Annotated in this window: 51 protein-coding genes and 1 pseudogene (2 of these 52 cut by a window edge); 33 read left to right on the top strand and 19 right to left on the bottom strand. The window is 44.8% G+C overall.

What is annotated here, in order from left to right; translation table 11 throughout:
- Nucleotides 1-372 carry the 5' portion of a type II 3-dehydroquinate dehydratase gene (gene aroQ / locus JEZ96_RS16680; protein ID WP_061783072.1) on the bottom strand. Its footprint begins 63 nt before the window's first position, so the window shows 372 of its 435 coding nt (coding positions 1-372); it begins with the start codon at nt 370-372; the stop codon falls past the left edge of the window.
- Nucleotides 373-490: 118 nt separating this feature from the next.
- Nucleotides 491-922, bottom strand: a complete 432-nt coding sequence (arfB, locus tag JEZ96_RS16675) for an alternative ribosome rescue aminoacyl-tRNA hydrolase ArfB (RefSeq protein ID WP_011787977.1) — start codon at nt 920-922, stop codon at nt 491-493.
- Nucleotides 923-1,058: 136 nt separating this feature from the next.
- Between arfB and JEZ96_RS16670 the strand changes: the two genes are divergently transcribed.
- The 7 genes from JEZ96_RS16670 (at nt 1,059) to JEZ96_RS16640 (ending at nt 9,094) form a co-directional block, all read left to right on the top strand.
- Nucleotides 1,059-1,424: a SpoIIAA family protein gene (locus JEZ96_RS16670; protein ID WP_011787978.1), complete on the top strand. Its 366-nt coding sequence runs from the start codon at nt 1,059-1,061 to the stop codon at nt 1,422-1,424.
- A gap of 36 nt (nt 1,425-1,460) precedes the next feature.
- Entirely contained in the window at nt 1,461-1,667 is a 207-nt protein-coding gene (locus JEZ96_RS16665; protein WP_014611387.1) for a DUF3012 domain-containing protein, read from the top strand.
- Between the two features lie 142 nt (nt 1,668-1,809).
- Nucleotides 1,810-2,253, top strand: coding sequence for a hypothetical protein (locus JEZ96_RS16660; protein WP_025008164.1), 444 nt, complete (start codon nt 1,810-1,812; stop codon nt 2,251-2,253).
- Nucleotides 2,254-2,583: 330 nt separating this feature from the next.
- Entirely contained in the window at nt 2,584-4,077 is a 1,494-nt protein-coding gene (locus tag JEZ96_RS16655) for a TolC family protein (protein ID WP_061783073.1), read from the top strand.
- Nucleotides 4,078-4,087: 10 nt separating this feature from the next.
- On the top strand, nt 4,088-5,353 hold the full coding sequence (locus tag JEZ96_RS16650; protein ID WP_011787982.1) for an efflux RND transporter periplasmic adaptor subunit: 1,266 nt from the start codon (nt 4,088-4,090) through the stop codon (nt 5,351-5,353).
- 29 nt (nt 5,354-5,382) lie between these two features.
- Nucleotides 5,383-8,610, top strand: coding sequence for an efflux RND transporter permease subunit (locus tag JEZ96_RS16645; RefSeq protein ID WP_198779821.1), 3,228 nt, complete (start codon nt 5,383-5,385; stop codon nt 8,608-8,610).
- Between the two features lie 160 nt (nt 8,611-8,770).
- The gene (locus JEZ96_RS16640) at nt 8,771-9,094 is read left to right on the top strand and encodes an antibiotic biosynthesis monooxygenase family protein (RefSeq protein WP_025008611.1); all 324 of its coding nucleotides are present in this window, start codon (nt 8,771-8,773) and stop codon (nt 9,092-9,094) included.
- A gap of 77 nt (nt 9,095-9,171) precedes the next feature.
- Here JEZ96_RS16640 and mscL read toward each other — a convergent pair whose 3' ends face one another.
- Nucleotides 9,172-9,582: a large-conductance mechanosensitive channel protein MscL gene (mscL, locus tag JEZ96_RS16635; RefSeq protein WP_011920011.1), complete on the bottom strand. Its 411-nt coding sequence runs from the start codon at nt 9,580-9,582 to the stop codon at nt 9,172-9,174.
- Between the two features lie 198 nt (nt 9,583-9,780).
- Between mscL and JEZ96_RS16630 the strand changes: the two genes are divergently transcribed.
- The 6 genes and pseudogenes from JEZ96_RS16630 (at nt 9,781) to JEZ96_RS16605 (ending at nt 15,273) form a co-directional block, all read left to right on the top strand.
- On the top strand, nt 9,781-10,236 hold the full coding sequence (locus tag JEZ96_RS16630; RefSeq protein ID WP_011920010.1) for a GNAT family N-acetyltransferase: 456 nt from the start codon (nt 9,781-9,783) through the stop codon (nt 10,234-10,236).
- Between the two features lie 73 nt (nt 10,237-10,309).
- Nucleotides 10,310-10,636: a putative quinol monooxygenase gene (locus JEZ96_RS16625; RefSeq protein ID WP_011787986.1), complete on the top strand. Its 327-nt coding sequence runs from the start codon at nt 10,310-10,312 to the stop codon at nt 10,634-10,636.
- A 343-nt stretch (nt 10,637-10,979) separates the two neighbouring features.
- A complete protein-coding gene (locus JEZ96_RS16620) occupies nt 10,980-11,213 on the top strand; it encodes a thioredoxin family protein (RefSeq protein WP_014611382.1) in 234 nt (77 codons plus the stop codon).
- 86 nt (nt 11,214-11,299) lie between these two features.
- The gene (locus JEZ96_RS16615; protein ID WP_370670793.1) at nt 11,300-12,091 is read left to right on the top strand and encodes a DUF2927 domain-containing protein; all 792 of its coding nucleotides are present in this window, start codon (nt 11,300-11,302) and stop codon (nt 12,089-12,091) included.
- 118 nt (nt 12,092-12,209) lie between these two features.
- Nucleotides 12,210-13,652 carry an MBL fold metallo-hydrolase RNA specificity domain-containing protein gene (locus JEZ96_RS16610; RefSeq protein ID WP_061783076.1) on the top strand — a complete coding sequence of 481 codons (1,443 nt, stop codon included), beginning with the start codon at nt 12,210-12,212 and terminating at the stop codon, nt 13,650-13,652.
- Between the two features lie 246 nt (nt 13,653-13,898).
- Nucleotides 13,899-15,273 (top strand): annotated as a pseudogene (locus JEZ96_RS16605) (alanine/glycine:cation symporter family protein).
- A gap of 76 nt (nt 15,274-15,349) precedes the next feature.
- On the opposite strand, the gene JEZ96_RS16600 reads toward JEZ96_RS16605, so the two are convergent.
- The gene (locus tag JEZ96_RS16600; protein WP_061783077.1) at nt 15,350-16,705 is read right to left on the bottom strand and encodes a flavohemoglobin expression-modulating QEGLA motif protein; all 1,356 of its coding nucleotides are present in this window, start codon (nt 16,703-16,705) and stop codon (nt 15,350-15,352) included.
- Nucleotides 16,706-17,106: 401 nt separating this feature from the next.
- Nucleotides 17,107-17,283 (bottom strand): PA3496 family putative envelope integrity protein, encoded by a 177-nt coding sequence (locus JEZ96_RS16595; protein ID WP_011787992.1) that lies wholly within the window; start codon nt 17,281-17,283, stop codon nt 17,107-17,109.
- 307 nt (nt 17,284-17,590) lie between these two features.
- On the opposite strand from JEZ96_RS16595, the gene JEZ96_RS16590 reads away from it, so the two are divergent.
- The 4 genes from JEZ96_RS16590 to rimK all read left to right on the top strand — a co-directional run bounded on the left by JEZ96_RS16590 (nt 17,591) and on the right by rimK (nt 22,972).
- Complete coding sequence (locus JEZ96_RS16590; RefSeq protein WP_061783078.1) at nt 17,591-19,744, top strand: CHASE domain-containing sensor histidine kinase; 2,154 nt, start codon at nt 17,591-17,593, stop codon at nt 19,742-19,744.
- Nucleotides 19,741-20,175: a response regulator gene (locus JEZ96_RS16585; RefSeq protein WP_011787994.1), complete on the top strand. Its 435-nt coding sequence runs from the start codon at nt 19,741-19,743 to the stop codon at nt 20,173-20,175. Before JEZ96_RS16590 ends, JEZ96_RS16585 begins: the two co-directional genes overlap by 4 nt.
- 9 nt (nt 20,176-20,184) lie before the next feature.
- A complete protein-coding gene (locus JEZ96_RS16580) occupies nt 20,185-21,906 on the top strand; it encodes a putative bifunctional diguanylate cyclase/phosphodiesterase (protein WP_014611380.1) in 1,722 nt (573 codons plus the stop codon).
- A gap of 160 nt (nt 21,907-22,066) precedes the next feature.
- Nucleotides 22,067-22,972: a 30S ribosomal protein S6--L-glutamate ligase gene (rimK, locus tag JEZ96_RS16575; RefSeq protein ID WP_011787996.1), complete on the top strand. Its 906-nt coding sequence runs from the start codon at nt 22,067-22,069 to the stop codon at nt 22,970-22,972.
- 80 nt (nt 22,973-23,052) lie between these two features.
- Here the strand turns inward: rimK and JEZ96_RS16570 are convergent, their stop codons facing one another.
- The 4 genes from JEZ96_RS16570 to JEZ96_RS16555 all read right to left on the bottom strand — a co-directional run bounded on the left by JEZ96_RS16570 (nt 23,053) and on the right by JEZ96_RS16555 (nt 25,722).
- The gene (locus tag JEZ96_RS16570) at nt 23,053-23,745 is read right to left on the bottom strand and encodes a TorF family putative porin (protein WP_025008616.1); all 693 of its coding nucleotides are present in this window, start codon (nt 23,743-23,745) and stop codon (nt 23,053-23,055) included.
- 297 nt (nt 23,746-24,042) lie between these two features.
- Nucleotides 24,043-24,315: an HU family DNA-binding protein gene (locus JEZ96_RS16565; RefSeq protein WP_006079990.1), complete on the bottom strand. Its 273-nt coding sequence runs from the start codon at nt 24,313-24,315 to the stop codon at nt 24,043-24,045.
- 146 nt (nt 24,316-24,461) lie between these two features.
- Nucleotides 24,462-25,259 carry a response regulator transcription factor gene (locus JEZ96_RS16560; protein ID WP_011787998.1) on the bottom strand — a complete coding sequence of 266 codons (798 nt, stop codon included), beginning with the start codon at nt 25,257-25,259 and terminating at the stop codon, nt 24,462-24,464.
- A gap of 82 nt (nt 25,260-25,341) precedes the next feature.
- The gene (locus JEZ96_RS16555) at nt 25,342-25,722 is read right to left on the bottom strand and encodes a hypothetical protein (protein WP_025008617.1); all 381 of its coding nucleotides are present in this window, start codon (nt 25,720-25,722) and stop codon (nt 25,342-25,344) included.
- A 128-nt stretch (nt 25,723-25,850) separates the two neighbouring features.
- On the opposite strand from JEZ96_RS16555, the gene JEZ96_RS16550 reads away from it, so the two are divergent.
- A complete protein-coding gene (locus JEZ96_RS16550) occupies nt 25,851-26,360 on the top strand; it encodes a DUF4240 domain-containing protein (protein ID WP_011788000.1) in 510 nt (169 codons plus the stop codon).
- 31 nt (nt 26,361-26,391) lie between these two features.
- Here the strand turns inward: JEZ96_RS16550 and JEZ96_RS16545 are convergent, their stop codons facing one another.
- The gene (locus JEZ96_RS16545) at nt 26,392-26,700 is read right to left on the bottom strand and encodes a hypothetical protein (protein WP_011788001.1); all 309 of its coding nucleotides are present in this window, start codon (nt 26,698-26,700) and stop codon (nt 26,392-26,394) included.
- A 272-nt stretch (nt 26,701-26,972) separates the two neighbouring features.
- Here JEZ96_RS16545 and JEZ96_RS16540 point away from each other — a divergent pair, with 272 nt between their 5' ends.
- Nucleotides 26,973-27,497: a DUF3016 domain-containing protein gene (locus JEZ96_RS16540; RefSeq protein ID WP_011788002.1), complete on the top strand. Its 525-nt coding sequence runs from the start codon at nt 26,973-26,975 to the stop codon at nt 27,495-27,497.
- 14 nt (nt 27,498-27,511) lie between these two features.
- Here the strand turns inward: JEZ96_RS16540 and JEZ96_RS16535 are convergent, their stop codons facing one another.
- Together JEZ96_RS16535 and JEZ96_RS16530 are read right to left on the bottom strand one after the other, a co-directional pair.
- Complete coding sequence (locus tag JEZ96_RS16535) at nt 27,512-29,266, bottom strand: GGDEF domain-containing protein (protein ID WP_025008618.1); 1,755 nt, start codon at nt 29,264-29,266, stop codon at nt 27,512-27,514.
- 163 nt (nt 29,267-29,429) lie between these two features.
- Nucleotides 29,430-29,738, bottom strand: coding sequence for a hypothetical protein (locus JEZ96_RS16530; protein WP_011788004.1), 309 nt, complete (start codon nt 29,736-29,738; stop codon nt 29,430-29,432).
- 48 nt (nt 29,739-29,786) lie between these two features.
- On the opposite strand from JEZ96_RS16530, the gene JEZ96_RS16525 reads away from it, so the two are divergent.
- Nucleotides 29,787-30,686 (top strand): TraB/GumN family protein, encoded by a 900-nt coding sequence (locus JEZ96_RS16525; protein ID WP_025008619.1) that lies wholly within the window; start codon nt 29,787-29,789, stop codon nt 30,684-30,686.
- Between the two features lie 24 nt (nt 30,687-30,710).
- Here the strand turns inward: JEZ96_RS16525 and JEZ96_RS16520 are convergent, their stop codons facing one another.
- The gene (locus tag JEZ96_RS16520; RefSeq protein WP_011920005.1) at nt 30,711-31,484 is read right to left on the bottom strand and encodes a methyltransferase domain-containing protein; all 774 of its coding nucleotides are present in this window, start codon (nt 31,482-31,484) and stop codon (nt 30,711-30,713) included.
- A 408-nt stretch (nt 31,485-31,892) separates the two neighbouring features.
- Between JEZ96_RS16520 and JEZ96_RS16515 the strand changes: the two genes are divergently transcribed.
- Together JEZ96_RS16515 and JEZ96_RS16510 are read left to right on the top strand one after the other, a co-directional pair.
- A complete protein-coding gene (locus JEZ96_RS16515; RefSeq protein ID WP_011788007.1) occupies nt 31,893-32,723 on the top strand; it encodes a MaoC/PaaZ C-terminal domain-containing protein in 831 nt (276 codons plus the stop codon).
- A 174-nt stretch (nt 32,724-32,897) separates the two neighbouring features.
- Entirely contained in the window at nt 32,898-34,610 is a 1,713-nt protein-coding gene (locus JEZ96_RS16510) for a formate--tetrahydrofolate ligase (protein ID WP_011920004.1), read from the top strand.
- Nucleotides 34,611-34,784: 174 nt separating this feature from the next.
- On the opposite strand, the gene JEZ96_RS19600 is transcribed toward JEZ96_RS16510, so the two are convergent.
- Nucleotides 34,785-34,910 carry a hypothetical protein gene (locus JEZ96_RS19600; protein WP_011920003.1) on the bottom strand — a complete coding sequence of 42 codons (126 nt, stop codon included), beginning with the start codon at nt 34,908-34,910 and terminating at the stop codon, nt 34,785-34,787.
- 286 nt (nt 34,911-35,196) lie between these two features.
- Between JEZ96_RS19600 and JEZ96_RS16505 the strand changes: the two genes are divergently transcribed.
- The 6 genes from JEZ96_RS16505 to rraB all read left to right on the top strand — a co-directional run bounded on the left by JEZ96_RS16505 (nt 35,197) and on the right by rraB (nt 39,772).
- Nucleotides 35,197-35,487 carry a hypothetical protein gene (locus tag JEZ96_RS16505; protein WP_011920002.1) on the top strand — a complete coding sequence of 97 codons (291 nt, stop codon included), beginning with the start codon at nt 35,197-35,199 and terminating at the stop codon, nt 35,485-35,487.
- 77 nt (nt 35,488-35,564) lie between these two features.
- Nucleotides 35,565-36,743 carry a hypothetical protein gene (locus JEZ96_RS16500; protein ID WP_025008622.1) on the top strand — a complete coding sequence of 393 codons (1,179 nt, stop codon included), beginning with the start codon at nt 35,565-35,567 and terminating at the stop codon, nt 36,741-36,743.
- Nucleotides 36,727-37,635 carry a metal ABC transporter solute-binding protein, Zn/Mn family gene (locus JEZ96_RS16495; protein ID WP_164841988.1) on the top strand — a complete coding sequence of 303 codons (909 nt, stop codon included), beginning with the start codon at nt 36,727-36,729 and terminating at the stop codon, nt 37,633-37,635. Before JEZ96_RS16500 ends, JEZ96_RS16495 begins: the two co-directional genes overlap by 17 nt.
- Before the next feature lie 5 nt (nt 37,636-37,640).
- Nucleotides 37,641-38,429 carry a metal ABC transporter permease gene (locus JEZ96_RS16490; RefSeq protein WP_025008624.1) on the top strand — a complete coding sequence of 263 codons (789 nt, stop codon included), beginning with the start codon at nt 37,641-37,643 and terminating at the stop codon, nt 38,427-38,429.
- Between the two features lie 151 nt (nt 38,430-38,580).
- The gene (locus JEZ96_RS16485) at nt 38,581-39,324 is read left to right on the top strand and encodes a 1-acylglycerol-3-phosphate O-acyltransferase (RefSeq protein ID WP_025008625.1); all 744 of its coding nucleotides are present in this window, start codon (nt 38,581-38,583) and stop codon (nt 39,322-39,324) included.
- 43 nt (nt 39,325-39,367) lie between these two features.
- On the top strand, nt 39,368-39,772 hold the full coding sequence (gene rraB / locus JEZ96_RS16480; protein ID WP_011788015.1) for a ribonuclease E inhibitor RraB: 405 nt from the start codon (nt 39,368-39,370) through the stop codon (nt 39,770-39,772).
- A gap of 71 nt (nt 39,773-39,843) precedes the next feature.
- Here the strand turns inward: rraB and JEZ96_RS16475 are convergent, their stop codons facing one another.
- Together JEZ96_RS16475 and JEZ96_RS16470 are read right to left on the bottom strand one after the other, a co-directional pair.
- On the bottom strand, nt 39,844-40,818 hold the full coding sequence (locus JEZ96_RS16475; protein WP_011919997.1) for a sensor domain-containing diguanylate cyclase: 975 nt from the start codon (nt 40,816-40,818) through the stop codon (nt 39,844-39,846).
- Nucleotides 40,819-40,836: 18 nt separating this feature from the next.
- A complete protein-coding gene (locus JEZ96_RS16470) occupies nt 40,837-41,832 on the bottom strand; it encodes a response regulator (RefSeq protein ID WP_011788017.1) in 996 nt (331 codons plus the stop codon).
- Between the two features lie 518 nt (nt 41,833-42,350).
- On the opposite strand from JEZ96_RS16470, the gene JEZ96_RS16465 reads away from it, so the two are divergent.
- Nucleotides 42,351-43,157: a crotonase/enoyl-CoA hydratase family protein gene (locus tag JEZ96_RS16465; protein WP_025008626.1), complete on the top strand. Its 807-nt coding sequence runs from the start codon at nt 42,351-42,353 to the stop codon at nt 43,155-43,157.
- A 58-nt stretch (nt 43,158-43,215) separates the two neighbouring features.
- Here JEZ96_RS16465 and JEZ96_RS16460 read toward each other — a convergent pair whose 3' ends face one another.
- Nucleotides 43,216-44,100 (bottom strand): DUF3530 family protein, encoded by an 885-nt coding sequence (locus JEZ96_RS16460; protein ID WP_011919995.1) that lies wholly within the window; start codon nt 44,098-44,100, stop codon nt 43,216-43,218.
- A gap of 169 nt (nt 44,101-44,269) precedes the next feature.
- Nucleotides 44,270-47,176 carry an RNA polymerase-associated protein RapA gene (gene rapA, locus JEZ96_RS16455; RefSeq protein ID WP_061783079.1) on the bottom strand — a complete coding sequence of 969 codons (2,907 nt, stop codon included), beginning with the start codon at nt 47,174-47,176 and terminating at the stop codon, nt 44,270-44,272.
- Between the two features lie 402 nt (nt 47,177-47,578).
- Here rapA and JEZ96_RS16450 point away from each other — a divergent pair, with 402 nt between their 5' ends.
- The 3 genes from JEZ96_RS16450 to JEZ96_RS16440 all read left to right on the top strand — a co-directional run bounded on the left by JEZ96_RS16450 (nt 47,579) and on the right by JEZ96_RS16440 (nt 55,360).
- Entirely contained in the window at nt 47,579-48,973 is a 1,395-nt protein-coding gene (locus JEZ96_RS16450) for a PhoH family protein (RefSeq protein WP_011788021.1), read from the top strand.
- 211 nt (nt 48,974-49,184) lie between these two features.
- A complete protein-coding gene (locus JEZ96_RS16445) occupies nt 49,185-52,889 on the top strand; it encodes a response regulator (protein ID WP_011788022.1) in 3,705 nt (1,234 codons plus the stop codon).
- Nucleotides 52,890-52,957: 68 nt separating this feature from the next.
- A complete protein-coding gene (locus JEZ96_RS16440) occupies nt 52,958-55,360 on the top strand; it encodes a zinc-dependent metalloprotease (protein ID WP_061783081.1) in 2,403 nt (800 codons plus the stop codon).
- Between the two features lie 28 nt (nt 55,361-55,388).
- On the opposite strand, the gene JEZ96_RS16435 is transcribed toward JEZ96_RS16440, so the two are convergent.
- Nucleotides 55,389-57,197 carry a protein kinase domain-containing protein gene (locus tag JEZ96_RS16435; protein ID WP_011788024.1) on the bottom strand — a complete coding sequence of 603 codons (1,809 nt, stop codon included), beginning with the start codon at nt 57,195-57,197 and terminating at the stop codon, nt 55,389-55,391.
- Between the two features lie 248 nt (nt 57,198-57,445).
- Here JEZ96_RS16435 and JEZ96_RS16430 point away from each other — a divergent pair, with 248 nt between their 5' ends.
- On the top strand, nt 57,446-57,671 hold the 5' portion of the coding sequence (locus tag JEZ96_RS16430; RefSeq protein ID WP_011788025.1) for a hypothetical protein. 116 nt of this gene lie beyond the right edge of the window; the window shows 226 of its 342 coding nt (coding positions 1-226); the start codon lies at nt 57,446-57,448; its stop codon lies beyond the right edge, outside the window.

Below are 57,671 nucleotides of genomic sequence, written 5' to 3'. Positions count from 1 at the left end.
GCAAATCACGCCTATCGCCTTATCGGAAAAATAGGAATGGTGGCGGAAGGCTTCACGGGCATGCACATTGGATAAATGCACTTCAAAAAAAGGAATTGCCACCCCAAGTAGAGCATCACGCAGGGCAACACTGGTATGGGTAAAGGCAGCGGGATTGATAATGATCATCTGCGCATCGGTCGCATGAATCGCATTGATTAGCTCAAATTCGGCGTTGGACTGAATATGCTCGAGCTCGACTCCCGCCTGTTGCGCCTGCTGGTTTAGCGTTGCCACTATATCGGCTAAGGTTTGATGACCATAAACGCTGGGCTCGCGGCGGCCTAAGAGGTTGAGATTAGGGCCATTAACGAGCAAAATTTTGTGACTCATTGCGCTTTCCTTCACGAACATGCCTTGGGATTAATGCAGGGATAAATGGATTTCAGTTTTGCATATAGGCCACTAACTTAACCTGTTCAAATCGATTTTGCATTATCTGTTATTAAAGTTAATAGTCACTCTTCTGTTGACGCATGGCCTTAGTGGCACCTTTTTGTTTCTTGGTCTCTAATCGCCGCGTTTGGCTGCCCTTAGTGGCGCGGGTGGGAATGCGTTTTTTCTGCACTTCACCGACACTGGCAACTAAGGCGATAAATTGCTCCAAGGCGGTTTGGCGGTTGGCATCTTGGCTGCGGCTCGCTTGGCATTTGATAATGATTTTGCCGCTTTTAGTGATGCGGTGATCTGCCTTGTTGAGCAAGCGTTCTTGGTAAAACTCGGGTAATGATGAGCTTTTAATATCGAAAATCAGCTGCGCAGCGGTGGACACTTTATTTAAGTGCTGGCCGCCTGCACCACTCGAACGGATAAATTGCCACTCGATTTCATTTTCCTGAAGTTCCACACGGTTTGAGATTTTTATCATGGCAAACTTAGGCATTTTTCAGCATGGATTGAGAAGCCATCAATAATGACTTATGGCTTTCCAATAGATTTGTTATCATCGGGCGCATTCTTTGCCGCTGCATTGGTTAAAGCCATTGCCTGCAAAAGTGTTCTCGATTCGGAGTGCCTCTATGTTATGCCAAATCCCCGATATTGCTAAGGGTGTTATCAGTCTTTTTGCCAGTGGCCGACTATCCTCCACCGATTATCGGACCCGTTTACAGCCAGCGATTAAGAGCTATCGTAAGGATTGGGGCCAAGTTTGCCTGTATATTGAGGCGGATGTGTTACTCGAGGGCTGGGAATTTGAGTCGCTGACCGGCAGTGGTGAAGTTCAGTTACCGAATTTTGAAGCGCTAGTGTTTGTGGGTGGCCCTGATTGGGTGGGAAATGCGCTGCGCTTACTTGGGCCTTTTATGCAGGGCGAAGTGGCTTGGTTTCCGCTTGAACAGAAAGCCAAAGCGATTGCTTGGATCACTAAGCGTTCGAATAATTAATTGCCTAAGATGGGCTTTGTTTATAAGGAATTAAATATGTCTTTGTTGAAATCTCTGGCGGTCAAGCCTTTATGCACCAAACTGGGTGCCATTGTGTACGTTATCGCTTTTACGGCTGGGCTGAGTGCCTGTGCGCCAGAAGTGGGTAGCGATGCTTGGTGTAAACAGATGAAAAATAAGCCATCTGGCGATTGGACTGCTAACGAAGCTGCTGATTACGCTAAGCACTGTGTATTTAAGTAAGTTGAGTGGTAATAGATCACAGCTTGGCGGCTTTTGCTTGCGGGCTGTGAACTTATGTTTATGATACGGGTCAGATGTTCCGTTATCCGTTATTTGCTATAGGTGATATTTGAATTCTACCGCTAAGCCATTTTTTACTCGAATGGTGACCCTACTGATAGCCATTATCGTGCTGCAATTTGCTGGCGCTAATTTGGGTGCGCATCAGTTACATGCGGGCAATGGTGCGGAAGAAGCTGAGAATCACCCCCATCTGCAATTTAGTGCTCAAGTGACCACTTTGACCCAATGTATTGAGTGTGTTTGTCCAAGCGAGCAAGCCTTAGGCTTTACGGACTCCACGGGTGTCACCAGTCATCACGCGGGTGAAAACCAAAGCAGAGGATTTCATTCCCACTTAGTGAAAACCACTGAAATACAAGATTTTGACCTATGCCTCGATTGCCAATGCCATGGCGGTCATGTGGCGCTGTTATCTCAGGCAGTGAGTCAGCCTGTACAGGCGTTAGAAAGCGTCTATCTGCCTACCGATGTATCCTATTTCCCGCCTGATAATTTACCTAAAGATCGTCCTCCTATCGCTTAATTCTCCAATATTCGGCTTATTTCTCGGCCTAGGACGATTGATTCATCTGATTGGATCTCATTCTATTTTGCCGTGTGATAAGCCCGTTATGTTCATCCCCCAAAAGATACGCTTGAACTGATGCTCAGCAGCGTTAACTGTTGGAGCCGTCATCGGCCTTTTAGCCGCGTACTGTATTGCTTGGCGGGATGATTCGATCGGCGCTTATTTGCCATGCCCAGAACGATATGATTGCTTTGCATTGAGCTATTTAAATCAAGCTCACATCTAGCCGTTTCGCTTTGGGCGCAAAAGTCAGCCGATCCACATTCGATATTGTTAGGATTTGCGATGAAAAAAACGATTCTCGCCCGTACTTTAGTTTGTCTGTTTAGATCGGGCTTGTTTAGCTGCGGATTAGTATTGGCCGCCGGATTGGTAGCCTTTGCCCTCGCGGCAGAAAATGACTCTCTTGAAGTCGACGTCCTTGAAGTCAAGGTCCTTGAAACCCAAGCCTCTGAAGCTAATGCCCCTGAAATCAATGCCTCTGAAGTTGAGGCATTTAAGGCGCAATCACTGGGCTTGCCCGCCAAAGAAACCGACACGCCACATGTCAACTTTGGCCAATGGTTGCCTGAGTTACTCACACAGTTCAATCAGTTACCTGAGGTTCAGGCGCAACTTGTAAGGCAGCAACAAGCCAAACTGGCCATTCAGGCGGCAGATCGCGCTGTGTATAACCCAGAACTTGGGCTTAATTATCAAAATGCCGATACAGATGCCTACAGCTTAGGGCTGAGCCAAACCCTCGATTGGGGTGACAAGCGCGGCGTGGCGACAAAGCGTGCCGAGCTTGAAGCGCAAATCCTGTTAGCAGATATAGGGTTAGAGCGTAGCCAAATGTTGGCCGAACGCTTACTGGCGTTGGCAGAACAGGCGCAAAGCCGTAAGGCGCTGACCTTTGCTGAGCAGCAATTAAGGTTCACCAAGGCGCAGCTCAATATTGCTGAGCAGCGATTGGCGGCGGGGGATTTATCCAACGTCGAGCTGCAATTGATACAACTCGAAGTCGCCTCTAATACTGCCGACTACGCCTTAGCCGAGCAGGTGGCCTTAGTGGCCGATGGCAAAGTAATTGAATTACTGGGGGATAATAATTTTGCTTTTAGTGAGTTTATCAAGGAGATCCATTTCTTTGTGACTCAGGCTAAGCATGCGCCAGCGGCCGAGTGGGGCACTTCTAAATCAGCCTTGCCAGCACTGGCGAGTGCTTATCAGCAAGTGCTGCTCGCCAGAGTTAATGTCATGCAAGTCAAAGCGGAAACTTCAGCTGACCCGACTATTAGCCTAGGCACTGAAAAGGAGGGCACGGACAATAAGCTCAGTGTCGGCGTGTCGATTCCTCTACAAGTTCGCAATAACTACAGTGAGTTACAAGCCGTAGCCGATAAGGGCATCGCTATCGCGGAGCAAGGTTATCTTGCCCGTGAGCGAGTGCTTACCGCTAAGCAGAAACAATTCCTCTATGCGTTACCGCGTTTACTCGAACGTTACCAAGACTGGCGCGAGTTAGTGCAAGTGTCAGGTGCTAAAGCCGCTAAATCCTTAAGCCAACAATGGCAGGCGGGGGATGTGAGTACTAGCGAGTACTTGCAGAGCCGTCGTCAGTTAGCCGCCAGTTATTTGGTGGGCTTAAACCTAGAAACGGCTATCTATCAGAGTTGGTTAACTTGGATGGGCGAAAGTGGCCAGCTTATGCCTTTTATCGAAAAGCTCATTATAGAAAAGCTAAATGCAGTCCCTTCGATAACATCTAATGCCGCCGCACGCACAGTAAACCCATGAGGTCACAATAATGAATTCAAATACTCACCACGAAAATATCCTTCAACTGGATGCTGTAATGACGCCTGAAAAGCGTCGGTTTAACCTATCAAAAATTGCGCTCGCATTATTCGTGCTGAGCACGCTGGCATTTCTCGCTCAGCCTGTATTGGCTGGCGGTGATCACGCCCCCGTCGCTAAGGAAAGCGGCGATTCGGTAACGCAAATGGCGTCGACGGATGAACACGGCGAACAGGCGCTGAAATTGACCGAAGCGCAGCAAGCCTTGGCGGGGATTAGTTTGTTACCTTTGTCGAGCGATAGCTTGAATATCGCCAATTTGAATCTGGATATCAGGGCGACGGCGACCTTAGTGGTGGATCGCGATCGAACCGCGACCCTTGCGCCGCAGCTCGATGTGCGCGTGTTGGCGCGCCATGTGGTGCCGGGACAAGAAGTGAAAAAAGGTGAGCCTTTACTTACCTTGGGTGGCGCAGCCGTTGCGCAGGCACAGGCGGACTACATTAATGCCGCTGCCGAATGGAGTCGAGTCAAACGCATGAGTGAAGGTGCGGTTAGCGTCAGTCGGCGGATGCAGGCGCAGGTGGATGCCGAACTTAAACGGGCAATTTTAGAGGCCATTAAGATGACGCCCGCGCAAATTCGTGCACTGGAATCGACACCCGAAGCCATAGGCAGTTATCAACTCTTAGCGCCAATTGACGGCCGAGTGCAGCAGGATATCGCCATGCTAGGTCAAGTGTTTAGCGCGGGCACACCATTAATGCAACTGACCGATGAATCCTATTTATGGGTTGAGGCGCAGTTAACCCCAACTCAAACTACGCATATCCAGGTTGGCAGTTCAGCTTTAGTGCAAGTAGGGGATAAGACGTTGGCAGGTAAGATCATAGGTCGCTCCCATGAACTCGACAGCGTAACGCGCACCGAGCAAGTGCTGGTGAGTATGCACAATCCTGATCATGTGTTGCATGCGGGGCAATTTGCTGAATTGTACTTTGCTGGCTCTACTACCGATCCAAACGGCAGTGGCATAGTGCTGCCCGATGCGGCGTTGACCCGTGGCGGCGATGGCGATTGGCAGATTTTTATTCAAGATGAGGATGGCTTCGAGTCCATTGAGGTAGAAGTGGTGCAGCGTCAACGCGGTCTGAGTCTAGTGCGTGGACCTGAGCTTGAAAAAGCCAAACAGGCACAGCGCAATGTCGTGGTGGCTGGCGCGTTCTTCTTGGCATCCGAGCAGGCGAAAGCGGGCTTTGATATTCACGCCCACTAATATGAGCGCCCTCATTTTGGAGATTTTCTATGTTGCAAAAGTTAATCGAAGCCGCGATTAAAAATCGGCTGTTAGTGGTATTGGCTCTGCTCGCCGTGATTGTGGGCTGTGTGGCCATGCTGCCAAAATTGAATCTCGATGCCTTTCCCGATGTGACTAACGTGCAAGTGACCATCAATACTGCGGCCGAAGGCTTAGCCGCAGAAGAGGTGGAAAAGCTCATCAGTTATCCGGTGGAATCGGCCATGTACGCCCTCCCTGCGGTGATTGAGGTGCGCTCGTTATCGCGTACTGGTTTGTCGATTGTGACTGTGGTATTTGCCGAGGGGACAGATATTTACTTCGCTCGTCAGCAAGTGTTTGAACAGTTGCAGGCGGCGCGGGAGATGATCCCAAGCGGCGTCGGAGTGCCTGAAATCGGCCCGAATACTTCGGGATTAGGGCAGATTTATCAGTATATTCTGCGCGCAGAACCTAACTCTGGCATTAATGCCGCCGAGCTACGTAGCTTAAATGATTATCTGGTGAAGTTGATATTGATGCCCGTGGGCGGCGTGACTGAAGTCTTGTCTTTTGGTGGCTATGTGCGCCAATACCAAGTGCAGGTCGACCCGAATAAACTGCGTGCCTATGGCTTGTCGATGGCGCAAGTTACTGAGGCATTAGAGAGCAATAACCGTAACGCTGGCGGTTGGTTTATGGACCAAGGCCAAGAGCAACTTGTGGTGCGCGGCTATGGCATGTTGCCCGCAGGAGACGCGGGATTGGCGGCGATCGCGCAGATCCCTCTGACCGAAGCCAGCGGTACGCCAGTGCGTATTGGCGATATCGCTCAGGTGGATTTCGGTAGCGAGATCCGTGTCGGGGCTGTGACTATGACGCGCCGCGATGAATCTGGCCAAATGCAAAATCTCGGTGAAGTGGTGGCTGGTGTCGTGCTCAAACGCATGGGGGCAAACACTAAGGCGACGATTGACGATATTGGTGCGCGGGTGAGCCTTATTGAGCAGGCCTTGCCCGATGGCGTGTCCTTTGAGGTGTTTTACGACCAAGCGGATCTGGTCGATAAGGCTGTGACCACAGTGCGCGATGCGCTGCTAATGGCCTTTGTGTTTATCGTGGTGATCTTGGCGTTGTTCCTCGTCAATATCCGCGCGACCTTGCTGGTGCTGCTGTCGATTCCAGTGTCTATCGGGCTCGCACTTATGGTGATGTCCTATTATGGCTTGTCGGCAAACCTGATGTCGCTCGGCGGTTTAGCTGTGGCGATTGGTATGTTAGTCGATGGCTCTGTGGTGATGGTAGAGAATATTTTCAAACACTTAACCCAGCCCGATCGCCGACATTTGCAAGAGGCAAGAACTCGGGCGGACGGTGAAATAGATCCATATCATAGCGATGAGGACGGTGGTCTGCAGGCCAATATGGCTGTGCGTATCATGCTCGCGGCTAAAGAGGTTTGCAGCCCAATCTTCTTCGCCACCGCCATCATCATTGTGGTGTTTGCGCCGCTATTTGCGCTGGAAGGGGTTGAGGGCAAACTGTTCCAGCCGATGGCGGTCAGTATCATTTTGGCTATGATATCGGCGCTGCTGGTGGCGCTGATTGCCGTGCCAGCCCTTGCCGTGTATCTGTTTAAGCGCGGTGTGCTGCTTAAACAAAGTGTGATTTTAGCGCCACTGGATGCCGCTTATCGCAAGCTACTGACGGCAACGCTTGCTAGGCCAAAGGTGGTGATGCTCAGCGCCTTGGTGATGTTTGCTTTGAGTTTATTGTTACTGCCAAGGCTGGGTACTGAATTTGTGCCCGAGTTGGAAGAAGGCACGATTAACCTCAGGGTCACGCTGGCGCCAACGGCGAGTTTGGACACGTCTTTAGCGGTCGCGCCCAAGCTTGAAGCTATTTTACTGGGGTTTCCCGAGGTGGAATATGCCCTGAGCCGCATTGGTGCACCTGAACTGGGCGGCGATCCCGAGCCTGTGAGTAATATTGAAGTCTATATTGGCTTGAAACCGATAGCAGAGTGGCAGTCGGCAAGCTCGCGCTTAGAACTGCAGCGCTTGATGGAGGAAAAGCTCAGCGTGTTCCCTGGACTCTTGTTGACCTTTTCGCAGCCAATTGCGACTCGGGTAGATGAATTACTTTCGGGGGTAAAAGCCCAGCTAGCGATTAAAATCTTCGGCCCTGATTTAGCGGTATTGTCACAGAAAGGCCAAGCACTCAGCGATCTCGTTGCGAAAATTACCGGTGCCGTGGATGTGTCGCTTGAGCAAGTGAGCGGCGAGGCGCAATTGGTCGTGCGGCCCAAACGCGAGTTATTGGCGCGTTACGGCATTAGTGTCGATCAAGTGATGAGCCTCGTCAGCCAAGGTATTGGTGGCGTGAGTGCAGGACAAGTGATCGATGGCAACGCCAGATACGACATCAATGTGCGCCTCGCGGCCGAGTTTCGCCAAAGCCCAGATGCGATTAAAGACTTATTACTTAGTGGCACAAATGGCGCCACTGTGCGCTTAGGCGAAGTCGCCAGCGTCGAAGTGGAAATGGCGCCGCCGAATATTCGCCGTGACGATGTGCAGCGCCGAGTGGTGGTGCAGGCCAACGTGGCGGGGCGCGATATGGGCTCGGTCGTGAAAGATATTTATGCCCTAGTGCCAAAGGCGGATTTGCCTGCGGGATATACAGTGATCATTGGCGGCCAGTATGAGAATCAGCAGCGAGCGCAGCAAAAGTTGATGCTAGTGGTGCCGGTTTCTATCGCCTTGATTGCTTTGCTGTTGTACTTCTCCTTTGGTTCATTCAAGCAAGTGTTGCTCATCATGGCGAACGTGCCCTTAGCTTTGATTGGCGGCATAGTGGCCCTGTATGTCAGTGGTACTTATTTATCTGTGCCTAGCTCTATTGGCTTTATCACTCTATTTGGGGTTGCGGTGCTCAATGGTGTGGTGCTGGTGGATTCGATTAATCAGCGCAGGCAAAGCGGCGAAGCACTCTATGATTGTGTTTATGAAGGCACGGTTGGGCGTTTGCGCCCGGTATTGATGACGGCACTGACCTCGGCCTTAGGCTTGATCCCGATTTTATTGTCATCGGGCGTCGGCAGTGAGATCCAAAAGCCCTTGGCAGTGGTGATTATCGGTGGCTTGTTTAGCTCGACGGCGCTGACCTTACTCGTCTTGCCGACCTTGTATCGCTGGCTATATCGCGGCGATAGGCGCATTGATGAGCTTGATTCGCTACAGATTAGCCACAAGTAAGCCGTCATCGTGGGCAATAACTGGTTATGTTTCGGGTTATTGCCTTCGTTGTAGACAGGGTTATCAGATTGACTAAAACTCTAAAAATCAGTGAGCTAAATAGCGATAGATAGGCTAGTCTTAGGGTCGACATTAAGGACATTCATTTCTGGAGAACATTATGATCGCGGTAATTTTTGAAGTCATCCCGACAAAGGAAGGGAAGGAAGAGTATCTGCACGTGGCGGCTGAAATGCGCCAATATTTAGAAGGCCGTAAGGGACTGATCTCGATCGAACGTTTTCAGAGTTTAACCGACGATGGCAAAGTGCTGAGTTTGTCGTTTTGGGAAGACCAAGCTTCGATCACCCAATGGCGTAATCAGATGGCTCACAGCATTGCCGAGCAAACGGGTATAGTGCCTTGTTTGTTTAACTCTTATCGCATTCGGGTGGCAGAAGTCGTGCAAGATTACAGTGAAACTGTGCATGTTGAAGCTGAGTAATCACTTATCTCGCTGATGTAAAAAACAAAACCCATCTCTAGAGATGGGTTTTTTATGCGTGACACTTAAGTTTGAGATTATTTTTCTTGTTGAGCTTTCAATAGATCGCGGATTTCAGACAGCAACTCTTCTTCTTTGGTCGGTGCGGGTGGTGCTTTAGGCGCTTCTTCTTCCTTGCGTTTTAGGGTGTTAATGGCTTTTAAACCCATAAAAATCGCGAAGGCGATAATCGTAAAGTCGATAACGGTTTGAATGAATTTGCCATAGGCAATCACCACAGAAGGCGCATCACCTTGGGCTGCCTGAAGCACTATGCTCAAATCACTAAAATTCACACCACCTAGGATGATACCAATCGGTGGCATGATGACATCGGCCACGAAGGACGAGACGATTTTGCCGAATGCGGCACCTATGATGATACCAACGGCCATATCGATCACATTGCCGCGGGACGCAAAAGCCTTGAACTCTTTAATTAAGCTCATTAGGTTTTCTCCAAAATTAAGATTAAATGTTGAGTTTTACTTTGCTAACGATATCAGGAAAACCCAAGGTCTTTTTCACCCTGTTAGCTTTTCAAGCTTATAGAGGCTTGTGAATTAAGGCAATTCAGACATTCTTTAACGGCAAAAAAGCATGTTAGACTGCGTCCGATTTAAGCCATTCTGGGGAGGAAGTATCACGTGCATTGGAATAATCTAACTTTTAACCAATTAGATATTAATATGCTGTATGACATATTAAGACTTAGAGTTGATGTGTTTGTCGTCGAGCAGGCCTGTGCGTATCCAGAGCTTGACGATAAGGATAGGCACCCAGAAACCCAGCATTTATTTGGCTTATCGCCTGACGGGGAACTGCTTGCCTACGCGCGCATTTTGCCGCCGGGATTGAGTTATCCAGAGGCGAGTATTGGTCGTGTGGTGGTATCGCCAGCGGGACGAGGCAAAGGACTAGCCATGCCTTTAATGCAGCAAGCCATTGAATCAGCACTGACGACATGGCCCGATGCGGGGATCCAAATTGGCGCCCAAGATTACCTCAAAGCTTTCTATCAAAAACTCGGCTTTGTCGCCTGCTCTGAGATGTATTTAGAAGATGGTATTCCCCATTTAGATATGCGCTATCAATCAGCATAAGCGGCTATCAATAAGAGTTATCTACATCAATTATCAACATAAGCATTCAACATTAAGCCAATAAGGAACTGAGATGTCGACTTCAACGGACTATAGAATCAATCAACAACAAATTGCCTGCGTGGCGAGTTTTCTGGCTAAAGAGGGCAAAACCGAAGCGCTAATCGCTGCGCTCGCGAGCCTTATTCCTGATACGCGCCGCGAAGCGGGTTGTATTCGTTACGAGCTCAATGTGAGCCGTGATGAGCCGCGCCGCGTGACGTTTGTAGAAAAGTTTGTCGATATTACCGCCTTCGATGAACACTGCGCTAAAGACGCGATTCAACATTATTTCCATCAAGTGATGCCCGAATTGGTTGAGTCATATCATGTAGAAACTTACCACCAAATTATTGCTTAGTGCTAGGGCGTGCTAATTCCACTTAAGCTGACTTTCATCGTAGACACATATAGCGTCCGCATAAAGGCACTACAGCAGGCTGTGCGCTAACTATCTTCATACGAGTGGCTCATTATTTGAGTGGGCCAGCTCGCTTCATTCCTCGATTCTCAGCCAAGAATTTGCTCGAACGAATACAAGGTCATTTCAAAATATTAACTGGCCCTCGTAATAGGCAAATTTAAGTAAGCAAATAATCACTTTATAGCGCATCATGTTGCTGTATCTACCTAAAGCTCGACTAGGGATTAGGTGGAACTCTCAAGGTGAAAATCCTGCAATGCTGTATCTCCAAGGAAATAATATGAAACGGGTTAGCGTATTAGGTGATTGCGATAAGTGTAAAAAAACTGAGGAAATGTTCAAAGATATATCAGAGGAAATGGCCGTCGATCTGATCGTTAAAAAAGATACTGATCCACAGAGTTTAGTGAAATTTAAAGTAACAAAAACTCCCGCAGTCGTTATCGATGGGGAGCTAGTGCATAGCGGTTCAGTGCCGAGTAGAGCCGATATCGAAGAATGGCTGCGAGACTAACACAGCTAGAATGAATGCTGGGATCATATTCAATGCAAAAGCGTTGCAGAATTGTGCGGTACATAAGTCAGTGTATACACTATGTTATGTTGAGTGCATGGTTTGGAATCTTTCCCCTATCGGCGGCTGACCCAGCACAGTCCATCGGCAAAGTACTAGAACGAGAGACCCGTTGGCAAAATCCAGATTATATCCGCCAAGCTTTCAGTCATATTGCGTTAAATAATGAATATGACACTTATAAACACAGAGTTCGTAAATGGCAGGTACCAATACGGGTTTTTATTGAACATCAAGTTGCCGATGGTGCTCTGCACACTCAATTAGTGCAGATGCATTTAAGCCATTTAACGGAGATTACGGGTCACGATATTCGCTTAGTCGATTCGCTTGAAAAGGCTAATTTGCACTTAGTATTTACCCGTCAATCCCTGTGGGCGAATGAGATAGTGCGCTTAATGGGGCAAAGTGCTGTGCAAAATATCCATGGTTCAGTTTGCATGGCAAAATTTGCCCTCAATTCTTTGCAGCAAATTGAACGTGCTTGGATCATCATTCCCGTCGATCAAGCAAAAATGCACGGTAAGTTAGTGGCTTGTATTGTGGAAGAAATGACCCAAGTACTTGGATTGCCCAATGACTCAGAAAAAGTGTTTCCCTCCATTTTTAACGATAAAACCCAGCAGGATTTGCTCACAGGGCTGGATTTTATTCTCCTAAAACTACTCTATAGTCCACTGATTAACGCTGGGATGACAGCCGCTGAGGTTGAACAACCTTTGTTGAACTTGCTCATCCAATGGCAGCATGATGGCACAATTATGAATGCCGATAAAATGGTGCGACAAGGTAAATTGTACCCCTTACTTGGCTATTAACTACTGTGTGTTACTCCTAAAGTTGACATTACTCGTATGTGATTAATTAATCCTTTTTGTTTTAGGAATAAGGGCATAGTCTATCTTTAATAAGAGGTAAATACGGTGGAGGGACACTATGCGAATGACACTGCAGTTTTTAGGGGCAACGAGAGAAGTGACAGGTTCGTGCCATTTACTCTCGGTCGATCATGAACATTTATTACTCGATTGTGGGTTGATACAGGGCGGTAAAGAAGATGAATTGCGTAATCACGACCCTTTCACTTTCGAGCCCGAGTCTATTTCCGCTGTCGTGCTGAGTCATGCCCATATCGATCACTCTGGACGTTTACCTCTGTTAGTCAAATCGGGGTTTGATGGGCCTATTTATACTCATAAAGCGACGGCTGAACTTTGTGCCATTATGCTTAAAGATGCTGCTATGCTGCAGAGCAGAGATACGGAACGTACTAATAAAAAACGGGCTAAGCACGATCTTGAGCCTTTAGAACCCTTATTTACCGTTGAAGATGTCGAACAAGTGATGAGGCAATTTATTCCCTTAGAATACGGCCAAGTGATAAACGTGATCCCCCATGTGGATATTTGTTTGTCGGATGCGGGCCATATTTTAGGTTCGGCTTTAGTTGAAATTTGGTTAGGTGAAGGTAAGTCGCAGAAAAAAATTGTTTTCAGTGGTGATCTTGGCCGTGCAGGTATGCCGATTTTACATAATCCAACCTTAGTTGATACGGCCGATTTAGTGCTAATGGAAAGTACCTATGGTGATCGTTTTCACCGGAGTTGGACTGATACCTTAGCAGAGTTGAAAGCCATTTTTACGAAGGCGGTGACAGAAAGCCACGGTAATATTTTGTTACCCGCATTCTCAGTCGGACGAGCACAAGAGTTACTCTATCTTTTTCATTTATATGCCAAGGAATGGGATCTATCCCGTTGGAGAATTTGCCTTGATAGCCCAATGGCGATTGAAGCGACTCGAGTCTATGTTAATAACTACCAGTTGATGGATGAAGACTTTAAGCATTTTACTCGCCAGTCACCAGGGAAGCATCCACTGCTGTCAAACGTTGAATTTATTCAAACCACCGAAGAATCAATAGCATTAAATGATATACACAAGGGGCTGATTATTATTGCAGGGAGCGGGATGTGTAATGGTGGGCGTATTCGTAGCCATTTTGAACATAATCTATGGCGCCCTGAATGTGATGTGATTATTTGTGGCTATCAAGCCAGAGGCACTCCTGGGCGTGCTTTAGTCGATGGCGCAGAAGAGCTAACCATTCACGGTAACAGTATTAAAGTCGCCGCTAAGCTACATACGGTAGGTGGGCTATCTGCCCATGCGGATCAGGCTGAGTTATTACATTGGTATCACCACTTTGATGATCAGCCCCCCTTAGTTCTCGTCCATGGCGAACCCGAGGCACAGCAGGGGTTAGTCGATGTCATTAACCAAGATCCTAAAACTAGACCTAAGGATATTGCGATAGCTGCATATGGTGATAAGTTGGATTTAACTGCATTGCCGCGGTTAATGTGGATCACCTCTTAAGTTTATGCCCTTCTTTGTAACGCCCTATTTAGTAAGAATAGGGCGTCTTATTTGCTTATAAATCAACGCGCCTTAGGTATGGTACCGAATAAATTTATCCATTATTTAGGTTTCCAATTGTTAATCATTCGTTGTAATCTGGATTGAGGCTATCTAGATTGGCTCATTAAATAGTCTCAATTAGGTCAAACCTAATTTTGCAGAGCTAATAAAACTATAACTATAACAATCAATCACGAGGTTTGAATGGAAGCAATTACGGAATTTGTTGGCCTAGTTAATGGCTTTGTCTGGGGCACACCTATGTTGGTGATGATCCTTGGTGTGGGTTTGTTTCTCTCTCGGGCTTAGATTGATGCCCATTCTTAAATTAGGTACAGGTTTTAAGCTACTCTGGTCTGGGCGAATTCCCGATAAAGATAAAAATGTGAAAGGAGATGTGAGCCCTTTTAATGCGTTGATGACGTCACTTTCAGCCACTATTGGTACAGGTAATATTGCGGGGGTTGCTACCGCGATTTTTATTGGAGGCCCTGGTGCCTTATTTTGGATGTGGTGTACAGCGTTAGTGGGGATGGCAACTAAGTTTGCAGAGGCCGTTTTAGCGGTGAAATACCGTGAAGTTGATGACCATGGTAACCATGTTGGTGGGCCTATGTATTACATCAAAAATGGCCTTGGTAAGAAGTGGGCTTGGTTAGGCACATTATTTGCGATTTTTGGTTCTCTTGCTGGTTTTGGTATTGGTAATACAGTACAGGCAAACTCAGTTGCAGATGCGTTAAGCAGTAACTTTGGGATTCCCGCTTGGGCTTCGGGCGTGGTGATGATGCTGTTAGTTGGTGCAGTATTGATGGGAGGGATTAAACGTATCGCCGATGTAGCGGGTAAGTTAGTGCCCTTTATGACAATTTTTTATATTACCGCGGGTTTAGCTGTGTTAGCTATGCATATTGAAGAGGTGCCTGCTGCATTTGCCTTGATTGTTCATAGTGCGTTTAATCCAGTTGCTGCCCAAGGTGGTTTTGCGGGGGCGGCAGTTTGGGCTGCCATTCGCTTCGGTGTCGCTCGCGGTGTGTTTTCCAATGAAGCAGGTTTAGGAAGTGCGCCTATCGCCCATGCCGCTGCGCAAACGAATAACCCTGTAGCGCAGGGGCTTGTTGCTATGCTTGGCACCTTTATCGATACCATTATTGTTTGTTCTATTACGGGACTAGCGATTGTGGTGTCAGGAGCATGGACTTCAGGTGAAAATGGTGCCGCATTGACTTCCTACGCCTTCTCCCACGCCTTACCGATGGGGAATTATATTGTCGCTGTAGCTCTGGCTATTTTTGCGTTTACAACCATTATTGGTTGGAGTTTTTATAGTGAGAAGTGTGTGCAATATCTCTTTGGTATTAAAGCAATAAAACCATTCCGCCTACTGTGGACGCTTGCGGTTCCCTTAGGTGCGGTAAGTTCTTTAGATTTCATTTGGCTATTAGCGGATACCTTAAACGCTATGATGGCTATTCCGAACCTTATTGCTTTAGTGCTGTTGAGTCCTGTGGTTTTCGGTTTGACGCGAGAATACTTCATTAAAAAACGCGCTGAAGATACGGCAAAAGTGCGCACTTAATTGCCGATGCGACTGAGTGTTTTCGAACCAAAAAGCTCACATATTGGTGAGCTTTTTAATCGAGCTGGTTACGCTATTAGTCTGAGTTGTTATCAAACTCTGTATCATCAAATAACTCATAGGCGGGAGATACGTTGGGGACATCCTTAAATAAGCGAGTGAAGTGACGCTGAACACCTTTTAAATCAATTCCAGCTAGGCCAGAGGCAAAACCAAACCATGCGTAAAGACCGCTAAAGTTATCAAACATAGGAGGTAGGTATTTTGGGGGCGTCAGAATTCCTTCTTGGCAGGCTTGATACAACACAGGGATATCTTCGATCGCCAATTTCCCTAAGAACAACATAGGGATGAGCTCGGGTAAGCCTGATGTAATTGCACTACGAATAAAGTTAATATTTTCTACATAACCGCGGACATAGGAAATATCTTTAGTGAAAAAGCTCCCACCTTCTACCATACCGCCACGGAAAACCCTTTGAGTGACCCGATAGCTGTCCTTTGCACTGAGATTTAATTCTCTAAAATAGTTAAACACGTCGATAAAGTCAGCGCCATTTTCCGCCATATCGACAGCCGCAACACGGTCGCTAATACGCCGAGCACGGCCTGGATTGGAGCTTAAGGTCAACATTTCGAGCAATACTGCGAGCCCTTCTTGGGTTGCCGCTACACGTGGAGACCCCACACTGAGCCAAGTTGCGTGGGGTTGGGCTCTGCCATTAAGGGTTGTACCAACATGTACCCAGCCTTCATGAACCTCATATACATTGAGGTCTGACTCACTGAACATCGCTTTACTGTTGAGTTTAACGGTATCGCCGCCCACTGCGGCATCCGAAACAATACCGTCACTGAGGCGAACACGCATATCATCGCTATGGAAATACTTTTCTAAACGCTGACTTAGTACATTAACGGCTTCCGGTGCGCTAATAATTTTGGGGTGATGCTTATTCATATGTCGTGCTGCGGGCAGCGAGAATATATAACTCAGTTTATCGCCCAACTGACGCAGGGTATGGCGATCGCCATGCAATCTATGGTTTGCACTGCCGTATAATTCTTGACTGAGTTTACCAAAGGTCGGCGTACCTCTGTGGCCTAACATATCGACAACGAGACGATATTGATCGACGTTGGCAACTAATAATTTTCCAAGTTTGTCCCGTTTACCTAAACGTCTATGAATATCCTGTTTCAGGGCGATAAGTTCAGCTTGCGTTTTTATAGGGTCAAAAGGTAATGCTATGTTTTGATAGAAGTCTTGTTTAATCGCTGGAAGTGAAGAACCTTTGTTTGATAGAAAACGCTCTTCCATTTCCCTTGGCCATTTAATCGCATCGAGGATTTTTATGGGAGTTTGGATACGAATGAGTTCATCGGAAAAGCGGCGTAGATCTTGTTGGTACTGGGCTAACGACTCTGACATTTCCGTCATCCTGCGGGCTGTTTAAGCAATAGAAATTGACATAATCATAGCCTTTAACCCTATTGATTCCTATGGATCTGCTAGGCTGATGTTAAAAATTTTAGATTAAATAATCAATTTTTCATCGATTTAAAGCATCACTCGGTGAAAAGTTCTACACAGGATCTGCGATATGAACGCTGGCGCGTTTGGCGCTGGGATGAGGAACTTATACTTATTTATATAAAGGTTGGATGGCTTCTCATTAAAACCAAGACATAAAAAGGCAAAATGATAAGGTTGGTGGTACTAAAAATTAATGCTCACCCAGCCGATGAAGTACTGGGTGATACTTGTTTATAATCGAGCAAAATATCTATGCTTGTCGGTTTGTAGCGTAAGCATAATGGTATTAGCAGGGCTTAAAAAAATTCGTCGTCTCCTAATGCACGTCGAAGTTCTGCGCGTTCGAGATAATCTTCTAAGCGTTTTTTGATTTCACGCTTATGCTGCATGGCTTCGGCTGCTTTGCTGTTTCTAGGGGTGGTCATCGCCTCAATTTCAGTATCGTTGGGCACGACTTCAATAATATGAGCCATAACGAATTCCTCATGTTGTTCCTAAAGACTTTCTATCTAAAAATAGTGTGGCAGAAAAGCAAAAAATTTTGTGAATTAGAGTAAAAATTTCTTCCCATTGGTTGAATCGCATGCCGTCGCTTGTGGTAATAATAATGACATTTTTATATAGCAGTCTTCCTGTAATTTAACTCTATTTTGTGACTGAACACCTGATACTTTATTGTTAATTTATTGACTAATCCCTACTTAAATACTCAGACAAACTTGAATTAATTGACAACTACAACAACACTTTGATGATTAATGATTCGCTAGGATGGCATATATGCACAAGGATGACTTTCCTAAATACTTTGACTCTCCTAAAAATTTTTATTTCAGCGTCCTAAGTTCCAGTTGGATGGTGATCACGGCTGCATTGTTTTTCATGGGCGTTTCTTGGTACGTCTTAGAGGTTTATCTTAGAGATCGCGGGGAAGAGCGTTTTAATAATAATGTGCAGGAGCTAATTGAAGCCGTAAACAGCAGAATGATAGTGTATGAGCAGGTATTACGGGGGGGGATTGGGTTATTTCTTGCCTCTGATGGCGTGACCAGAGAAGAGTGGCAGACCTACGTAGTAAATGCGCGTTTGATTGAATATTACCCAGGTATTCAAGGCTTTGGTTACACTCCCTTACTGACTCCTGAAACCTTGGAGGCGCATGTCAATCAAGTTCGATCTGAAGGGTTTAGTGAATATAACGTCTATCCCCAAGGAGAGCGCGATCTCTATTGCGTCATTCAATACTTAGAGCCCTTTGATTGGCGTAACCAGAGGGCTTTTGGTTTTGACATGTGTTCAGAGACGAATCGACGCTCTGCCATACTCAGTTCTATAGCAACAGGGATGCCGACAATTTCAGGAAAGGTGATATTAGTTCAGGAAACCCAAGATAATACCCAATCGGGTTTTTTGATGTATTTACCCTTATATCAAGGGCAAGCGACTACTGATGAGGAGCGAAAACAGCGTGCCGTCGGTGTAATTTATGCAGCTTTTCGCATGGATGATTTGATGCAAGGGATTATGGGAAATAGATTTTCGGGTTTAACACTCGCTATTTACGATGGGGAAAATGCAAACGCTGAAAGTTTAATGTTTACCAGCAATAAATTGTTACCTAGTCCGCAGGATCTTTTTTATCAATCACAAACGGCAATCATTGAAGGCCGAGTATGGCGTTTAGATATTTCGTCAGAATCAGCCTTTATTTCTAGTTCGGAGCAAACCCAGAGTTTTTGGCTCCAATTGATTGGGTGTGGCTTTATATTAGCGTTATTTTACTCCGTGGTTGTGATGGCGCGTAATCGTTATCAAGAATCTAGGTTGACATCTGAACTTATCGCCAACGAGAAACGATTTAGATTAGTCATTGAAGCCTCACCAAGCGCCCTATTTATGATTGATAGAACAGGCGTGATCACTTTAGTCAATACTCATGCCGAACGCTTATTTGGTTATGCCAGAGAAGAATTGCTTGGGCATTCAATCAATATGCTACTGCCTAAGGGATTGTGGGATATACATCAGCAACATATGAGTAATTATTTGGTCCAGCCTATCGCAAAAAATATGTCTATGCGGGACGATTTATTTGGCTGTTGCAAGGATGGTAGCCGATTAGCGATTGAGGTTGGCTTAACACCAATCCATTTTAGTAATGGGCTCTCTATACTCGCGACAATCAATAATGTGTCAGAACGCAAACGTGTGGAAATTCAAAGAGCTCAACATACAAAAGAACTTGAGCGTATTAATCAAGAACTCGATCGTTTTGCCTATATTGCATCCCATGATCTTAAGTCTCCTTTAAGGGGGATTGAACAGTTGACGAGTTGGTTGGCGGAAGATCTTGTTGATAATACGAATGAAAATGTCCAAAAGTACTTAGGATTAATTCAAAATCGGATTCATCGTATGGTCTTGCTACTCGATGGATTATTAATGTTTTCCAGAATTGGTCGGGTTGATGCTGAAATTGTAGAGGTGGATGCGCGGCAGTTAATTGAGGATATGTTTGAGTTAGTCGCTCCTCCACAGGGATTTGAGTTATTGCTAGAGGGGGAATTCCCAAACTTTAAGACAGTCAAAACACTTTTGGAGTTGGTTGTTAGAAATTTAATGAGTAATGCCATAAAACACCATGATCGAGACACGGGTGTTATCAAAGTGCAATGTGAACCTAAAGGGGATGTATATTGGTTTAGTGTTGTTGATGATGGCCCAGGTATTTCAAAGGCTTATCATGGGAAAGTATTTGAAATGTTTCAGACGCTTAAACCAAGGGATGAAGTAGAGGGGAGTGGTTTAGGCTTATCACTGGTAAAAAAAACCATAGAAAGCTTAGGGGGAGAAATCAAACTAGAATCAGAGGGACGAGGTTGTCGTTTTCGATTCAGTTGGCCAGTACGTATAGTGAACAAGGAGGTTTTATGAGCAGTTCAAATAGCTACACTCAAGTGACAATTTTACTGGTCGATGACGATGATGTTGATTATATGGCTGTTCAGCGTGCAATGAAGCAGCTTCGCTTATTGAATCCTTTGATACGCGCCAGAGACGGACTTGAGGCGTTACATATTCTGACTAATCCCGAGGCGATTAAGGGGCCCTATCTCATACTGTTGGATTTAAATATGCCGAGGATGAATGGCTTTGAGTTTCTTGAGCATCTTCGATCCGATCCAACACTTTCTTCCTCTGTGGTTTTTATGTTAACCACCTCAAGTACCGATGAAGATCGGATGAAAGCCTATAGTCATCATGTGGCGGGCTATATGGTGAAAACAGATATAAAAGACGGTTTTAATAATATTTTTAATATGTTGGAAGGTTACTGGCGTATTGTTGAGCTTCCATCGGCATAGGATGGGCATATGGATTTACTACTAATCGATGATGATGAAGTGGATAGAACCGCGGTCATTAGAGCATTGAGGCAGTCAAAATTAGCGTTTAATGTCATTGAGGCAAATTGTGCGTTCGATGGATTAAACCTAGCGTTAGAACGCCATTTTGATGGCATTTTATTGGACTACATGCTGCCCGATGCCAATGGCCTCGAAGTGCTGATTAAACTCAATGCGATGACTCAAGACCAGACCGTAGTCGTGATGCTCAGCCGTTATGAAGATGAAAAGTTAGCCCAGCGCTGTATAGAACTGGGTGCTCAGGATTTCTTACTCAAAGATGAAGTTAATTCCCGTATTCTTACCCGAGCTATTCGTTACGCCAAACAACGAGCCTCAATGGCATTAGCACTACGTAATAGCCATCAAAAACTGAAAGAGCTAGCAGAGCATGATTCGCTGACGAAACTCGTTAACCGTTATGGGTTCGAGCTTTGTTTAAATCGAGCCATAGCTAGAGCCAAAAGGAGTAACAATTATTTAGCGGTAATTCTACTCGATCTAGATGATTTTAAAGCGATTAACGATACATTAGGTCACCAGACTGGCGATATCTTATTAGTCAAAGTGGCTTCTCGCTTAAGTGAGGTTCTGCGGGATGGTGATGTCATTGCTCGTTTAGGGGGCGATGAGTTTGTTGTCCTGGTGACGGATGATGATTACAAGTATTTTCCGATGATAGTGGCTAATCGACTGCTTAAGGCATTTGAGGAGGTTTTTTGCCTCGGGGATAATGATGTGCTGATTGGTGCCAGTATTGGCGTTGCTTTTTATAACGAGGCTGCATCAGACAGTTCCGAGTTGATGAAATGTGCCGATATTGCGATGTACCGCGCCAAGAAAATGGGGCGTAATCAGATCCAATTTTATTCTGAAGCCTTAGATAGAGAGGTGCGTTATCGCAATCATATCGAGTCAAGTCTTAGGGTTGCACTCAGACAGAATGAATTTAAGGTGTATTACCAAGCACAGGTTGATTCTTTGACCCATCAAATGGTCGGTATGGAAGCACTTATTCGTTGGCAGCATCTTAAAGACGGGGTTATCGCACCGGATCAATTTCTCCCTATTGCAGAAGAGATGGGCCTGATGGAGGAGATTGGGGATTGGGTTCTCACGGAGGCTTGTAGACAAGCTCAGATTTGGCTGACACAACTAAAACCCATTGGGCGTGATTTCACCATTGCGGTAAATTTATCAGCCTCACAAATAGCGCAGATTGATTTGCTGAGTAAAATTATCCAAACACTGGAATTAACGGGTTTACCTCCCACTGCACTAGAGTTAGAGATTACTGAGAATTGTTTGATTGAAGATCCCCATGAACACGCTAAAGTTTTAGATCAAATCGCTAAACTTGGTGTTCGTTTCGCCCTCGATGATTTTGGTACAGGATTTTCATCCTTGGAACACATCAAATTATTCCCTATCAGTGTATTGAAAATAGATAAAAGCTTTATCGCATCCTACGATAAAGATGAAAAAGACACTCGATTATTAGCCGCATTACTTAATTTTGCCTATGGTTTTAATGTTATTTCTGTCGCAGAAGGTGTGGAAACATTGGAACAGGCGGAGTTTTGTACGGCTCGCAATTGTAATATTTTGCAAGGATATTTATTCTCTCGGCCCCTAGAGGCAATGGACTTTGAGGCAAAATTTATTACACCATTACTCACAAAATTGTGAACCTTATCCAGTGGTCATTCCTGTAAACCGTTTTCATCTGGTGAGGAATATTTTCTTGCTTTACACTGAGCAATAGACAAATATCAGCCCCCCTTTTCTGATGCCGAATTTTGTTGTGTCAGAACTCTTTATTCACTGTGCTTAAGTGGGTCATTCCGTAATGAAAATAGGTATCTTATCCCAGTTTCCTCAACTGTATTCAACACAACGTTTAGTCGCCGCCTGTGAGAGTCGTGGCCATGAAGCGGTTGTGATCAATACTCTGAACTGTTATATGAATATCAACTCGATCAAACCCAGTATTCATTATGAGGGACAGGAGTTGGTTGGATTCGATGCAATCATTCCTCGAATCCATGCAAGTGTGACTTTTTATGGTTGTGCAGTGGTACGTCAGTTTGAAATGATGGGCGTATTTGTGGCCAATGACTCGATTTCGATAGCCCGATCCCGTGATAAGTTAAGGGCATTGCAGTTGCTTTCTCGTAAAGGGATAGGTATGCCAATTACGGGGTTTGCGAATAAACCTAATGATATTCCTGATTTAATCAATATGGTGGGAGGTGCTCCCTTAGTGATTAAACTGCTTGAGGGTACTCAAGGTATTGGTGTTGTGTTAGCTGAGACGAAAACCGCGGCAGAGAGCGTGATCGAAGCCTTTTTAGGATTGAAAGCCAATATCTTAGTGCAGGAATATATTAAAGAGTCTAACGGAAGCGATATTCGCTGTTTTGTTGTAGGTGATAAAGTTGTCGCTTCGATGAAACGTCAAGGACCAGAAGGAGATTTTCGCTCTAATCTTCATTTGGGAGGCTGTGGTGAAACGGTAAAAATCACCTCCGTCGAGCGTAAGATGGCGATTGCAGCCGTAAAGGCCATGGGGCTTGTTGTCGCTGGTGTGGATATTTTACGCTCTAACCGTGGCCCTTTAATTCTTGAAGTGAACTCGGCACCTGGCATTGAAGGTATTGAGCAAACTACAGGGATTTCAGTCACTGAACCGATAGTTGAATATATCGAGAAAATGGTTGCAGCGCGTAAAACAAATAGGCCAATCATTGCTTAATGGATCATTGCGATAGCACAACGCCACCGCTTAAGGTGGCGTTTTGATAACTTGTACTCGCTCGGGTTAGATAGTAAAGCTTAGAGGTCAAAGCTGTAGGAATAGCCTAAAACAATTTTAGTATCGTCATCGGTTAAGTCTGTATCTGCAACCATAAAGGATACTGTCCCCATACTCGTGTCGGCGCTTAAGGTCACGTTATAGTCGGCGTAGTTATCTTCGCCAAACCAAGCCTCAACCACATCACCGCTGGAATAACCATAATGCATGGATAAGCTCACCTTTTCAGTAAGTGGTATTGATACAGTAGCCGCAAGATAGCTCAAATCTTTATTATCTAAAGGCGATGCTGCTACATCATCTCCAGCATTAATGACATGGGAGTAGCTAAGCTCAATCCATTTCCAAGTAACAGCACCATGTAGTTCGCCGAAGTCGATACTTCCTGGTGCATCAGGATAGCCATAATAGAGATAACCTATGTCGTAACTAATATCTTCAGTGATATTACCTGCATAACCCACATAAAGATCGAGCTCATAGCTTGTTTCATCACCAAAATCCACATTCGATGCCCATGTGCCTGCATAAAATCCAGAATCATGGCTATAGTCAATTCCACCTTGGATGGCTACCGCATCGTCAGTTTGGGTTACACCACGCCATAGGTAATTTGATGTACCCCCTATATTGGCTGACACGGCAGCAAAGGCATTGGATGTCAGTAACATTCCTGTCGATAAGGCTAAAACGCTATACAGTGATTTTCTCATGCTCATCCCCTCGATTGATGTATTTATTGATTCACTTATGCCCCATTTTGTTGGTGGCACTGGTGCATCTTGGTTTTTTTCTGAAGAGTGAGTTGCTAATCGTATGCCATTATTACAATCTTATGGAAAACATAATGTTATAAAAATGTTTATCAGTTGTGCTTTTGGCTGTGCATGAAAATGGAGCAGGCACGCACTGTCGTTGTGCAATAAATCGTCATTTCGAGTTGAGTTTTGCGCAAAAAAAACGCCTCACAAAGTAGGAGGCGTTTCATCACGAATGGTTTTATCTACGAATTAATTGACGCTATCGCGTAGGGTTTTACCGGCTTTAAACTTAGGCACAGTTGCTTCTGCAATTTGGATTTCTTTACCCGTTTGTGGGTTACGACCTGTGCGAGCTGCACGGGTGGCCGTTTCGAAAGAGCCAAAGCCCACGATAGAAATTTTGTCACCATTTTTCATGGATTCGGTGATAGCCGCTTCGAAAGACTTTAATGCGCGTGCTGCTTCCACTTTTGTTAGATCGGCATTTTCCGCAATCTTAGCGATAAGTTCAGTTTTGTTCATCTTTGTTGTCTCTTCTTTCCGTAGATTATTTAAGTAAGCGTGCCTAACATGCCATAAGGCTTCATACTTTGAAAGCCTTTTACTGCCAGAGAATAGAATGAAACGCGGTAAATTGGAGAATATTTACTCGGTTCGTGACTTAGGTTTTATTCTTCTAACAGTTGAAATAAGAGCTGCTTGACGAGTTGAGGTTCGAAGGGTTTATCGCACAGAGCATTGACGCCTGCCTGTGATACATTGCTTAAGTGGGTATCGTTGGCTTCTGAGGAGACCATTAAAATAGGGATATGGGATTGTTGACTCTCGTTGCGAATAAATTGGGTCAATGCTAATCCATCAATACTGGGCATGTTATAGTCAGTAATTACCAGATCAAACATATTATTTCTCATTAACTCAATAGCTTGTGCACCATCTTCTGCTTCGGTAATGAGCTTTATTCCTAAATTACCAATAGTTCGTTTGATGACATTTCTCGCCATACGACTGTCATCGACTACTAAAACGCGCACATCATGTACATCAAAATGGCTAAGATCGAGTTCATCATGGCTTAATAGATCGATGGTCGCGTTCAGGGCTTTACCTAAGTGCTCAGCATGGAAAGGCTTAGGTAAGATAGCGACTACGCCTGATTGTCTAAAAATCTCCAATTGCTCGCGACGGCATTCGCTCGACACCAACATAAACTGAATGTCTTTGTAGTCACTATTTACACGTAAATAGCTGAGTAGATCGATGGCAGTGCCATCTTCGAAATGCATTGCACTGGCGATGAGATCGGGTTTATGGCGGCCAACCACGGCTTTAGCCTCTTCGATATTTGCAGCCGTTTGAATGCTGACAATCCCTTCTTGTTGTAGATGCTGAATAATGATTCGGCGTTGCGTATCCGAAGGCTCTACTAAGAGAATGGATAATTCGTTGGGTGATAGATGACTCATAGTTTTCGTCGGTATTAGCTGAGGGTCTTTTATAGGATTGTTAAGCTACGCTATAAATAACAGCTTAGCAATAAATCCGCTATTACTCTGTTTTACCACTTAAATACTGGTAAGTGACTTTAGAAAATGCTGCCCAATATTGTACTAACAACATAGCAATTATGCCGATAACAAGTGGTAGCATCGGAATTTGCTTACCTGCAAAGAACACTTTTACGTCTTCTGGTGTGATACGGTAGGCAATCACCGCAGTGATACCAAGCGCTGAAAAACCGAGGGTTTGCATTCCAAGATAGATTTTAAGCACTAGGCTTGACCAAGGGGCTCGCATCAGGATACCTACTAGTACGGGAAGCACTCCTAAGGTAAATAAATCAAAGGATTGGGTTGTTATTGCTCGCCATAGTGCGACTATGCTAAAGAGGCAATAGAGCGCGGTGAGTAAAATGAGACGTTTAGGCATTGAATGACTGATGGATTTCGTGGTCTTAGGATGAGGCAGTGTAGGAAAAGCGCTGAACTGAGTCCAGCATAACCGCATTATCATGTAGAATATTGCCTTTGCACGGGTATAGTTAATAGGTTTAGGTTATGACAGAAGTTGAATTTTGGGCATTGGTTACGCGTACTGAGGCTGCACAACCACAGGAATCTTTAGTGCAGGCACTCAAGCAAAAACTCACCGAACTCAGTAATGAAGAATTAAAAGCTTTCGATAAAATATTTAGCCAACAGATGCGGCGTAGCTATTTATGGTCAGTATGGGGAGCGGCTTATATTATCACTGGGTGTGATTCTGAATATGCTTTTGCGGAGTTTAGATGTTTTCTTATTTCTTTAGGGCAAGAGCGTTATGATGCAGTTATTACACATCCTGATAGCCTAGCGCGTTTATCCGCATGGCCAGAGAAAGACGGATATGCCTATCCCTTTGTCGATGAGTACGACTTAATTGCTGGGCAGCTATATGAAGATAGGACGGGTCAAGAGTTACCTTTTATGCCATCGGGTAAAGCGACTCCTGTTGGTAAAAAATTTAGCACTAAACCTAAGGATCTTAAACAGCAATATCCTGAGTTAAGTGCCCGTTTTCCATTTTAAACGTTAATCATTAATCTCTGTGGAATAGGCCTTAATTGTCATTTTTCATTTTTTTGCATTGAAACCCTTGTTTGCGTGGATCAAATTCACAATTTAAACCACATTCCCAAGGGACATTATCATAGAGAGAAGATTGCACCCGGGCAAAATCTCGGCAGGCATCATAATGATCAAAATTATCTGTTTTTTTGTATTTTCCAGAGTCATACCCATGGGTGTAGATAAAGGATGACCAAGTTTGGTGATGGTCATCTTTACTGTCTGGGGAGATAAACCAAATCGCACTGGCGAAACAGGTAAAAAGAATAAGAATGAACACAGGTACAACGGGGAATTTCATTTTCTAATCGTAGCCATATAAACAATAGGCGAAGAATAACGTGTTTTTAATCAAGATGCGCGCAAAATGATCACAAATTTATAACGCTGCACTTACTTAGTGCAGTGTCGATACAAAAAGATACGTGTCAATTTACAGCAAAGTGAAATATTTTGTTTATTATACAAATGCTTGTGTTTATTTTATGTTCTTGAGACTGTTTTGCGTTAAGCTTTAGTTCAGGTTAGATTTTGTACTGTCAATATAGAAATGATTAGGCCTAGGAGGCAAGCATGAAAGTTCAATTCCTTTTACTCGCAGGGGTATTAAGTTGCAGTGCAGTGTGGGCCGCAGATGAAACATCAACCCATCCTGTCACGGAAGATGGTGTGGTAAAAATTGTTTGGCAAAATCCGAAGGATTTTCGCGATATTAAATCATCGGGGGAAGTTCAATCCCGTTATGAGACTCGCTTATTTGAGACCTTAACCAAGAATATCAATAAAGAAGCCGCTAAAATTTTAAAACCCAATCAAAAGCTTGAAATGATGGTTACCGATGTGGATTTAGCGGGGGATATGCGTCCAACATTTGGTGCAACGGCAAATGATTTACGGGTTGTGAAGGATATTTACCCACCACGAATCACCTTTAGCTACCAGGTGTTAGAGAATGATAAAGTGATCGTTGCTGGGGATGAAAAATTATCTGATATGGGGTTTTTAACGGGTATTCAGCCCTTAAACGATAAACCTTTTATGTATGAAACACAGATGCTAAACGACTGGTTAAAAAAGACCATCGCCCCTAAGATTTAGATGTAAAAGCCACCTTAAGCGATTAATGCGTGTGGATTGAGTGCATTATTTTCCAACAGGCAAAATCCATTACTTGCGGATTTTGCCTGTTTTTTTGCCCTCGCACTCAGAGTGGACAAGCTATGTTCATTGCAATTATGGGTATGTTCCGGCGAGAGTAAGCCAACGCATAGGCTTATAAGTTTGTGGTAGCAGGCTTGCCCCTGTCTATCATCTGCCAGCATTTGTTGTGCTTGCCAATGTTCGGCACTATAGAACAATTGTTTATGGTGTTCAAAGTCAGTCAATATCCGCTGACAACGAGTTACGATTTGATCGCATGTACTAATTATCACAAAATCATCGCCTCCCACATGGCCAATAAAGCAGTTATCACTTTTATATTTCATTAATAAATTGGCCACTTCGCAAATCACTTCATCACCACGACAAAAACCATAAATATCGTTGTAGGGTTTAAAATGACACAGATCGAAATAAGCGAGGTAAAAAGACTTTTGTTGAATTCTTAGTCGCTTTAGCTCTTCTTGTATAGGCACATTTCCCGGCAAGTCCGTAAGTGGATTAGCATGGCGTGCCATTTTAATTCTGTGCTCAGTTATGCGCTGTAATAGATCTTTGGTGTGACCAATGCCGAGCAATTTGCCACGGCGCAGAATAATAAATTGCTGTGCCACGGTATTTGCACTTTCTGACGTTAGTAGCTGACTAACAGTCGAAAGGGGTTCATTGGCTTCTATCTGCAGTACCTGAGGATCCATGACCTCGCTAACGGCATGATTTTCATGTAATGCTCGACCATAGGGGGTGCTAAAAAGCTCAAGTAATGTTGCACGGCTAATAATACCTTGGGGTACTTGATCTTCAACCACAACAACTGCTTGCAGTGCAGGTTGGGAGATAAAAGTATCACTTAGATGTTTAAGCTTTAGGTTTGGTAGAACGGTAACGGCACTGCAACAGAGGCTTTCTGCTGACTCACTATATCGGGGTTGTGCTTGGGTATTATTGGGAACTAAGGTGGCTTTCATTGCTCTGCAGGGCATAGCCTCAGGACGACCGAGTAAATAACCTTGGCAATACACAATGCCAAGTTGTTTAAGTACTGCTAATTCCTCTTGAGTTTCAATCCCTTCGGCTATCACTTTACAGGTTAAACTCTGACAGAGTTCAACAATGGATCGCACAAATTCTTGTTTTACTGGGGTTGAGTCGATCTGATGGATAAAGTGACGATCAATCTTCACATAATCGGGTGACAATTCTGACCAGAGTCTTAAGCCAGAATATCCCGCACCTAAATCGTCAATTGCCGTCATAAATCCTTGACTACGATAGTGATTTAAGCAGGATTTAAGCAGGTCTATATCATCCGCAGGATATTGCTCCGAGAGTTCAATAACTACCTGTGAAGGTGAAATCCCAAGCTGTTGCAATAGTTGCAGTGTCATACCTTTGGGGTGGCAGGGATCTAACAGCGCCTTGGGTGAGATATTGATAAATAGTCGCCCCTGAAACTGACGGAATTTAAATTGCTCAAGTGAAATCCGTCGACAGAGGGTTTCGAGTTCACTGAGTTTACCCTGATGTTCGGCGGTCTGAAAAAGGGGAACGGGTGAATATAATGGGCTGTGTTCTGGGCCGCGACTTAGGGCCTCAAATCCATGGATCTTATGTTCTAATATATTGAAAATAGGCTGGAATAATGGACTGATAGCCCCTTTAGAAATTATTTTATCAAGCTCTTTAGCGAGATCTAAACTTGTCATTATTCAGCCCCTTCGTCTGTGTTTGCGGAGTCTATGACTTAGAAATGACAAAATGATGACAATTTTTGTGGCGTTAAAAGGGGTTTTCTCTGGCGCTAACAGGGTAAAGAGGAAAGGGAAAGCGCTAAACTTAACGAAAAATTTTAGCGCTTAGATAAAGAAGTTAGCTCTGTTTTTTAAAGACCTGAAGTGTTTTCAATAGGATACCTAATTGGCGCACATAGGTTTCAAGTGCGACAGGATCGAGCGTCGGTTGGCTCTCTAATGTGGTTAAATCATCAACGAGCTCTTGCACGTAGGGCAAAAAACGATTACTCGAAATGATAAATCCTTGATCTGCCGTAAAGATGCTGGTGAATTTTCCATAGCCCGCTTTTTTCAGTTCATCTAATTTAGCGTCGGCATCTATGGCTTGGCGATAGGCGGTTTGAAGGTTTTCTTTCAGTTGCTCTATAACCTTAGTGTGTGGCATAACAGCGTCTCATTGTAAAATTTGCAGGAATTATAAGGGGCAAAGGATATGGCAACAAGCCACAGACGACTCATCGCCGCAATCAGTTGTGTGACATTATTTTTTCATGCCGCAATTTTTGCGGCACCAAGCGATAAACCGCCGTTTTATCAAGTGCAGTGGCAGGGTAAAAGTGCCTATTTATTGGGATCAATTCATATTGGTAATCGCGATTTTTATCCCTTACCTGAGCAAATTGAAACAGCGTTTAGCAAAGCCAAGGGGTTAGTGGTTGAAGTCGATATGAATAAAGTCGATAGCCGCGCGCTATTGCAAAAGTATGGGATGGCAGATGGCACTAAGGGCTTAGATTGGCAGAACCGCGATAAGCAAACTGTTGAGAGTATGACGCTTTACTGTGCGAGTAGAGCAAGTGTATGTCAGTCAATTCAATCATTTGCACCTTGGTTACAGGCGACTCAACTCAATCTCTTACGTTACAATGGCTTAGGTTATAGCACTGATTATGGTGTTGATGCACAGTTGATGGCTCGTAATAAAACACTGCCAGTGTTTGAGCTGGAAACTGCAGAATCTCAATTTCAGTTGTTAGCTACGTTCGACAGCCAAGAGCAGTGGTCTATGGTGCGAGATGCGATTAGTGTGTCGGATGATGAGCTTTTATCGCTGATAACGGCGTGGCGTTCGGGTGACGAGACCGAACTTGATACTATTATGCAAGAACAGATGGGCGGCGAGGGTGATACTCGGATTATAGATAAGATCCTATGGCAGCGAAATCACACAATGGCTGAGGGTATTCTTAAGCTTATGGATGCCAGTGATGTGCCAGCACCGTTATTTGTGGTGATTGGGGCTGGTCATGTTGTGGGTGATAAGAGTGTTGTGCAGTTACTTAAACAGGCGGGTGCTAAGGTGACCGCCTGTTGGAGTGATACTTGTCTTTAACATCACGTTGGTTCAGTCGAGGTGCTATGTTCCTCGACTAATACCTAAGAAATGGACATATCTGCCAAGTGATATATACGGCTCGTGCTGGGAATATTCGAGTTCCATCTGCAGAAGTTTTTGGTAATCAAAATCTGCGGCTTGGCTCTTTTTCAAGTAATCGTGGATAACCCTCACCCCAGATTGGCTTATTAACGTCATTTCCCAATCCATAAACCATTGCTTAACCTCTTGAATATAAAGCGGGTGTGTGGGTGTTAGCCTCACTTTTTTCTTTACTTTAAGATCTGCGGCCACGTAGTCAAAATTTCCTGATATTAAGGCATGGAAACGCATTGCTTCTTTGTTATAAAACATCAGTGAAAACAAACCATTGGGTTTGAGCATCGTCAGCAATCCTTCCATAGTACGCTGAGCATCGGTAAGCCATTCGACTACGGCATGGCACAGTATGAGATCGAAAACACCATTCTGTTCAACTGATAATGCTTGGATAGGGGCATGGATAAGCTCAATATTTAAAGGCTCGGTAGAGGCATCAATATGTGCTTGGGCTTGGATAAGCATCTCTTGTGAGATATCGCAAAGTACGACTTCATGGCCAAGGCGTGCCAGCTTTTGGCTAAAGAAACCAAAGCCACCGCCAGCATCTAAAATTCGGAGTTTTTTATCGCCAAATGGGGCTAACGCAGAGCTGAGATCTCGCCATAGTACGGCTGCACGAATTTCCCCTTTGGGGGTGCCATAAATATTTTTCGCAAACTTGTGCGCGAGCTTATCAAAATTCTTATCTTGCACGTGTAAATTAACTTAAAGAGTGTGGGGTAATAGTGTGGCACAGACGAAATATTTTCGCACTCTGTAGGTATTATCTTTCAAGTTAGCTTACTTATTCACTCATAAAATTAGCTAACACAATGATTTTATTGATGGTAAATATTCCTACTAAACTTAGGGATACACAGAACTCTATCCCCTAGGTTATAATCACGCCGTTTTCAACAAACCTGACTCTTTCGCTGTCCATTCAAAGAGTCTGCATCACCCTTTTTAAGACGCAGCACAGCCCGTTTTACACTCGTTTTTAGCTTGATTTATCAGATGTCACCCGTCTGAGCGAGGTAATTTATGGCTATCTGTGCTAAGGGATAGTTAATTAAAAGGTACACAGACTTGAATAATGCATATTGTGTTGAGTTGAACGCGATGCCGTCGCTGCTTTCTCTTTATCGCAAGATATTTTTTGGCCGCAAACCAGGTTGGGATCAACAGCCATTGCCTCACATTAGAGTGACTGCACCTGATGTTACCGTCTCAGAAGCAAAAGTGAGTCAATACGCCCAAGTTTGTGGTTTCCAGTTTGATGGTAACCTGCTACCTCCAACTTATTTATACGTGATGGCGTTTCGTTTACACGCGGTGATTTTTACCCATGATGGTATTACATTTCCATTACTTGGCATGATCCACCTTAAAAACCGTATCCAAGTATATCGTCCAACCACAGTCAACGAAAAATATTCCTTTGAGTGTGCGTTAACGACAAGTCGTGAAACGGATTCAGGCTTGGAGTTTGAATTTGTTTCTAAAGTGTATGTTGGTGAGGAGTTAGTGTGGGAATCACTCTCGACCTATTTATATCGTATTGAAACCGCAGGTCGCCGCGTTCGCCCACCTAAGGCAATTGAAATGGAATGGGATGCTCCGCAAGCGTGGGAGCTGGGGGAAGATCTGGGCCGTCGGTATGCAAAGGCATCCGGTGACTATAACTTGATCCATTTGCATCCATTGTTATCAAAGCGATTTGGCTTTGATCGCGTACTCGCCCATGGTATGTGGTCTAAAGCCCGCTGTTTGGCTGAGTTAATGCCTGAACTTGGTACTCGCCCATTCACTGTCGATGTGACATTTAAGCTGCCACTCTTAATGCCTGCACAGGTCGGGTTTGGTTATGAGAAAAACGAGGATAATTGGGTGTTTGAGCTTAGAGACAGTAAAGGTCGCCGTCCACATCTGAGCGGTGAAATATATTTTTAGTATTAAACAATAAACGGCGCCGATGGCGCTGTTTGCTTATAAGAAATCAGTAATTAACCTTTTCGGCGACTGTATCTCTTAAGATCAATCACCTAATATCCGCCATATTCAAGCGATGTTGTTTATTACAATCACACCTATTTATCCGGAATACTTCAAAGGAGAAACCGACGCATGCTGACCGATATGGAGATTTCAAGCCGTGCCAGTTTAACAAATGTGGCAGAGCTTGGCGCAGAGTTAGGCTTATTACCGGAAGAAATGCTTCTATTTGGTAGCACAAAAGCTAAGGTAGATTTAAGTGTTCAGCAGCGTTTAGCGGGTCAAAGTCGGGGAAAACTGATTATTGTCACTGCTGTCACCCCAACACCCCACGGTGAAGGTAAAACAGTGACAAGTATTGGGCTAACTCAATCCTTAAAGGCCATAGGTAAAAAAGCCTGTGCCTGCATTCGCCAACCGAGTATGGGGCCCGTCTTTGGCGTCAAAGGTGGCGCAGCGGGTGGCGGTTATGCGCAAGTTGTACCTATGCAGGAACTTAACTTGCATTTAACGGGTGATATTCATGCTGTCAGCAGTGCCCATAATTTAGGTGCCGCCGCGATTGCGGCGAGGCTTTTCCATGAGTCACGTTTAGGTAAAGTGGAATTTGAGGCGCAATCTGGGCAAGCTTTTTTGGATATCGATCCTGCGCAGATCCGCTGGCATAGGGTGCTTGACCATAATGATCGTTGCCTGCGGCAGGTTCAGGTTGGACTAGGAGAAAACAACGGTCCTGTATATGAGTCTGGTTTTGATATTACGGCAGCATCTGAATTAATGGCTATTTTGGCCTTGAGCGCTAATTTGGCGGATATGCGGGCCCGCATTGGGCGATTAGTTCTAGCACTTAATCGCCAAGGGCAGGTGATAAGCGCAGAAGATTTAGGGGTCGCAGGCGCTATGACGGCGATTATGGTGGATGCGATTAAACCCACATTGATGCAGACCTTAAATGGCGCACCATGCCTCATTCATGCTGGCCCCTTTGCCAATATTGCCCACGGAAACTCCTCGATTATTGCCGATGATATCGCTTTAAAACTTGTGGACTATGTGATCACCGAAGGGGGCTTTGGTTCCGATATGGGATTCGAAAAGTTCTGTAATATCAAGGTGCGTCAGTCCGGGCAAGTCCCAAGTGCCGCGGTGTTAGTGACGACATTAAAAGCGCTTAAGGCAAATAGCGGTATTGAGTCAGACACAGATATCAATACTCCCGATGAGATTCGTCTAGAGGCAGGATTTGCTAATTTACACTGGCATATTAACAATGTGGCACGCTATGGCATTCCTGTCGTCGTGGCAATCAATCGCTTCGCCACGGATACCGAAGCCGAGTTGCAATGGTTAATCAACGCCGTTAACCAAACTGCGGCATTTGGTTGTGAGGTCAGTGATGCTTTTAGCCAAGGTGAAGCGGGAGCTATTGAACTTGCACATACTGTGGTTCGCGCCGCTGACACTCAGAGCCAGTTTAGGTTGTTATATCCGGATGATGCTTCTTTAGAGGCTAAGTTATCCACTTTAGCTGAGGTTGGTTATGGTGCGGCGGGCATCAGTCTCTCGGATGAAGCTAAGCAACAAGTGAGGGAGTTTACTTCGCTCGGTTATGCTCATTTACCCGTGTGTATGGCAAAAACACCCCTATCGATTAGTCACGATCCTATACAAAAGGGCGTCCCGAAAGATTTTATTGTGCCAATCCGCGCTTTAGTGCTGAATGCGGGGGCTGGTTTTGTTACAGCATTAGTGGGCAATGTGATGACAATGCCTGGTCTTGGTATAAAGCCAGGTTATCTCAAGATTGATATTGATGAGGCTGGAGAGATTATTGGTTTAGGTTAGGTGCTGAGGTTGTCATCGCTAGTGCTTAAAATGAATGGTATCGCCGCAGTGGGTTGATTGTTTGTCACCATGGATTGGGGCTGATTTTAGGCTTGCATAATAGTGTCAATAGTCAAAGTAAAACTAAAACTAAACTCTGAGCCTTAACCTAGGGCTCAGAGTGTATGCTAAGTGTTATTGTATAACTTGTTCTTGGCTCTTTAACGAATGCTCTACGTAGTAAATCCCGCCCAAAATTAATGCGCCGAAAATCACTACACCTAAGATAATTCCTAAGTTTTCACGGAAAAATGCTAGCATTTCTAGTTGCCTTTTGGTGGATGGAAAAAGAGACGAATGCCGAGAATTCACGGAGGAGCTTTCATCGACATAAAACTAAATACACTATAGTTACACTCACTTAAGCTAATCTTAAATAGCCTATTTTGTGAGAGTTTGTTCCGCTTAACGGGTATTTCTCGCGGTTTTTAACCTAAACATATCAAAGACAAATATCTTGTAACGTATTGGCGGTAGGTTGTCTTATTGCAACTTACTATGCGCCTGACATAAACTTGTGTCACTTTTTAACTATGGGGATGACTGAGTGAGACTTCCAAGTCACATTAGACGCATGATTTCAATATGGCTTGCGGCCCTATTGATTTTGCTGTCTTTTGCTGCCTCAGCCCATAGTGTGACGCACCTTGATGATGGTGCTAAGACTCACTGCACCCTCTGCTTCCACCAGCATCAATTTAATAAAATCTTATTGACTCAACCACTGGTGCTTAATTTAGCCGTACAGCGGTTTGATGTTGTTGAGTTTGTTCTACCGGTTTTCCTCTCAAAACACATCAGTGTTTATCGTAGTCGCGCTCCACCTGTTTTACTCTAAATCAACTTACATATTTTAACTTATTGTATTTCTTGATGGTTTTCACCATCGAGCGTTTGTTGTATTTTGGAGATATTATGACAGTTTTTAACACCCAAGTTTCTTTGGTGGCATTAGCCTGCGCGTTTGCTTCACCTTCGTTGTTTGCCGCTGATTCTAGCTTGACCAACCCTAATATTAGCGCGGTATTAAATGGTTATTACCAAACGGGCGAACGGCCTTTATCTGAAACCTCTGAAGGTTTTGGTCTAGGTGAAACTGAATTAGCCATGAGTGCCAATATTGATGATATGTTCTATGGCAAGGTGACTGCCGTTGTTGAAATCCATGATGGTGAGAGTGAGCTCAACCTTGAAGAAGCCTTTATCCAGACGATGGCGATGCCAGGGGGATTTTCTATTCGTGGTGGTCGTTTTTTATCGGATATTGGTTACCTTAATAACCAACACTTACATACTGATTCTTTCACCGATCGTCCTATCGCCTACCGTGCCTTTTTAGGTGGTCATTACTTTGATGATGGTGTGCGCTTAAACTTTGTTGCTCCAACCGATCTTTATTGGACTATGGGTGTAGAAGCCTTTAAAGGAGAAAGTTTACGTGCGGCCGATGAGCATGGTGAGCGTGAATTTGAAAATGTCGGGGTTTACACTTTATACAGCAAAATCGGTGGTGACATTGGCGATAACAGCTCATGGCAAGCAGGTTTAAGTTACTTGCGTAACGAAAATGGTCAAGTGACCGCCCATGAGGAAGGTGAAGAAGATGAACATGAACATGAAGAAGGACATGATCATAGCCATGCGGCATCTTATACGGGTAAAAATACCTATGGGGCTGATTTTGTTTATAAGTGGGCACCTAATGGTAACTACAAATACCAAAATTTAACCTTGAGCGGTGAATATTTTCGTGTGACGGATTTTACGCCAGTAGATTTGCATCCAGAAGATGCTCCGAGCAAGGATTATCATCAAGGTTGGTATTTGAGTAGTGTGTACCAATTTACACCAAGTTGGTCTGCTGGAGTGCGTTATGGTGAAGTTGATACTCAAGAACTCCATGGCGATCATTTTCATGCACAAAAGTTGAAGGAATCAGAGGTCACACTGGCATGGCATTCGAGCCATTTCTCGACGGTTCGTTTTCAGTATACTAATCAAAAAGGGACGAATTTTGATGGCATTGAAGACGATAACATCTTTACTATTCAGTATATTATGACGTTGGGGGCTCACGGTGCGCATCAATTCTAAATTAGTGAAATTGGCTGCAGTGGCGCTCTCTGCAGCTTATATGGGGTTGGCCCATGCTGAGCTGAATGTGTTTGCCTGTGAACCTGAGTATGCGGCCTTGGCGAAGGAATTAGCGCCCACGGCTAACATCTATTCGGCGACAACTGCATTACAGGATCCTCACCAAGTGCAAGCGCGCCCGAGTTTGATTGCTAAAATGCGCCAAGCAGATCTTGTAGTTTGTGCGGGGGCTGATTTGGGGGTAGGTTGGTTACCTATGTTACAAATGAAATCGGCAAACGCTAAGGTGCAATCAACGGAAAAGGGCCTATTCTTTGCTGCCGATCACATTGAGACACTAGATAAATTAGCCAGTGTTGATCGTAGTATGGGGGATGTACACGCCCAAGGAAATCCGCATCTGCATTTTGATCCTATGCGTTTGCTTCAGGTTGCCACAGCTTTAACCAGTAAGATGGCTCAGCTTGATCCTGCGAGTGAAGCGCATTACCAACAGTCCTTAGCGGATTTTACCGCGCGCTGGCAAGCTGCCATTCCGCGTTGGGAAGAGCAAGCAAAAGGGCTACAGGGTAAAAAAGTGATCGCTTACCATTCTAGTTTTCGATACTTATTTAACTGGCTTGGTATAGAGCAAGTGGCTGATTTAGAACCTAAACCTGGTCTAGCACCAACTAGCGGGCATTTAGCTAGCTTGTTAACGCGCGCTGAGCAAGGTGATATTTTGGCCGTTGTTGTGGCATCTTATCAAGATGAGCGCGGTGCAAAATGGTTAGGTGAAAAATCCCATTTGCCAGTGCTAATGCTACCCATGTCAGTGGGTGGTAATGATAGCAGTAAGGATCTCTTCAGCCTTTATGACAGTGTGATTTCCCTCTTAAATGGAGTGAAATAACGCCTATGTTTGATCTGGAGCTGATGTCGATTTTGCTGCCAGCATTTGCTGCTGGGGTTTTAGTGTTGTCGACTCATGTTGTACTCGGAAGACAAGTTCTAAAGCGTGGCATTATCTTTATTGATTTAGCCATAGCACAAGTGGCGGCTTTGGGAGCCATCGTCGCTCATATGGATCACAGGGTAGAAGATATACCTTTTTCTCATGTGTGGATGCCAGCGGTGTTTGCCCTTGCAGGCGCAGGGTTTATTGCTTGGTTATCTAAGCGTATGGCGGATGAGCTAGAAGCGATGATTGGTTGTTTTTACGTGTTGTCAGCGGTTGCAGCTATGTTGTTGTTGGCAAACGACCCCCATGGGGCTGAGTTACTAAAACAATTGATGTCAGGGCAGATCCTATGGGTCAGTTGGCCACAGTTAATCTTACCTACTGTGGTTTATGCTGTTGTGCTATTAACATTTCTTCTGCGCCCTCAAATCCTTGATGGCGCAGGATTTTATTTGTTATTTGCGCTGGTTATCACCCTCTCAGTTGAGCTTGTTGGTGTATATCTGGTCTTCAGCACCTTAATTTTGCCCGCGCTAGCACTGAATAAATACCGTGGAAAAGGTCAATTATTTTATGCCTACCTTGTGGGGTTAATTGGCTATTTACTTGGACTCGTGCTTTCTGCAGCTTTCGATTTACCCAGCGGTGCGGCGATTGTTGCTACATTGGCCGTGAGTGCGCTGGTATTTCGTTGGTGGTTAGCTAAATTAGGGACTTTTTCTGCTCAAATCGCCTCTAAACATTAGATGTTGAAATTAAAGCCCATCAACACACTGTATTTACAATGAGTTGATGGGCTTTTTTTTGTTAGCGAATCGGCTTACAGATGTAAACAATATATTGAGTCCATAGGCCATGCTGGCTATACTGTCGCCAATTTTATCGTTGGAGTATGCTGTGCTGTTAATCGTCAGATCTATGCTGTTGGCGGTGTCTTTGTTGCTTGCCTTTATTTTTGGTGGATTGGTGTGTTTACTTAGACCTCGACACCGTGACAATGTACATATGTTCGCCAAGATCTTCTCTTCTGTTGCACCGATCTTAGGGATAAAAGTGATCGTTCGTCGGCATAAAGAGGTACAGGATGGCCCCTATATTTTCTTAGCAAATCATCAGAATAACTTCGATCTTTTTACTCACACTAAGGCCGTTCCTAAGGGCACGGTTAGCTTAGGTAAGAAAAGTTTGGTTTGGATGCCACTATTTGGCCAAATTTATTGGTTGTCGGGCAATATTCTCATTGATCGGAAAAATCGACACAGTGCCTTTGATACGATGGCGAAGACAGTTGAGAAAATTAAGCAAAAAAGTTTATCTGTATGGATTTTTCCGGAAGGCACCCGTTCTCGAGGACGTGGTTTATTACCCTTCAAGGCAGGGGCTTTTCATACAGCGATTGCAGCAGGTGTCCCAATTGTGCCCGTGTTAGCTTCCTGTCAGAGCCATATTAATTTAAATCGTTGGGATAATGGGGTTGTTATTATCGAAATGATGGCGCCAATACCCACTGCGGATATAGACAAAGCGGATGTTAAAGCTTTTTCTGCACAAATTTATGACAGTATGTCGGCAAAATTTAATGAGATAAACCGAGAAGCGGCAACATTAATGGGTAAAACTCCTATGGATGATGGCGTATAATAGCCTCAATTTGAGCCAGATTTATCTTAACGGAGACACGTTTATGTCTATTGAAAGTCAGTTAAAAGCACAACTTGCCGAGAATCGCGACATAGTGCAAGCCCTACTCGATGATGGCTCTGAGCCTGATGCGGAGTATGTGATTGAGCATCATTTTTCATCAACCAACTTTGATCGCCTCGAAAAAGCAGCAGTAGATGCCTTTAAACTGGGCTTTGAAGTCAACGATGCCGAAGAAATGGAGTTAGAAGATGGTTCTGTGATCTTCTGTTTCGATGCAGTGGCTCACCATAAGTTAGATGTAGCATTAATCGATAAAGCGACTGAGCAATTGCTACAGTTAGCCGCTAAACAGAAAGTGGACTACGATGGTTGGGGCACTTATTTTGTTGGCGATGATATGGATGACGAGGATGAAGACGAAGAAGATGACGGATTTCCGCATTAATTTAGATTAAATGTTAAGCATCCACAAAGATAATAAAAAGCCCATTGAGATGGGCTTTATTGTCTTTAAAATCATGTAATTATTGTTTTTTCAGTATGTAGTACACTACAGTTACGACCTTTTTGCTTTGCTTCGTATAGTGCTTTATCAGAGCAGGAAATCCAACTTGAGCTACTACTAATATGCTTGCCTATCTCGCACACCCCTAAGCTGACAGTCACTTTTATTTTTAGGCTCTCATACACTATGGTCGACTCAGCAATTTTTTCCCGTAGACGTTCAGTAAAATGTAAGGCATCTTCACCGCTGGTTTTTGGCATAACAACTGCGAACTCTTCCCCTCCATAACGTCCTGCGCAATCGGTTTCCCGTAAAGATTGGCTGAGAATATGGGCTATATGTTGGATCACTTTATCCCCAGCGACATGACCATAGGTATCGTTAATGTATTTAAAGTTATCTATGTCTATCATCACTAGGCTCGCGATATCGTTATAGCGAGCATATAAGTCAAATTCATGCTCTAGGCATAGTTGCCAGTGCCGACGGTTATGCAGTTGGGTGAGTCCATCGGTTTGGCTTAGGCGTTCGAGTTGTTCGTTTGCCGCTTTTAACTGTAACTTGTTGACGGCAATATCAGTGACATCATACACAATCACGCTGATGTGGGTGATTTTGCCCGTTAATGAGGCCAGCGGGAGGAGTGTTACGTTTTGGTACATAAAGTCAGCGCGACCAGTAATAGGACGGTAATTTTTAAACTGGAACACGTATGGGCGCTGCTCCCAACTGATGAATGCTCGGTTTTTGAGCATAAAAACCGATTCCATTTTTTGCTTTAACCAAGTTGCGGGTAGATCGGGGAAACGCGTAAATACATTTTGGCCTTTGATTGAATTTGGAGAAACACCGCTGTGATTCTCCATAAAGCCATTCCATAGTTGGATATTGTAATGCCGATCTAACACCACCAAGCCTACTTCAATGGTTTGTACCATATCAATGAGCCAGTGTAGTTCGTTCATTGCGCTTTGGTCGTTTGACATAAAGTTAAATCCAACTGGTTAATCGAGTAAATAGCCAAGTTTATAGCTGAGTGTCGGGATCGAGTCTTCAGTAAAGAGCAATAATAAATCACACTGAATATCATGGTTTTCAATACGATAGTTTATTTCCATTGCGAGTGTTCTCTGCCATTTTTCTGAATTATCGTGGATAAGATCATTGACTGTGCAGTGGCGTCCAAGCACAACTGGATGCCCTTGGCTAAATTTCATATCGAGTTGCTCGGAAATCCCGTTCAGGAATGCACCAATTAGCACGTTACCAGTATCGATAAGCACTTCAATTTCGGTGTTTTTATCTTCAGGATCGGCGAGTCTCATTAGTTTTGCCATATCCTGAAAACTGGAATCATGGAATAGCAGTAGAGCCTCACCCGCAATGCCTGCGCCAATAAACCCTTGGCAAAGAGCTGAAACAGTTGAACTTTCCTCTGTTGCTTTTAGAGCCATGGTGAGTTCACTCACCTCAAGTACGTTCACATTTGGAATAGGCAGCAATACAAATACATCGAGTAACTTGGCAAGCAGATCGGCAGCGCGCCCCATGGCAACGTTAGCTATTTCTTGGCAAGCATCGCGCATATCCACCTTAATCATCGGAGTTTCATCTTCGAGCGCTTTTTGCGTCAGAGTCAGAATGCCGTATTCCTGCAAGATATTACTAATGGCATCGGCACTAACGGGCTTTTGAATAAAATCCAATGCACCTAGTGCTTTTACCCGTTCATGGGCTTTGATTTGAATATCGCCTGAAACCACGATAATAAGGGCGGGGAGGTCGTTTTGTTGTACCGTTTGCAGTACTTCATAGCCATCCATCACAGGCATATTGAGGTCGAGAAAGACGACCTCTCCTTTACCTGCGCGTATGGCGTCTAGCCCTTCGGCACCGTTGGTGGCGTAAGTAATCTCCACATCCCACTCTTTTGGTAGGGTGCGAGCCATTTGTTTGCGCGCCATAGCGGAATCGTCACAGATGAGTACAGATATTGTCATGCTGACTGGTGATCCTTATTTGCCCATTTATTGAAGATAACACTTATTTTCAGGTCCGACGGATGAATTGCGGTCTTCGGGCAAATCTGATTTATATCTTCTATTTATAACTTGCAGATTTTATTAGTTAATATGGCTAATTAATGGGGATAAATTCCTCAATTAATTTTATATGTAACTGAATAAACTCTTGTTCTTAGCTGTAAAAAGCGTTGCAGTATTCATATCATTTTTGACCGCTGATATGCTTTGTGCTGGTATTTATTAACCTAGATTTTGCCATCAGAGTGTGTGATTACCACCAATCTATGCCCTAATTGGGGTATAAATTGCGTAAGTTGCTGATAGTTGTAGTTATCAGGTTTAGTTGTTACAGCCTAACATAAACACTACCCAAAATTTATTAAGGCTGACAATATTTTGACTAAGGTCAAAATTAAGGTTTATGTTATATCTTTTAGTGGATTAGACCAAATGTGTTAACATTTGTTCTGGACTGACCAGTAACGGAATATTTGATGAGTACCCAATGTGTAAAAGTCACTATCAGCGATGGCATTGCCTATGTGCAGCTTAATCGTCCTGAAAAAATGAACGCGATTAACTATTTAATGTTTAGCGAATTAGATAGAGCAATTAAGAAAATTCAGAAAAATCGAGCCATTAGAGTGGTTATTCTTTCAGGCGCTGGGGGAAACTTTAGTTCAGGGCTTGATGTTAAAAGTGTTATGTCCGCACCGATGCAACCGGTGAAATTACTTTTTAAATGGTTACCTGGGAACGCTAATCTTGCTCAGCGCGTTTCCCTTGGCTGGCAGCGCTTACCCGTCCCTGTTATTGCCGTGCTTGATGGATGTTGTTTTGGTGGTGGTATGCAGATTGCGCTCGGCGCAGATATACGTATTGCCACCAATGACTGTCAATTATCGATTATGGAGGCTAAGTGGGGGTTAGTGCCCGATATGGCGGGATTAGTTTCACTTAGGCAAATTATGCCTAAAGATCAAGCGATGTTATTAAGTTTGACTGCTAAGGTTCTTTCAGGGGAACAAGCCTTCGCTCTTGGACTAGTCACTCAGTTATCTGAGCAGCCAATGGCTGCTGCAGAGCAATTAGCCAGAGAGCTAATCAAGACATCACCCGATGCTACCGCGGCGATTAAGCTCAGCATTAATAGGAGTTGGACGGCCTCAGTACGTAGCCTCTTAAGCCGTGAGTCATTGAGCCAAATTCGGCTCTTGTTAGGCAAAAATCGTACTATTGCAGCGGTACGGCAGCTTAAAGATCCTGAAAAACCTTATCAGGATCGCCAGTCTGGTTGGTAATACTGGGAATGTTGAACGCACTTAGGAATAGATGAGATATTTCGTAAAAACCTATCTCTCAGTGTGCGCCGCTCATTCTGGCGGCGAACCCCTTGATCGTGTTCAAACAATTTTGCCAAGCACTTTCATTATCTAAGTTGAGTACCAGCGTAGTTTGGCGGTAGTTTGGAGTCCCTAAGGTCACAGCCAGTATTTTGCGTTGTTCGGCTGTCTCTAGTGAGGCAGGGTGGCCATCGGGCGATTGAATATCTAGGATTGGCATCGTGAGTTTAGCCAGTTTTTCTGCAATGGCTTGATTGCGTGTCTCATCTTCATTGTAGGGATTAATGACAATCAATACGTCGGGATCGGCAATCTTCTTTTGGCTTAGTAGGCTTATCAATATTCCCGCACTTTGTTCCGCAGTAATAAGGACTCGCTTACCCGGATAGTCTGTACCTATGCCATCGAGCTGTGACATGGTTTTAATTAAAAATTCTTCTTGTTCTTGTAGGTGTTTATTGCTGTCTTCAGGTTTAATTTTCTGACTGGGCTTATTGGATGGTGTTGCTAATTGTGCTGCCCCAGCGGTGGTGACTTCCGCTGCTGCAGTTGCAAAATTGGGGGCTGGCAATTCTTTGGGCGGCGTTAAACTTAAGCTTGCCCAACCCGCAGGATTAATATTACGGCGCAAAAATGCCATTAGGCCGGGGGAATCAGCCGTACCATTGGTAGCGGGTAAAATAATGGTTGCGCCGAGTTTCTTTTTTCCTTCCCATGGGCGAACTAATAATTCATAGGGTTTGTTATCTATGGTGATTTGTTTTACTTCATTAGCGGGTAGATAGTTCCTCGTGGGGTTAGCTCTAGGAGTTTCAGTGGACGTATTAGGCTCTGCACTTAGGCAAGGTAACGTCATCAGGCTTAAGGACAAAACCCAAAAAGCTAAAAAGATGTGTGCCATAGGATGGATAACCCACTGTGTAGTATTACAAATTACTTCGCTTGAGTATAACCTGAACACTTATCAGTGGGCGATGTTTTAGATAATAGTGTCATCCTTAAAATAAAAACGCCCAGAGTATAATTACGCTGGGCGTTATTTTAAGTACTAAGTCTATCTGGCTGTGTGTTTACACATGGCTGACCAATACCATACGAATGGCATCAAGCTGTAGCTGACTGGCGTCAAGATAGGTGTTTAGCTCTTGCATTTGGTTACGTAGGTATTCCAACTCTTCTTCACGAATATTGGGGTTGACGGCTTTGAGAGACTCTAAGCGGTCTAATTCTCCCGTGAGTTGTGTTGTCATTTTCTCACGCGCTTGTATAACTAACTCATCTACAGCGGCCTGTGCGTATTCTTCACCTTTGGCAAACAGTGGATGCAAGATTGGTTGTGATGCAGTCACTAACTTTCCGCCGATATGCCGATTTACCGCACTCAGCTGCTTATCAAAGCTGGCGTAATCCACTTTGGCCGACAGATCATTCCCATTTTTATCCAGCAAGATGCGGATAGGTGTGGGTGGTAAGTAACGGTATAACTGGCTCGACTTAGGCGCAGAAGCATCGGCCATGTAGATGAGTTCTAAGAATAATGTGCCAGCAGGCAGGGCTTTATTCTTTAATACTGCGACACTGGTAGTACCCGTTTCTGAGCCTGTGATCAAATCTAAGCCCGTTTGCACTAATGGATGTTCTTGGGTGATCAGCGCAATATCATCACGCGAAAGTGCTGTGTCGCGGTCAAAGGTCACAGTTACGCCATCTTCTGGTAAGCCAGGGTATGTTGGGAACATCATATGTTCACTCGGGCGCAGGATAATGGAATTCTCACCCTTATCCTCTTGATCGACACCGATAATGTCCCATAGACGGATCACTGAGCCAATGAGTTGAGTGTTCTCATCGTTTTGGGCAAGACGCTCAACAATGGTCTTTGCTCTATCGCCACCGTGGGAGTTGATTTCCAGCAGCTTATCGCGGCCCTGTTCCATGGCGTGCTTGAGTTCTTTATAGCGGGTCTGAGTATGGTTGAGCAGATTCGTGAGTTCATCCGCGTCATCACCCACAAGTACATTGAGCAAATCTTCAGCAAATTCAGCGTAAAGCACATGGCCGCTTGGGCAAGTGAGTTCAAAGGCATTGAGCCCTTGGTGATACCACTGCATTAGGCGTTCTTGGGCGGTATCTTCAAGGTAGGGCAAGTGAATTTGGATATCATTTTTTTGACCGATACGATCTAAACGCCCGATACGTTGTTCTAGCAAGTCAGGGTTGAGCGGTAAATCGAACAGTACTAAGTGGCTGGCAAACTGGAAATTACGACCTTCTGAGCCAATTTCAGAACAGATCAGTGCCTGTGCGCCACCTTCCTCTTGGGCAAAGTAAGCGCCCGCTTTATCGCGCTCGATAATCGACATGCCTTCGTGGAATACGGTTGCTTGAATACCTTCTCTGGTTCTCAGGGCTTCTTCAAGGCTGAGTGCAGTTTCCGCTTGGCTAGCGATGATAAGCACTTTCTTACTGCGGTGGGATTTTAAAAACGCGATCAACCAATCCACACGGGGATCGAATTTCCACCAACTGGCGCTGTTATCTTCAAATTCTTGATACAGTTTTTCAGGGCTTAAGGCTTGCGCAGCTTTGGCCTCTAAGGTTTTATGCCCGCCCATCATACTACTCACGCGCGCAGCCGTGAGGTATTGCTCTGGCATGGTTTGAGGATGCGGATTAAAAAAGCGCTTTGGAAAGCCTTTTACCGAGGCGCGGCTGTTACGGTAGAGCACGCGACCCGTGCCGTGACGGTCGAGCAGTTCTTGCAGTAATTCGCTGCGGGCGGCCTGTTGTAGTTCGCTATCTATGCCGTCGGCTTGGATTAAGCGAATGCTAGGCGCTATGTCTTTTTCGCTGAGTAATTCGGTCAGGCTATTAATCGCAGCATCGGGTAATTTTGCGTTGCCTGCGAGGGCTTCTGCGGCCATAGCGACGTCTTTATAGCTGTCTTCTTCGGCGAGGAAGGCATCGTAATCATAGAAACGATCTGGATCGAGTAGGCGCAAACGCGCAAAGTGGCTTTCGTGGCCGAGTTGATCTGGCGTTGCCGTTAATAGTAATACGCCGGGCACGACTTCACTTAAAGCTTCAACCACTTGGTAGGCACGGCTTGGTGCTTCTTCGGTCCACTCTAAATGATGCGCCTCATCGACGACTAATAAATCCCAATCGGCATCTAAGGCTTGATCGAGGCGTTTCTTTTTACGCAGTAATTCGAGTGAACAAATCACTAACTGTTCTGTATAGAAAGGGTTGTCATGGTCGGCGTAGGCTTCCACACAACGGTCTTCATCAAACACTGAAAAACGCAGGTTAAAACGGCGTAGCATTTCGACTAACCACTGGTGACGCAGAGTATCAGGGACGATAACGAGTACTCGCTCGGCGCGACCGGTCAACAGTTGTTGATGAATAATCAGGCCTGCCTCAATGGTTTTGCCTAAACCCACTTCGTCGGCGAGCAATACCCGCGGTGCATAACGGCGGCCGACTTCATGGGCAATCCACATTTGGTGTGGGATCAGGCCAACTCGCGGACCTTGCAGACCGAGTAAATCAGAGGTTGCCAGTTTATGGCGTAGCATTTGGCACTGATAACGCACACCAAAACGGTCGAGGCGGTCAATTTGGCCGGCAAACAAACGGTCTTGGGGTTTATTAAAGCGAATATTGTGATTTAACAAGGTTTCGCGCAGAGTAACTTGCTCGCCCGTTTCACTATGAATACCGTGATAAATCACTAAGCCGTCTTTTTCAGTAAGCTCTTCAATGGTTAAGCTCCAACCTTCGTGGCTTTCAACCGTATCGCCGGGATTATAGGTGACGCGTGTCAGAGGGGCTTCTGCTCGGGAGAACATGCGATTCTCACCCGTTGCAGGGAATAACACCGTGACCATACGGCCTTCTACTTGAACCACAGTTCCTAAACCAAGCTCTGACTCGGTATCACTTATCCAACGTTGACCTAAGGCGAACGGCATCTTAAATTCTCATTTCTGGGCGGACTTTAACAAAGGGCGCGTATGTTATACCAATACTGGCAATATTTGAATCGCCCTCTCACCCGTTAGAGCCTAATTCCCCAAACGCTAGATTACAAATTGAACAAGTCAGAAAATTGTCGTAGTCGGCCATCGATTTGTCATGCTACTGTCATATCGAGGGACCTACACTGCCCTCGAGTCACAGACTTAAACAATGGCAAACTTAATTGAGCTTTGGTGAGTTTGGTGCCAGTATTAATTTAAGCCTTTAGCTTTTTTCGAGCTAGATGTTTGAACCTAAAGATCATTCTAACCTTATCTAAGCTAATGACAGGAGCCATGCAATCTAACGTGAGACAGGATGTAGCGTAGACATCAATCAAGCACTCTGGAGGCGCCATGGAACAAGACGACAGAAAGTTGTTTGTACTGGATACCAATGTGTTACTGCATGAACCTTTGGCGATCTATTCGTTTAAAGAGCACGATGTGGTCATTCCGATGACAGTGCTAGAAGAGCTAGACCAGATAAAAGATCGAAAGAGTGATGTGAGTCGGGATGCTAGGGTGGCCATCAGGGCGTTGGAAGATACCCTAGGAGGTGATACCACACCTGAGCAGATTATTAATGGTGTACCACTGCCGAGTCGAGAGGGTCATGCCGATGCGATAGGAGCGCTCTCTATTTTCCCTGATCACCTTGTTGATTTTACCTTAGGCAGCTTGCCGGGGGATGGAAACGACAACCGCATTATCAACACTGCACTTCACCTACAAAACCTCCACCATCCACGTACCGTCGTATTAGTCACTAAAGACATTAATATGCGCCTTAAAGCCAAAGGTGCTGGCATTCAATTAGTGGAAGATTACCGTACCGACCAGTTGATTGATGATATTCGCTTCCTCAGTAAAGGTTTTTACCAATTTGAAGGCAATTTTTGGGAACATTTAAATAAAGTTTCTACCGAGCGCCATGGCAGACATATTATCCATGAAGTGCCACTTAAGGATCTGGAAAACGATCAATTTTATATTAACCAATACCTTATCGATACAGAGTCGGATTTTTGTGGCCGAGTCACGGGGCGTACTGATACTCACCTACATATCTTAGATTTAGGTCGTGAGCGGATGAAAAACCTTGAGGCTTGGGGGGTTAAACCGAAAAATGTCTATCAAGGCATGGCATTACAGGCGCTACTCGATCCCGATATCGAACTCGTGATTTTAACGGGTCCCGCAGGTTGTGGTAAAACCCTGCTTGCTATGGCTGCAGCCCTTGAGCTTGTGGTTGAGCGTAATCGCTACGACAAGGTGATAGTCACCCGTAACACGCCTGAAATAGCGGAGTCTATTGGTTTTTTACCCGGCACAGAAGAAGAGAAAATGATGCCGTGGCTCGCCGCCATCACAGATACCTTAGAAGTGCTGCACAAGAATGATGTGAATCCCACGGGCAGCCTCAATTACATTATGGAAAAGGCCAATATTCAGTTTAAGTCGATTAACTTTATGCGTGGCCGCTCGATTCAAAACTCAATTGTATTATTGGATGAGTGCCAAAATCTCACCGCTTCGCAGATTAAAACTATGATTACCCGTATGGGTGAAGGTACAAAGCTGATTTGTTGCGGTAACTTAGCGCAAATCGATTCTAATTATTTAACTGCCGTTACCTCAGGGCTGACCTACATTGTTGAGCGTTTTAAAGACTTTGAAGGTAGTGCTAACTTGTACCTCAATGGGGTTGTACGTTCACGTTTGGCTGAATATGCCGAAGAACACCTTTAACTGAACCCTTGAATATGACCAAAAGGCCTCGTCTTTGAGGCCTTTGTTTTTCTGCACCCATTTACACTTTTTTAATCGATGAATCATGGGCATGGATAGCATTAGTTCGGCAATTATTTAATGTGATTGGTGGTTTCTTCCTGCTACTATATTAGCCCTATAGCTTTTGTCACAGAGAGCTAAAATAAAGCGCTGCAATCAAGGGTAGTGGATGAAATCGAGTGAGCCGGATCTTCAACTAAAATCGCCGATCCAAAAGAATTACAACCGTGCCGTTTTTTATACGTACATAGGCGTTATCGTCATGTCGTTATTAACTGCGTGGGTGTTTTTTGACCGCCAGAAAACCCAGCAGATGGAACAGCGTGAAGAGCAAGTTGAACGACATGTGTTGCAAATTGATCTGTTGCTTGAGTCGAGTATTCGTGCCGTAAAAAGTCTGCGTGATGTTGCAGTCGATCATTTACGCTTAGGTGAGCTAGTTCGGAAAGACCGTTTACCTGAGTACGGTAAATTTAACGAAAGTGGTCAATATTTTACCCTTGAACCCAGTTATGCCAAGGGAGGCAAGCCTTTCACTAATATGGGAAGGATTACTGGTGCTGGATCGCTTGATGGTCGTAGTGACAAGTTTTATCAAGAACTTGAGATGTTATTTGAATTATCTTTGTCTTTTCCCGTCGCGAAAGAAGCCGCCCCTAAAGCGTCAGCTATTTATTATTTATCCAGACAAAGAATCATGTCCTATTTTCCTTGGACCAATGATGATTTGCGATTTAGGGATGAACTCCTCAATAAGAAACAGTTCCAGTATGCGACTCCAGCGATGAACCCGCAGCGCAGTGTGTTTTGGAGTGAGGCCTACATTGATTCAACGGGCAAAGGTTTGCTCACTACTTTGGGCGTTCCAATTTATCTAGATGATGAGTTTATTGGTTCTATTAACTTAGATATGACCCTTGCTTCACTTGCGCGGCAAATCCGCGTTTATTTTAGAATGCCCGGCACTGTGATTTTGCTCGATCAACAGAACAATATTTTATCCCACAGTGATTTTGACAGTTCCGATATTAATCGGGTGTATCACATCAGTCAGCGCATTCCATCTGAATTACATTCTTTACCTGAGTCTGAACTGTTCGATGCCCATGAAGGCATGATCCGTAATGGCTACTATATCCACTCAGTCGCCTTACATAACGCGCCTTGGCGTTTGTTGTACTTACAAGATGAAGACGACCTATTCCAAGATTCGTGGGAAAAATTGCAACTGACGTTTATTTTAGTGGTGATTGCGCTCTCAGTGCTGGTGACTATCGTGCATTGGCAAACGCGTCGTTCTTTTGTTAGTCCTGCATCACGTCTTTTGTCGCACCTTGAGGGATGTTCTCAAGAACCGCGCAAACCGCCTGAGAAAATTACTCAGGGTTGGGAGCCTTGGTTTTTGTTGGTGAGTCGGATTTTTGAAGAAAATAAACAATATACTCATCATCTTGCTGAGCAGAATAAGCGTCTCGATAAACTTGTGGCGCGGCGTACTGAGCGCTTGAAAGACACCACTGAGCGTCGTGAACGTGAGTATGCACTGCTGCGTTCGCTCCTTGATTCGATTCCTGAGGCTATTGTCTTCAAAGATAAAGAAGGCAACTACCTAGGTTGTAACAAGGCTGCAGAGCGCATGCTGGGTTACACCGAGAGTGAGATGATTGGCCTATCATCAGAGGATCTTACCTCACCGGAAATGGGGATCCGTATTCGCGCCGAAGATCAACAAGTACTTAAAGATCGTACACCGCTGCGTTATCAAGAAAAGGTCGAGTTGGCGGGTAAACCCGTGTTACTCGATACTCTCAAATTGCCATTTTATAACCGCCGCGGTGAGTTGCTCGGATTAATCGCCGTATGGCGTGATGTGACGCGAGAATATGAATCTGCTGAACAATTACGCTTATCTGAGGAGCGTTACCACTTAGCTATGGATGCGGTAGAGGATGGATTGTGGGACTGGTATTTAGATTCTGAGCAAATCATCTGTAACCCCGCGTATTATTCGATGCTGGGGTATAAAACAAATGAGTTCCCAGCGTTGGTATCGGCAATTGATCATTTAACTCACCCAGATGATCGTATTCGGGTGGAGGAATATCGTAACCAGTATTTACAAGATCCGGTTGATGCCTATGAAATTGAGTTTCGACTGTTAGGCAAGAATGGTACCTATCATTGGGTGCTTTGTCGTGGTCGGGTGGTGGAATTTACCGCCGATGGTCAACCTAAGCGGATGCTGGGGACACATAAAGATATTACCAGACAAAAGAGTAATGAAGTTGCCCTGTTAGAAGCTAAACAAGATGCGGAACTGGCAAACCTCTACAAGAGTGAGTTCTTGGCGAATATGAGCCATGAGATCCGCACGCCAATGAACGCTATTATCGGTATGTTGCAGTTAGCGCAGCGCACTTCATTAACGCCGCAGCAAAAAGATTATCTCGAAAAGGCGGGTTTCTCTGCCCAATCATTATTACGAATTATTAATGATATTCTTGATTTTTCTAAAATTGAGGCGGGTAAGCTTGAGCTTGAGCGGGTGCCATTTCCACTGGATAAAGTGCTTGACCATGCGCTTGATCTTAATGCGCTCAAGGCTCAGGAGCAGGGGGTTGAACTCTTACTCTATGCCCCCGTCACTGCAGGGCTTATTCTTAAGGGCGATCCGCTGCGTCTAGGCCAAGTGCTGATAAATCTATTATCGAATGCGGTCAAATTTACCCAATCGGGTGAAATTGAACTGGGTTGTGAGGATGTCGGCGAGCGAGATCATCGCATTACCCTTAAATTCTGGGTGCGAGATACCGGTATTGGTATTAGCAAAGACCAGCAGGAAAAACTCTTCGATGCCTTTGCCCAAGCCGATGGTTCCACGACGCGTAAATATGGGGGCACAGGTTTAGGTTTATCGATAAGTAAGCATCTCGTGTCTATGATGGGCGGTAAGATGCAAGTACAAAGTGAGCTTGGCGTCGGTAGTACCTTCAGTTTTACCATCAGTTTTGAAATTGCCGAAGAAGCTAAGGTTGAGCCGCTAGTCGTACCTGAAAAACTCAATAATTTACGTACGTTAGTAGTTGATGATAATCCAACTGCACTGCAAATCTATTCTGCTGTGATGCGGGATTTCCACTTTGAAGTGGATACTGCCGCCAGTGGCGCCGAAGCCCTGTATAAACTGTCACGGGATCCTATCGATTTATTATTGCTCGACTGGATGATGCCCGAAATGGATGGCAGTGATGTGATCAGTGCTATCGATACTATGGTCGCTGAAGGCAGGCTGGATAAGCGCCCTGTAATTATTATGATGACGGCTTACTCTGCAGAACCTTTGCAGTATGAGGTGGAAAGCGCCAACGTATTTGCTGTGCTGCAAAAACCTTTTAAAGCATCGAGTTTGTTTGATGAGATCATCGCCGCCTTTGCCGATGAGCCGAGATTAAATGTGGTTCAGTCCATGGAAGAAACTGACGTTGGCGAGCATACAGGTTTAGTGTTGCTGGTAGAGGATAACTTTATCAACCAACAAGTGGCGACTGAATTACTTAAGAGCGCAGGCTATGAAGTGGTGCTAGCCGATAATGGTCAAGTCGCGTTGGATATTATCGATTCCCGTCCCTTTGATGCGGTGTTGATGGATATTCAAATGCCAGTGATGGATGGATTAACGGCTGCAAGGGCGTTGCGTGAACGTTATAGTCCAGAAGAACTGCCTATTATTGCGATGACCGCCCATGCAATGTCAGGCGATAGGGAAAAAAGTTTGGCAGCGGGAATGAACGCCCATATTACTAAACCCATAGTGCTCAATGAGCTATTTGAGACGTTAAATCACTGGATCCAGCACAAGAACCAGCATAGTTGATTTTTGCTTGGGGCCAGTGATGGCCTCGCAAGGCATACGCCCTGCAGCCAGCACTATTAGGAGGAAGCATGAAACCCTATAACTTAGCCTTAGCCTTAATTCTTTTAGGCTTACCTGTTATGAGTGTCGCGGCTAGTGAACCTAGCACTAAGATCATTAAACAGAGCCAAGAGGCTAAAGGGTTTCTTAACCTTTACTACGAAACGTCTCAGGGACAGTTATACCTTGAAGTCGATCGTCTCAATCAGCCCTTCTTATTAGTCACTAGCCTCCCTGAGGGCGTTGGTTCAAATGATATAGGCTTAGATCGCGGTCAGCTTGGTCAAAGCCGTATGGTGCAGTTTGAGCGGCAAGGCCCCTACATAATACTTAAGCAACTCAATACCCAATATCGTGCTAATACCCTCGATATAGCAGAGCTGAGGGCGGTTAAAGAAGCCTTTGCGGACTCAGTTTTATGGCAAGGGAAGGTCATTGAGGGTAAACCTGATTTTGTGGCGATAAATAATCTCGTTCTCAATGATTTACATGGCGTATCGTCGGTATTACAACAAACATCACAGGGGGATTATCAGCTCGATTTGAGTCGCTCAGCCATCTTACCTGCTGGAGTCAAATCCTTTGAAAGAAATGCCGATGTTGATGTCCAGCTTACGTTTCATAATGCTGTTGCAGGGAAAGAGGTTGCTAAGGTCACTCCCGATGGCACTCTGATGTCAGTTAGGATGCGTTACTCTTTCGTTGAACTCCCCGATGAGGGTTATCAACCAAGGGCTTATCACCCGATGAGTGGTTATTTATCCGATGAATATCAGGATTATGCGACCGATTTTGATCAACCTCTCGTACAGCGATTTATGTTAAGGCACCGTTTGCAGAAACTGACGCCAGGCCCTTTACCAAGCAAAGTGGTTAAGCCGATAGTGTATTATCTTGATCCCGGTGTACCTGAGCCTATTCGTTCTGCCTTACTTGATGGTGCCAGATGGTGGGAGAGTGCATTTACCCGAGCGGGTTTTATTGATGGCTTTCAAGTGAAATTATTGCCAAAGGATGCCGATCCACAGGATATTCGTTACAACATGATCCAATGGGTGCACAGAGCAACTCGGGGCTGGTCCTATGGCGCGGCGTTAACTGATCCGCGTACGGGTGAAATTATTAAAGGTCAAGTTACGCTGGGTAGCTTACGCGTTCGTCAGGATTATCTCATTGCCAAAGGGTTAACCGCAGCTTGGCGGGATAGGGTCGCGGCAGAACAAGCTGCCACAGAGTTATCTTTAGCGCGTCTTCGACAATTGGCGGCCCATGAAGTGGGTCACACCTTAGGGCTAGATCATAACTTTGCGGCTTCGACCAATCAGGATGCCTCCGTGATGGATTACCCTCATCCTAAGATCCAACTAAAGGGCAATGATATTGATATCTCAGCTCCTTATACGACTGGGATTGGCCCTTGGGATTATTTTGCAATTACCTATGGTTACAGTGATGAAGGGGATGCTATTGCGCAAAAAAATCTCCAAACCCAATTATTGGCTGAGGTAGCGAAAAAGGGCCTACGTTACATTGGTGAGAGCGATTCACGCCAAAAGGATGCTAGCCAAGCCTATGCAAGCCTGTGGGATAGTGGGGAAGATCCTATTGTTCAACTGGTGATGCTCGATAAAATTCGTACAAAAGCCATTGAAGGTTTTTCCAGTGCAGCGCTACATCCTAGTGAACCGCTAGGGGAATTAGCCGATGCCTTTGCGCCTATTTATTTGCTAACGCGTTACCAAATTGATGCAGTTGCTAAGTTTATTGGTGGCACTGACTACAATTATCAGTCCATTGGTGAAGGCAGTCGCTGGAGTTATATCGCTCCACAGTTACAGCTAACGGCATTAGATACATTATTAAAAACCTTAGATGCAACTAGTTTAACTGTACCTCCGCTTTTGCTCGATAGCTTAGTACCTAAGGCGGGGAATTATCGCACTACTCGCGAATCCTTTGATTCGGGTCTCGGTGCAATAAGTGATCCTTTAGCTATGGCAGAGGGATTTAGTCGCCATACGGTTAGTTTGTTATTGATGCCGAAGCGTTTAAACCGTGTGAGCCAAGCATCGATGGCGGATAATGAACAGCTTTCAGTAGCCAGTTTATTGGATAAACTATTTGCGGCCACGCTGTACCAAGAAAATCAGCTTGGGCTTATCGAAGGTGTATGGATGCGGGTTAATGCCGTCGTGATTGATGAAGTACTGGCAACGCTGCACGATCCGCACACTTCCCCTGAGGTAAAAGCGGTAATGAACGATCGCGCTCAGTTTGCGATTAAACAATTAAAAGCTAAGGCAAATCGAGCGAATATGAATCGTGCAGCCCATTATAATTGGCTGCAGCAGGGATTCAATCAGGGGCTAACCGATGCTAAGGCCAAACTTATTGTTAAGCCGTTAATATTACCGCCAGGCGCACCGATTTAACTTCAAAATAGTGTTTAAGTAGGCGCGATTAGGCGCCTATTTCTTTTGGATTTTTGGGATAAAAGTGATCAGCTTGACGCTCAAGATGAGTAAAGCGACGGGTATTTTTATAGGGCAATTTCATAAAACCAGAGACACCATGACCTTGGATCTTACCCACATGGTGCAAAATGCGATCTAGGCTAGCACGAAATGCGGCCTGTTTACGTGGATTGAGTAGCTTTAAGTAACTGTGAATTTTTAAGTGATTCGGCAGCGCCTCAAAAATGATGCAACCTGTATGATGGATCTGGTTGATACGCGCCAGTTCTTCCATTATTTCGACGGGTAATTCGAGGTTTTCATCGGGATCTTTACCATCCTCAAAGTAGGAGTGTAAGCGTGATTTATCTTCTAGGGTGGGCACATCGCCGACTTCAAAAGGTAATTGCTGATCGGCACTGGCGACAAAAGGCTCATTGGTGCTAGCCCGTTCAATATGCAGCGTGTCTCTTGCGTTAAAGAAACAGGCTTTAAAAACCCCGATACGTTTAATCCCTCGCGCTAGCGTCACCATATTATTGACTGCGATGACCAAGGCACTTTTTTGTTGAGCATCATAAATGGCAAGATTTGAATCGATAAACACACCACTTTCCCGCCAGTGAATTGCCAGCCCTCCCACGATAGGGTATTGAGCCAAACGACCAACAGCAGCGATAAACCCCTTTTCGGTATCCCCCATGCCCGCTAAAAAGTTTCGATAATACTTTTCGAGCTGAATATCATCCATCTTAGCGATAGGATCTTGAGCGTTATGCTCCTTTAAAAAGGATTTACGTGAGCTATAGCTAACCGTTTCTACATCTTTGTCGCGGGATTGTACCCATACGGGGATTTCGCCCTGTAATTCAGTTTTAGGCAACTCAGGCAAATGCAATCGGTGGCTGTGTCTCATGCTCTTTAAAAAGTAATCGCCAGCAATAATACGCTGCTGAGGATCGCTACTGAGCATACCTTCTAAGGTACGAGCGAGTTCCACGGGTAAACCTATGCTGGTGGGAGGAATAACTTGAGCGCCGAAGCGGCTTGCTTGTCCTGATGCGAGTGCATATAAGGTGGCAGCCACACCTTGTTCGTCAAAGCGTGGGCTTGAGAGTCCGCCATTAAGCTGTTCTTCACCAATAAAATACACATCACCCATGCGGGCATTGGTATGTTGCTGATCGCTCGACATCAGTGCCATTACATTGTCTTCAACTGGCTTATTATATTCATCGCGTTGGGCAAATACTGCCGATCCCCAATCGATCAAAGACAAATGCTGACTTTGGATATCGTAGACTAAATTTGATGGCTTGATATCGCCATGAACCAGTGGTTTACCTGTGCGTAGATAATAAAGAATATCAGCGAGTTGGCGAGCAATGCTCATTACCATCGCAGCGGGAAGTGCACCTAAACGACGGCAAAGTTGCTCAAGATCTTCTCCTTTAGCGCGTTCCATCACAAGAATACCTTGTCTACCAACTCGCTCAAATTTGATCGCTCTGGGTATATTAGGGTGTGTGAGTAAGGACAGCATAAAGGCTTCTTCTTCGAGCCTATCCTGAATATGTTGTGGAAGGTTAATCCTTGAAAATTTAAATACATGGGCTTCACCTTCCAGATTAATACCTGCAAACACGAAGCCATAAGCTCCCTTGCCGATGAATTCAATATCGGAATAACCCAGTTTACTTAATTGTTGTTTACATAGACGGATCCACGCCTTGTGCTTGCGGGCATCATTGGCTTTGAGCAAATAAATAGATTGCTCTTCAGAAATGTAAAAATGCTGTAACTGGGGTGTTTGCAAAATTCTGCTCCTTATTTTGCCACTTCACCGGTATTGAGCGGAAATATCGCTATCGAGTGAAGTGGAACTTGCATTTTGAGGTTGCTTAGGTATTAGCGCAAGTCATAGGCTGCCTATCGCATCATTTCGTCGCTGACTTTGACTTATATCAAGTTAAATAGTGGCAACTATAGGTAATCTTTGTGGCATTGGATGGGATAAATTTTGGTTAAGAAAACCCACAGACAGAGTGCATTAAAGGAGGGCATATGCCCACCCAATATAAAGCGTTATTGATCGAGTTATTGGAATATCCACGTAAGCGTATTTTACAGTCGATGGAAGTCACCCATTGTCCCCATGCCGTGTTTTTTAATGACAGTGATGAGCAATGTTTAACCTGTCATCAGGGTATGGAATGTATTTGGATGAACCAAAATGATGAACTGGTTGCAGTGGAGAAAAAATCGATTGCTGAGTTAAAACAGCAATTAC

The organism is Shewanella putrefaciens (genome assembly GCF_016406325.1).
Lineage (GTDB): Bacteria > Pseudomonadota > Gammaproteobacteria > Enterobacterales > Shewanellaceae > Shewanella > Shewanella putrefaciens.
The sequence above is the reverse complement of the archived record's forward strand: the minus strand, read 5'-3'. Positions and strand labels throughout refer to the sequence as shown.

What these genes read in the sequence shown, in the direction of transcription:
- JEZ96_RS16640 (WP_025008611.1), top strand. Translation starts at nt 8,771, where the DNA reads ATGATCGCGGTAATTTTTGAAGTCATCCCGACAAAGGAAGGGAAGGAA.
- JEZ96_RS16475 (WP_011919997.1), bottom strand. Translation starts at nt 40,818, where the DNA reads ATGTCAAACGACCAAAGCGCAATGAACGAACTACACTGGCTCATTGAT.
- rapA (WP_061783079.1), bottom strand. Translation starts at nt 47,176, where the DNA reads ATGCCGTTCGCCTTAGGTCAACGTTGGATAAGTGATACCGAGTCAGAG.
- JEZ96_RS16650 (WP_011787982.1), top strand. Translation starts at nt 4,088, where the DNA reads ATGAATTCAAATACTCACCACGAAAATATCCTTCAACTGGATGCTGTA.
- JEZ96_RS16660 (WP_025008164.1), top strand. Translation starts at nt 1,810, where the DNA reads ATGGTGACCCTACTGATAGCCATTATCGTGCTGCAATTTGCTGGCGCT.
- JEZ96_RS16535 (WP_025008618.1), bottom strand. Translation starts at nt 29,266, where the DNA reads ATGACAAGTTTAGATCTCGCTAAAGAGCTTGATAAAATAATTTCTAAA.
- JEZ96_RS16570 (WP_025008616.1), bottom strand. Translation starts at nt 23,745, where the DNA reads ATGAGAAAATCACTGTATAGCGTTTTAGCCTTATCGACAGGAATGTTA.
- JEZ96_RS16445 (WP_011788022.1), top strand. Translation starts at nt 49,185, where the DNA reads ATGAAATCGAGTGAGCCGGATCTTCAACTAAAATCGCCGATCCAAAAG.
- JEZ96_RS16580 (WP_014611380.1), top strand. Translation starts at nt 20,185, where the DNA reads ATGGATTTACTACTAATCGATGATGATGAAGTGGATAGAACCGCGGTC.
- JEZ96_RS16465 (WP_025008626.1), top strand. Translation starts at nt 42,351, where the DNA reads ATGAGTACCCAATGTGTAAAAGTCACTATCAGCGATGGCATTGCCTAT.
- JEZ96_RS16530 (WP_011788004.1), bottom strand. Translation starts at nt 29,738, where the DNA reads ATGCCACACACTAAGGTTATAGAGCAACTGAAAGAAAACCTTCAAACC.
- JEZ96_RS16540 (WP_011788002.1), top strand. Translation starts at nt 26,973, where the DNA reads ATGAAAGTTCAATTCCTTTTACTCGCAGGGGTATTAAGTTGCAGTGCA.
- rimK (WP_011787996.1), top strand. Translation starts at nt 22,067, where the DNA reads ATGAAAATAGGTATCTTATCCCAGTTTCCTCAACTGTATTCAACACAA.
- mscL (WP_011920011.1), bottom strand. Translation starts at nt 9,582, where the DNA reads ATGAGCTTAATTAAAGAGTTCAAGGCTTTTGCGTCCCGCGGCAATGTG.
- JEZ96_RS16645 (WP_198779821.1), top strand. Translation starts at nt 5,383, where the DNA reads ATGTTGCAAAAGTTAATCGAAGCCGCGATTAAAAATCGGCTGTTAGTG.
- JEZ96_RS16560 (WP_011787998.1), bottom strand. Translation starts at nt 25,259, where the DNA reads ATGAGTCATCTATCACCCAACGAATTATCCATTCTCTTAGTAGAGCCT.
- JEZ96_RS16550 (WP_011788000.1), top strand. Translation starts at nt 25,851, where the DNA reads ATGACAGAAGTTGAATTTTGGGCATTGGTTACGCGTACTGAGGCTGCA.
- JEZ96_RS16545 (WP_011788001.1), bottom strand. Translation starts at nt 26,700, where the DNA reads ATGAAATTCCCCGTTGTACCTGTGTTCATTCTTATTCTTTTTACCTGT.
- JEZ96_RS16515 (WP_011788007.1), top strand. Translation starts at nt 31,893, where the DNA reads ATGCCGTCGCTGCTTTCTCTTTATCGCAAGATATTTTTTGGCCGCAAA.
- JEZ96_RS16610 (WP_061783076.1), top strand. Translation starts at nt 12,210, where the DNA reads ATGCGAATGACACTGCAGTTTTTAGGGGCAACGAGAGAAGTGACAGGT.
- JEZ96_RS16595 (WP_011787992.1), bottom strand. Translation starts at nt 17,283, where the DNA reads ATGGCTCATATTATTGAAGTCGTGCCCAACGATACTGAAATTGAGGCG.
- JEZ96_RS16440 (WP_061783081.1), top strand. Translation starts at nt 52,958, where the DNA reads ATGAAACCCTATAACTTAGCCTTAGCCTTAATTCTTTTAGGCTTACCT.
- JEZ96_RS16525 (WP_025008619.1), top strand. Translation starts at nt 29,787, where the DNA reads ATGGCAACAAGCCACAGACGACTCATCGCCGCAATCAGTTGTGTGACA.
- JEZ96_RS16510 (WP_011920004.1), top strand. Translation starts at nt 32,898, where the DNA reads ATGCTGACCGATATGGAGATTTCAAGCCGTGCCAGTTTAACAAATGTG.
- JEZ96_RS16655 (WP_061783073.1), top strand. Translation starts at nt 2,584, where the DNA reads ATGAAAAAAACGATTCTCGCCCGTACTTTAGTTTGTCTGTTTAGATCG.
- JEZ96_RS16670 (WP_011787978.1), top strand. Translation starts at nt 1,059, where the DNA reads ATGTTATGCCAAATCCCCGATATTGCTAAGGGTGTTATCAGTCTTTTT.
- JEZ96_RS16500 (WP_025008622.1), top strand. Translation starts at nt 35,565, where the DNA reads ATGACAGTTTTTAACACCCAAGTTTCTTTGGTGGCATTAGCCTGCGCG.
- JEZ96_RS16665 (WP_014611387.1), top strand. Translation starts at nt 1,461, where the DNA reads ATGTCTTTGTTGAAATCTCTGGCGGTCAAGCCTTTATGCACCAAACTG.
- JEZ96_RS16460 (WP_011919995.1), bottom strand. Translation starts at nt 44,100, where the DNA reads ATGGCACACATCTTTTTAGCTTTTTGGGTTTTGTCCTTAAGCCTGATG.
- JEZ96_RS16450 (WP_011788021.1), top strand. Translation starts at nt 47,579, where the DNA reads ATGGAACAAGACGACAGAAAGTTGTTTGTACTGGATACCAATGTGTTA.
- JEZ96_RS16565 (WP_006079990.1), bottom strand. Translation starts at nt 24,315, where the DNA reads ATGAACAAAACTGAACTTATCGCTAAGATTGCGGAAAATGCCGATCTA.
- JEZ96_RS16585 (WP_011787994.1), top strand. Translation starts at nt 19,741, where the DNA reads ATGAGCAGTTCAAATAGCTACACTCAAGTGACAATTTTACTGGTCGAT.
- JEZ96_RS16620 (WP_014611382.1), top strand. Translation starts at nt 10,980, where the DNA reads ATGAAACGGGTTAGCGTATTAGGTGATTGCGATAAGTGTAAAAAAACT.
- arfB (WP_011787977.1), bottom strand. Translation starts at nt 922, where the DNA reads ATGCCTAAGTTTGCCATGATAAAAATCTCAAACCGTGTGGAACTTCAG.
- JEZ96_RS16555 (WP_025008617.1), bottom strand. Translation starts at nt 25,722, where the DNA reads ATGCCTAAACGTCTCATTTTACTCACCGCGCTCTATTGCCTCTTTAGC.
- JEZ96_RS16590 (WP_061783078.1), top strand. Translation starts at nt 17,591, where the DNA reads ATGCACAAGGATGACTTTCCTAAATACTTTGACTCTCCTAAAAATTTT.
- JEZ96_RS19600 (WP_011920003.1), bottom strand. Translation starts at nt 34,910, where the DNA reads ATGCTAGCATTTTTCCGTGAAAACTTAGGAATTATCTTAGGTGTAGTG.
- JEZ96_RS16625 (WP_011787986.1), top strand. Translation starts at nt 10,310, where the DNA reads ATGTCGACTTCAACGGACTATAGAATCAATCAACAACAAATTGCCTGC.
- JEZ96_RS16470 (WP_011788017.1), bottom strand. Translation starts at nt 41,832, where the DNA reads ATGACAATATCTGTACTCATCTGTGACGATTCCGCTATGGCGCGCAAA.
- JEZ96_RS16600 (WP_061783077.1), bottom strand. Translation starts at nt 16,705, where the DNA reads ATGTCAGAGTCGTTAGCCCAGTACCAACAAGATCTACGCCGCTTTTCC.
- JEZ96_RS16615 (WP_370670793.1), top strand. Translation starts at nt 11,300, where the DNA reads ATGTTGAGTGCATGGTTTGGAATCTTTCCCCTATCGGCGGCTGACCCA.
- JEZ96_RS16490 (WP_025008624.1), top strand. Translation starts at nt 37,641, where the DNA reads ATGTTTGATCTGGAGCTGATGTCGATTTTGCTGCCAGCATTTGCTGCT.
- rraB (WP_011788015.1), top strand. Translation starts at nt 39,368, where the DNA reads ATGTCTATTGAAAGTCAGTTAAAAGCACAACTTGCCGAGAATCGCGAC.